This is a genomic window from Brevibacillus gelatini (genome assembly GCF_003710935.1).
GTDB lineage: Bacteria > Bacillota > Bacilli > Brevibacillales > Brevibacillaceae > Brevibacillus > Brevibacillus gelatini.
Genome location: NZ_RHHS01000019.1, coordinates 1 through 45,905 on the forward strand (window position 1 = coordinate 1; position 45,905 = coordinate 45,905).

Annotated in this window: 49 protein-coding genes; 15 read left to right on the top strand and 34 right to left on the bottom strand. The window is 54.2% G+C overall.

Going from position 1 to position 45,905, the window contains the following annotated elements; genetic code table 11:
- Window positions 1–264: 264 nt before the first annotated feature.
- Window positions 265–855, bottom strand: a complete 591-nt coding sequence (locus EDM57_RS08795; RefSeq protein WP_122904402.1) for a phosphatidylglycerophosphatase A family protein — start codon at window positions 853–855, stop codon at window positions 265–267.
- Between the two features lie 256 nt (window positions 856–1,111).
- Between EDM57_RS08795 and EDM57_RS08800 the strand changes: the two genes are divergently transcribed.
- Window positions 1,112–1,816 (top strand): alpha/beta hydrolase, encoded by a 705-nt coding sequence (locus EDM57_RS08800; protein ID WP_122904403.1) that lies wholly within the window; start codon window positions 1,112–1,114, stop codon window positions 1,814–1,816.
- A 2-nt stretch (window positions 1,817–1,818) separates the two neighbouring features.
- Here the strand turns inward: EDM57_RS08800 and EDM57_RS23260 are convergent, their stop codons facing one another.
- Window positions 1,819–1,977 (bottom strand): hypothetical protein, encoded by a 159-nt coding sequence (locus tag EDM57_RS23260; RefSeq protein ID WP_170163417.1) that lies wholly within the window; start codon window positions 1,975–1,977, stop codon window positions 1,819–1,821.
- A 151-nt stretch (window positions 1,978–2,128) separates the two neighbouring features.
- On the opposite strand from EDM57_RS23260, the gene EDM57_RS08805 reads away from it, so the two are divergent.
- Both EDM57_RS08805 and EDM57_RS08810 read left to right on the top strand, forming a co-directional pair.
- A complete protein-coding gene (locus EDM57_RS08805; RefSeq protein WP_122904404.1) occupies window positions 2,129–2,638 on the top strand; it encodes a YjcG family protein in 510 nt (169 codons plus the stop codon).
- A 99-nt stretch (window positions 2,639–2,737) separates the two neighbouring features.
- Window positions 2,738–3,190 carry a GNAT family N-acetyltransferase gene (locus EDM57_RS08810; RefSeq protein ID WP_122904405.1) on the top strand — a complete coding sequence of 151 codons (453 nt, stop codon included), beginning with the start codon at window positions 2,738–2,740 and terminating at the stop codon, window positions 3,188–3,190.
- A gap of 352 nt (window positions 3,191–3,542) precedes the next feature.
- Here the strand turns inward: EDM57_RS08810 and EDM57_RS08815 are convergent, their stop codons facing one another.
- A complete protein-coding gene (locus EDM57_RS08815) occupies window positions 3,543–4,397 on the bottom strand; it encodes a PHP domain-containing protein (protein ID WP_122904406.1) in 855 nt (284 codons plus the stop codon).
- A 109-nt stretch (window positions 4,398–4,506) separates the two neighbouring features.
- Between EDM57_RS08815 and EDM57_RS08820 the strand changes: the two genes are divergently transcribed.
- Entirely contained in the window at window positions 4,507–4,866 is a 360-nt protein-coding gene (locus tag EDM57_RS08820; RefSeq protein WP_122904407.1) for a YugN family protein, read from the top strand.
- On the opposite strand, the gene EDM57_RS08825 is transcribed toward EDM57_RS08820, so the two are convergent.
- Both EDM57_RS08825 and EDM57_RS08830 read right to left on the bottom strand, forming a co-directional pair.
- On the bottom strand, window positions 4,836–5,744 hold the full coding sequence (locus tag EDM57_RS08825) for an MBL fold metallo-hydrolase (protein ID WP_122904408.1): 909 nt from the start codon (window positions 5,742–5,744) through the stop codon (window positions 4,836–4,838). The two genes, EDM57_RS08820 and EDM57_RS08825, sit on opposite strands and share 31 nt — an antisense overlap.
- A 47-nt stretch (window positions 5,745–5,791) precedes the next feature.
- Window positions 5,792–6,469 carry a YitT family protein gene (locus EDM57_RS08830; RefSeq protein ID WP_246005773.1) on the bottom strand — a complete coding sequence of 226 codons (678 nt, stop codon included), beginning with the start codon at window positions 6,467–6,469 and terminating at the stop codon, window positions 5,792–5,794.
- A 244-nt stretch (window positions 6,470–6,713) separates the two neighbouring features.
- Here EDM57_RS08830 and EDM57_RS08835 point away from each other — a divergent pair, with 244 nt between their 5' ends.
- A complete protein-coding gene (locus EDM57_RS08835; RefSeq protein WP_122904409.1) occupies window positions 6,714–8,084 on the top strand; it encodes a hemolysin family protein in 1,371 nt (456 codons plus the stop codon).
- A gap of 105 nt (window positions 8,085–8,189) precedes the next feature.
- Window positions 8,190–10,541: a UvrD-helicase domain-containing protein gene (locus tag EDM57_RS08840; protein ID WP_122904445.1), complete on the top strand. Its 2,352-nt coding sequence runs from the start codon at window positions 8,190–8,192 to the stop codon at window positions 10,539–10,541.
- 166 nt (window positions 10,542–10,707) lie between these two features.
- Here EDM57_RS08840 and fabI read toward each other — a convergent pair whose 3' ends face one another.
- From fabI to EDM57_RS08850, 3 genes are all read right to left on the bottom strand, one after another.
- A complete protein-coding gene (gene fabI / locus EDM57_RS08845) occupies window positions 10,708–11,481 on the bottom strand; it encodes an enoyl-ACP reductase FabI (RefSeq protein WP_122904410.1) in 774 nt (257 codons plus the stop codon).
- Window positions 11,482–11,599: 118 nt separating this feature from the next.
- Window positions 11,600–11,773: a hypothetical protein gene (locus tag EDM57_RS23265; RefSeq protein WP_170163416.1), complete on the bottom strand. Its 174-nt coding sequence runs from the start codon at window positions 11,771–11,773 to the stop codon at window positions 11,600–11,602.
- 47 nt (window positions 11,774–11,820) lie between these two features.
- A complete protein-coding gene (locus tag EDM57_RS08850; RefSeq protein WP_122904411.1) occupies window positions 11,821–12,549 on the bottom strand; it encodes a ZIP family metal transporter in 729 nt (242 codons plus the stop codon).
- A gap of 254 nt (window positions 12,550–12,803) precedes the next feature.
- Here EDM57_RS08850 and EDM57_RS08855 point away from each other — a divergent pair, with 254 nt between their 5' ends.
- Window positions 12,804–13,421 carry a MerR family transcriptional regulator gene (locus tag EDM57_RS08855; protein WP_122904412.1) on the top strand — a complete coding sequence of 206 codons (618 nt, stop codon included), beginning with the start codon at window positions 12,804–12,806 and terminating at the stop codon, window positions 13,419–13,421.
- A gap of 154 nt (window positions 13,422–13,575) precedes the next feature.
- Entirely contained in the window at window positions 13,576–14,664 is a 1,089-nt protein-coding gene (locus tag EDM57_RS08860; protein WP_122904413.1) for an HD-GYP domain-containing protein, read from the top strand.
- 60 nt (window positions 14,665–14,724) lie between these two features.
- On the opposite strand, the gene trpB is transcribed toward EDM57_RS08860, so the two are convergent.
- Together trpB and EDM57_RS08870 are read right to left on the bottom strand one after the other, a co-directional pair.
- Window positions 14,725–15,891 carry a tryptophan synthase subunit beta gene (gene trpB, locus EDM57_RS08865; protein WP_122904414.1) on the bottom strand — a complete coding sequence of 389 codons (1,167 nt, stop codon included), beginning with the start codon at window positions 15,889–15,891 and terminating at the stop codon, window positions 14,725–14,727.
- 159 nt (window positions 15,892–16,050) lie between these two features.
- Window positions 16,051–16,716 (bottom strand): TerC family protein, encoded by a 666-nt coding sequence (locus EDM57_RS08870; protein WP_122904446.1) that lies wholly within the window; start codon window positions 16,714–16,716, stop codon window positions 16,051–16,053.
- 139 nt (window positions 16,717–16,855) lie between these two features.
- On the opposite strand from EDM57_RS08870, the gene EDM57_RS08875 reads away from it, so the two are divergent.
- Window positions 16,856–17,377, top strand: coding sequence for an ADP-heptose synthase (locus tag EDM57_RS08875; RefSeq protein WP_122904415.1), 522 nt, complete (start codon window positions 16,856–16,858; stop codon window positions 17,375–17,377).
- Window positions 17,378–17,545: 168 nt separating this feature from the next.
- Window positions 17,546–18,025, top strand: coding sequence for a chemotaxis protein CheW (locus EDM57_RS08880; RefSeq protein WP_122904416.1), 480 nt, complete (start codon window positions 17,546–17,548; stop codon window positions 18,023–18,025).
- 103 nt (window positions 18,026–18,128) lie between these two features.
- Here EDM57_RS08880 and EDM57_RS08885 read toward each other — a convergent pair whose 3' ends face one another.
- From EDM57_RS08885 to EDM57_RS08945, 12 genes are all read right to left on the bottom strand, one after another.
- The gene (locus EDM57_RS08885) at window positions 18,129–18,797 is read right to left on the bottom strand and encodes a hypothetical protein (protein WP_122904417.1); all 669 of its coding nucleotides are present in this window, start codon (window positions 18,795–18,797) and stop codon (window positions 18,129–18,131) included.
- 48 nt (window positions 18,798–18,845) lie between these two features.
- Window positions 18,846–19,442 (bottom strand): RNA 2',3'-cyclic phosphodiesterase, encoded by a 597-nt coding sequence (gene thpR, locus EDM57_RS08890; protein WP_122904418.1) that lies wholly within the window; start codon window positions 19,440–19,442, stop codon window positions 18,846–18,848.
- Window positions 19,443–19,538: 96 nt separating this feature from the next.
- A complete protein-coding gene (locus EDM57_RS08895; RefSeq protein WP_122904419.1) occupies window positions 19,539–20,021 on the bottom strand; it encodes a hypothetical protein in 483 nt (160 codons plus the stop codon).
- 148 nt (window positions 20,022–20,169) lie between these two features.
- The gene (locus EDM57_RS08900) at window positions 20,170–21,210 is read right to left on the bottom strand and encodes a hypothetical protein (RefSeq protein ID WP_122904420.1); all 1,041 of its coding nucleotides are present in this window, start codon (window positions 21,208–21,210) and stop codon (window positions 20,170–20,172) included.
- Window positions 21,203–22,012 carry a 5'/3'-nucleotidase SurE gene (gene surE, locus EDM57_RS08905; RefSeq protein WP_211338231.1) on the bottom strand — a complete coding sequence of 270 codons (810 nt, stop codon included), beginning with the start codon at window positions 22,010–22,012 and terminating at the stop codon, window positions 21,203–21,205. Before surE ends, EDM57_RS08900 begins: the two co-directional genes overlap by 8 nt.
- A gap of 205 nt (window positions 22,013–22,217) precedes the next feature.
- Window positions 22,218–22,643 carry a tellurite resistance TerB family protein gene (locus tag EDM57_RS08915; protein ID WP_122904423.1) on the bottom strand — a complete coding sequence of 142 codons (426 nt, stop codon included), beginning with the start codon at window positions 22,641–22,643 and terminating at the stop codon, window positions 22,218–22,220.
- Between the two features lie 357 nt (window positions 22,644–23,000).
- Window positions 23,001–23,150: a hypothetical protein gene (locus EDM57_RS23695; RefSeq protein WP_246005774.1), complete on the bottom strand. Its 150-nt coding sequence runs from the start codon at window positions 23,148–23,150 to the stop codon at window positions 23,001–23,003.
- 116 nt (window positions 23,151–23,266) lie between these two features.
- Window positions 23,267–24,064, bottom strand: coding sequence for an ABC transporter ATP-binding protein (locus tag EDM57_RS08925; RefSeq protein WP_122904424.1), 798 nt, complete (start codon window positions 24,062–24,064; stop codon window positions 23,267–23,269).
- The gene (locus EDM57_RS08930; protein ID WP_122904425.1) at window positions 24,057–24,989 is read right to left on the bottom strand and encodes an ABC transporter permease; all 933 of its coding nucleotides are present in this window, start codon (window positions 24,987–24,989) and stop codon (window positions 24,057–24,059) included. The genes EDM57_RS08925 and EDM57_RS08930 overlap by 8 nt, the downstream gene beginning before the upstream one ends.
- Window positions 24,990–25,017: 28 nt before the next feature.
- Window positions 25,018–26,070: an ABC transporter substrate-binding protein gene (locus tag EDM57_RS08935; protein WP_122904426.1), complete on the bottom strand. Its 1,053-nt coding sequence runs from the start codon at window positions 26,068–26,070 to the stop codon at window positions 25,018–25,020.
- Between the two features lie 92 nt (window positions 26,071–26,162).
- Window positions 26,163–27,170, bottom strand: coding sequence for an ABC transporter substrate-binding protein (locus EDM57_RS08940; RefSeq protein WP_122904427.1), 1,008 nt, complete (start codon window positions 27,168–27,170; stop codon window positions 26,163–26,165).
- A 124-nt stretch (window positions 27,171–27,294) separates the two neighbouring features.
- Window positions 27,295–28,617, bottom strand: a complete 1,323-nt coding sequence (locus EDM57_RS08945; protein ID WP_122904428.1) for a hemolysin family protein — start codon at window positions 28,615–28,617, stop codon at window positions 27,295–27,297.
- A gap of 140 nt (window positions 28,618–28,757) precedes the next feature.
- On the opposite strand from EDM57_RS08945, the gene EDM57_RS08950 reads away from it, so the two are divergent.
- From EDM57_RS08950 to EDM57_RS08960, 3 genes are all read left to right on the top strand, one after another.
- Window positions 28,758–30,422, top strand: coding sequence for a DNA repair helicase XPB (locus EDM57_RS08950; protein ID WP_122904429.1), 1,665 nt, complete (start codon window positions 28,758–28,760; stop codon window positions 30,420–30,422).
- Between the two features lie 53 nt (window positions 30,423–30,475).
- Entirely contained in the window at window positions 30,476–31,045 is a 570-nt protein-coding gene (locus EDM57_RS08955; protein ID WP_122904430.1) for an RNA polymerase sigma factor, read from the top strand.
- 103 nt (window positions 31,046–31,148) lie between these two features.
- A complete protein-coding gene (locus EDM57_RS08960; RefSeq protein WP_342771475.1) occupies window positions 31,149–32,408 on the top strand; it encodes a hypothetical protein in 1,260 nt (419 codons plus the stop codon).
- 208 nt (window positions 32,409–32,616) lie between these two features.
- On the opposite strand, the gene EDM57_RS08965 is transcribed toward EDM57_RS08960, so the two are convergent.
- From EDM57_RS08965 to EDM57_RS08980, 4 genes are all read right to left on the bottom strand, one after another.
- Complete coding sequence (locus EDM57_RS08965; RefSeq protein ID WP_122904432.1) at window positions 32,617–32,877, bottom strand: DUF2573 family protein; 261 nt, start codon at window positions 32,875–32,877, stop codon at window positions 32,617–32,619.
- Between the two features lie 74 nt (window positions 32,878–32,951).
- A complete protein-coding gene (locus EDM57_RS08970; protein ID WP_122904433.1) occupies window positions 32,952–33,395 on the bottom strand; it encodes a small multi-drug export protein in 444 nt (147 codons plus the stop codon).
- An 88-nt stretch (window positions 33,396–33,483) separates the two neighbouring features.
- Entirely contained in the window at window positions 33,484–34,479 is a 996-nt protein-coding gene (locus EDM57_RS08975; RefSeq protein WP_122904434.1) for an ABC transporter permease, read from the bottom strand.
- A complete protein-coding gene (locus EDM57_RS08980; RefSeq protein WP_122904435.1) occupies window positions 34,476–35,405 on the bottom strand; it encodes an ABC transporter ATP-binding protein in 930 nt (309 codons plus the stop codon). The genes EDM57_RS08975 and EDM57_RS08980 overlap by 4 nt, the downstream gene beginning before the upstream one ends.
- A gap of 130 nt (window positions 35,406–35,535) precedes the next feature.
- Here EDM57_RS08980 and EDM57_RS08985 point away from each other — a divergent pair, with 130 nt between their 5' ends.
- Window positions 35,536–36,324 (top strand): GDSL-type esterase/lipase family protein, encoded by a 789-nt coding sequence (locus EDM57_RS08985; RefSeq protein ID WP_122904436.1) that lies wholly within the window; start codon window positions 35,536–35,538, stop codon window positions 36,322–36,324.
- Here EDM57_RS08985 and EDM57_RS08990 read toward each other — a convergent pair.
- The 8 genes from EDM57_RS08990 to EDM57_RS23270 form a co-directional block, all read right to left on the bottom strand.
- Entirely contained in the window at window positions 36,316–37,551 is a 1,236-nt protein-coding gene (locus EDM57_RS08990; RefSeq protein ID WP_122904437.1) for an MDR family MFS transporter, read from the bottom strand. The two genes, EDM57_RS08985 and EDM57_RS08990, sit on opposite strands and share 9 nt — an antisense overlap.
- Window positions 37,552–37,803: 252 nt before the next feature.
- On the bottom strand, window positions 37,804–38,652 hold the full coding sequence (locus EDM57_RS08995; protein WP_122904438.1) for a YtnP family quorum-quenching lactonase: 849 nt from the start codon (window positions 38,650–38,652) through the stop codon (window positions 37,804–37,806).
- Window positions 38,653–38,718: 66 nt separating this feature from the next.
- Window positions 38,719–39,015, bottom strand: coding sequence for a hypothetical protein (locus EDM57_RS09000; RefSeq protein ID WP_122904439.1), 297 nt, complete (start codon window positions 39,013–39,015; stop codon window positions 38,719–38,721).
- 164 nt (window positions 39,016–39,179) lie between these two features.
- Window positions 39,180–41,225, bottom strand: coding sequence for an FAD-dependent oxidoreductase (locus EDM57_RS09005; protein WP_425455789.1), 2,046 nt, complete (start codon window positions 41,223–41,225; stop codon window positions 39,180–39,182).
- Window positions 41,226–41,439: 214 nt separating this feature from the next.
- Entirely contained in the window at window positions 41,440–41,907 is a 468-nt protein-coding gene (locus EDM57_RS09010) for a hypothetical protein (RefSeq protein WP_122904441.1), read from the bottom strand.
- Between the two features lie 86 nt (window positions 41,908–41,993).
- Window positions 41,994–42,305, bottom strand: a complete 312-nt coding sequence (locus EDM57_RS09015) for a hypothetical protein (RefSeq protein ID WP_122904442.1) — start codon at window positions 42,303–42,305, stop codon at window positions 41,994–41,996.
- Between the two features lie 242 nt (window positions 42,306–42,547).
- Window positions 42,548–43,999, bottom strand: a complete 1,452-nt coding sequence (locus EDM57_RS09020) for an LCP family protein (RefSeq protein WP_122904443.1) — start codon at window positions 43,997–43,999, stop codon at window positions 42,548–42,550.
- Window positions 44,000–44,216: 217 nt separating this feature from the next.
- Window positions 44,217–44,354, bottom strand: a complete 138-nt coding sequence (locus tag EDM57_RS23270; protein WP_005828954.1) for a hypothetical protein — start codon at window positions 44,352–44,354, stop codon at window positions 44,217–44,219.
- Window positions 44,355–44,600: 246 nt separating this feature from the next.
- Here EDM57_RS23270 and EDM57_RS09025 point away from each other — a divergent pair, with 246 nt between their 5' ends.
- Entirely contained in the window at window positions 44,601–45,818 is a 1,218-nt protein-coding gene (locus EDM57_RS09025; RefSeq protein ID WP_122904444.1) for an MFS transporter, read from the top strand.
- Window positions 45,819–45,905: the final 87 nt, after the last annotated feature.

A 45,905-nucleotide genomic window follows, 5' to 3' on the forward strand; every position in this document is an offset into this window, starting at 1 on the left:
CCCCCGCCGCTACTCTCCCCACCCTCCGACTCCGCTCCCCCAAACAGCAGCGAACCCAAGCATGGAAACAGCACCAACGAAAAAATGACTCTCGCTCATCCAACACAATCTCTTTTCCCACAGCTTCCGTGGCAAACGGAAAAACGGCAAATCAGAAAAAACCTCGGCAAATAAACGCCTCACACTATCTAGTTAAATAGATAGCTACAATACATAGATAGCTAACAATTAAAGCCATTACATCCCACAGCCTTCCCTGCTACCCTACCCTGCTTGCTCCGTCCCTTTTCCTTCGTCCTCCACGCGCAGTTCGGTTTTCAACGCTTCTCCTTCCGCGCGCTCCAGCTCCGCTTCCTGCTCATCCCGCATGCGATGAGCCATCCGGCTGGAGGCGTTTGCTGCCACACTTGCGACCAGGTCGTCGAGGAATGTGTGTACGCGGCCTTCTGACGACTTGGTATCCAGTTTTTTGATGACGCCGACTTTATGTTTGTCCAGATGCCCGAAGGTGGTGACGGCGATGCTGCCGTATCCGAAGACCGACCCCAAAGCCAGTGTCTCGTCGCAACCGAACAGGCCTTCGTCTGTGGCGATGATCGACTGGAGCGGTTCGGACAAAAGCCCTTTTTCCGCCAGCGTATCCAACTCAATGCCCACCAGAATAGCGTGCTGCATTTCCCTTTTTTCCAGGACAGCTTTCACACTCTCGATGCATGGCTCCATGGTCAGGCCGGGATGGTACGGAGACTGCATGAGATAGACGATCTCCGCGATGTCCTCCACCGTGACGCCACGTTCTGCCAGGCGATTGAGAGCAGCGTTTCTGACTTCGATGCTGTGTACTTGCTTCTTCATATAAGAGACAACCCCTTCCACAAATCAAGTGAAGTCGTTTCCTACCATAGTATCACACGGTGACAAAATTGCGACAATCTTTCGCCCAAAGAACATGCGAGCAACCTTCCCGCCGCTTGCGAAAAAGGCATGCAAAAAGCGCTTTGCCACAAGCTGACCGCCTTTTTCGTGGTCGCGCAACACGAAAGCATTGGGCAGTCCATGCGCTCTCCTGTATAATGATTTTTGTGCAAACATCCATAAGGAGGACACCGCTGTGGCTCTTGAGGAAATCGTCTTGGACAGCCGGCATCTGGGAACGCCGGAAAAACTGATTGTCTACACCCCTACACGCTATTCACCGCTCTACTCCTACCCGGTCCTCTACGTGCAGGATGGCGACGATTATTTGGCCATGGGCCGAATGGCGACCTTGCTGGACCGGATGATCGGGGACAAAGAGTTGCCCGATCTGATTGCCGTTTTTCTTCCTGTCGAAAAAACAAAGCGTTTTGACCGCTACCATCCGGACGGCAAGGAGCATCTCGCCTACACCCGCTTCCTCGCCGATGAAGTCGTCAGCTTCGTGGATTCGCACTATTCCACGCACCCGCTCGGCAACGGGCGAACCTTGCTTGGGGAATCGCTCGGTGGCGTCGTCTCCCTGTTTACGGCGCTGGCTTACCCGCATACGTTTGGCCAGGTGGCTTGCCAGTCGGGGGCCATGGACGAACAGTTGAACCGCCGTGTCGCGGAAGCTGAGCTGACAGTGCCGCAGACGTTTTATCTGGAAATCGGGACAAAAGAAACTGCTGTGAACTCTTCTCGCGGCGTCCTGAACCTGTATGCGGCCAACGAGGAACTGCGAACCATTTTGCAGACGAAAAAGGCCACCCTCTTCTACGAAACATTCGAGGGTGACCATACGTGGGGCCACTGGCAGCGGAATCTGCCGGGTATGCTGCGTACGCTTTACGGGTAAACTTACCGTGGCTGTTCTTCTTGCGGGCCTTCATCCTTTAAGGGCGAAACGAAAGCTTCTTCGAACTCTCCTTTGCGAATCGCCGACAAAATGGTGAAGGTCAGCACTGCCAGCAGGAGCAAGACGAGAAAAATGAATGTAATCATCATGGCCGTGTACATGCAGTGCGGCACCTCCTTGCACTACACAGTGTTTCCCGACGCGGCCAGAATATACGGTTCGGCGCATAACTTTACACAAATGAAGAATTTTCTGTTAAAATAGTCTCTTGTAAAGCATATATAATATAGATAGCAAGGAGGAGTGGTTCTCATGATGTATAGTATTGTGATCTTTCCATCCAGCAAAGTGCAAGAAGTGGCCAACTCTTACCGGAAGCGCTATGACCCGACATACGCATTGGTACCTCCATATATCCGCTTGAAAGAAGCCTTTAACCTTGAAGAAACCAAGCTGCCAGAGCTGGTAAGCCATCTGGAGCAGGTTGCCTCCTCTACCGAAAGCTTTACTGCTCATTTCCACCGGGTGTCTACTTTCCATCCAACCACAAACGTCATTTATTTGGCCGTGCAAAATAAAGACCCGTTTACCGCTCTGCACGAAAAGATCGTGAACCAGTGTGTGGCGGAAAAAGAAACCTATGCGTACGTACCGCATCTGACCATCGGGCGCGACCTGTCCGACGATGAGCTGCGGGATGTAACAGGACAATTGAGCATGGCAAAAATCGACTTGACGAGCGAAATTGACCGCTTCCACCTGATCTATCAGCTGGAGGATGGCATCTGGAGCGTGTACCAGACTTTCCTCCTGAAAAAATAAAGCAAAAGGATCGCCCTCCCCGTAAGCATTGGCTTGCCGGGAGGAATCTTTTTTCGGCAACTTTTTACGGCAAGGCAAGTAGAAAAGGACGTGTCCATCATGAAGCAACCATCCTATGTCATCCAAAAAGCAAGCTCTGACAAACAATTGCAGGATGCTCTCGCCGTGCGCAAAGCGGTGTTCATTGATGAGCAAAAGGTGCCTGCCGAGCTGGAGATTGACGAGCATGACCAGCCGGAGAGCGGCACCATTCATTTTGTCGCGTATAACGAGCAACAGCCCGTCGGGGCAAGCCGCTTGCGGCCATATGCGCCCGGCGTGGGAAAAGTCGAGCGCGTGGCGGTACTCAAAAGCGAGCGCGGCACCGGACTCGGACGCCAGATCATGATCGCCATGGAGCAAGCGGCAACGGAGCTCGGCTATGCCAATCTCAAGCTGAATGCCCAGACGCACGCACAGCGTTTTTATGAAAAGCTTGGCTACGAGCCGCATGGCGATGTTTTCGATGAAGCTGGTATCGAGCATATCGCCATGGTCAAGGCCTTGCGCTAACAAGTCTGTGCCTGCAAGCGCAAAGCCAGCCGGATCGCAAAAACGCAAAAACGTTTCGTCTCGCCGTCCGTCCTCCTTCATGCTGGAAGCGGAGGCTGAGCCAGCCAGGGGCGTCTCAAAAGTCGCTATTTCGACTTCGAGACGCCCCTTTTGTCTGTCTGAAATGTTGCTATCGGCATGTTTCTGATGGTGAAACCGCCCTTTTTGGACAGCCCCTTCCTTTTCGTGAGACAACAGGCTTTGCCGGCTCTGATTCGTTGTCGCGATCGAGCCAGTTACCTTGGCAAGCCATCACCTTTTACATCATCGAATCATGAGCCTTGCTGCCTTGCTCCTTCTCACTTCCGGGCAACTAAACCTTTTCCCACTTTCGTCTCCGCGCCACTTCACGCAGTTGCTCTACTGCATCCAGCGACGCCGTATGGGAGCCGAGCATGGCGTGAAATGGCTCCTCGCCGCGCCAGCCGTGAAAATCCGAGCCGCCTGTCATGATGAGGCCATGTTCTGTTGCCCATTTGCTGTAGCGCAGCTTTTGCAATTCGTCGTTGTCCGGGTGGTTCACTTCGATCCCGTCCAGCCCGAATGCGATCAACTCGCGCACCAGTTCGTCATCGTCGTACAGCCCCGGATGGGCAAGCACGGCTACGCCGCCTGCCTCCTTAATCAGCGTGATCGCTTCCTGCGGCGTGATGCGCGGAGGGTTGACGTAAGCCGCCGCTCCTTTGCCCAGGTACTTGTCGAACGCTTCCTGAATCGTGGCGACGACGCCAAGCTCGACCAACTCCTCGGCGATGTGTGGACGGCCGATGTTTTTGTCCGTCCCCTGCTTGCGGCGGTAGACGTTTTCCAGTGTGATCGGAATGCCGAGTTCCTGCAGGCGGGCGATCAGCAGTTGGTTGCGCTGATGGCGTGTCTCGCGCAAGCTCACCAGCCGCTCCTGAAATGCCTGATCCTCGTATGGCACAAAATAGCCGAGTACGTGGATGTCCTGGCCATTTCCGACCGAGCTTACCTCCACCCCCGGAATGACCTCCACGCCGTGCTGCGCTCCCGCCTCGATTGCTTCGGCGACGCCTGCCACCGTATCGTGGTCCGTAATGGCGAGTGCAGCCAGTCCAGCCTCTTTTGCCAGGCGCACGTTTTCCGCAGGCTCGCAGGTGCCGTCTGACGCCTTTGTATGCGTATGTAAGTCTGCCTGTTTGCGCATGTTGCTTCCACTCCTTCTTTTCTTTTTCTCCACGTCTGAATTCCGCACACCGCTCATAGGATGGTATCAAACCCGAATTTTCACACAGGTTGAGCCAAGGAGGATGTCCATGCGGTTAAAAAACAAGACCCTGACCGGTGTCGTGCAGCCACTCTCCTATGTCGACAAAATGCTCAGACAGCAGGGGTTTCACCGATCAGGCGGGGATGGCATGCCCACGTATGATGTCGTCATGTACGATTCTGCCAGCAGCCGCACGTATTTTCTGCGCATTCCCACCAATCTCACCCACTCGTCAACAGGCAAGGGCGAGATGACTGTCAAGCTGGGTCATCCGTATCTGGAAGCGAAATTTTACATGAACGCCTCGGAAGAAATTTTCTTCATACCGAAATCCGTTCGGGAGGCAGCCGAACACAAGCTGGCCGAGATTGCCGATTACCTTTCTTCTCCCTCCGCTCCATCCTGAACCGTGCTCCATAGCCATCTGTTTGCAGCAAACCGATAAGCCACTCTCTTCTCTTTTGCCAGACCGACGAGATAACCCATGAAGGCCGTCCGGAACAGGGCGTAGCTTGTAGCGTTCTCGATGGAAATGCCCAATCGCTCGCACAGAAGGACGAAAGCGTCTTCCAGTCCGCGCTCCTCACGTAAAATGTCTTCGATGACGGAGTAAATCCGTTCATGCCACTCCATATTTTTGTGCACCGCACCTTGAGCGGAGGTGGTGTACGCACCATGACCAGGCAAATACCCTTTGCATTCGGTCGAAAGGAGCTTGCGCAAACTGTTCATCGTCTCATGTGCATCGACGAGAAACGGCAGCTTGTGCTTTTCCAATACTTCTTCCCCCAAATAACTGTCCGCGGCAAAGCAAATATCCTCGCAGATCAGTCCAACCTGCTGATAGCTGTGCCCCGGCAGCGAAAGGACCGTGAAAGACACACCGTCGATTTCCAGCATCCCTTCTATTGGAAGGAGGTGATCCACCCGGGAAGCTTGCGCCAGCAAAAACTTGTTTTTCAGCTCCGCAAGCGGTTCTGCTCCCATGTTCAAATAAATGGGCTCCAGAATCGGATAGCGCATGATGGCTTCTTCCAGCGGTGGCGCGTACACTTTGGCTTCGGGCCAGCAACCGAGCAGGTAGGCGTTTCCTCCGAAGTGGTCAGCATGGGCGTGTGTTTGAATGATCGCACACAAGGGCTGGGCAATGGCATCCAGCCCTTTTTTGATTTTCTTGGCGGTTTGCGCCTCCAGTCCGGAGTCGATCAGAATGGCTCCGCTGTTGCCGATGACCAGGCCGATGTTGACGGGACCGGGAAAAAAACCGACCCGTTCGGTTATCATTTGGGGTAGATAGGCAGACACATGTTGTCCCTCATTTCATCCTTTTCCTATTTATTTTCTCCAAAATGTCCGCTTCCCCTGCCCTGGCTGCCGATCTCCCGGTTTCTTTTATACAAGGAAGCGAGCGGGCCGATGATCGTATACGGAGGCTTCGGCCGTCCAAGCCCGCTGAACATGTGTGTCGTCACCGCTACCGCGCTGATCGTCACAAGCGAAAAAACGGTGCGCTCCAGTCCGATCGTATGCAGCGAGCAGATGACGATCAGCCCGTCGATGGCGAAGATCAACAGCGCCACCGATATGCGAAAGCGTCTCGCCAAAAATTGCGCCAACAGATCCGTTCCGCCTGTGTTTGTTTCAAAAGCGAGCATCAGTCCAACGCCCATCCCGATCAACACGCCGCCCGTCACAGATGATACGGACGTCGAAAAGCTGTTGAAACCGCGCAAATCCGAGAGTACATCAATAAAAAACGAAGAGATCAGCATTCCGTGAAAGCTGTGGAAAAACAGCCTGCGGTCATAAAAAAAGACGAGGGCGTAAACCGGGATACTGACAAACAACATCACCATCCCGGGCGGCCATTGCATGTAATACGTGGCGAGAAGCCCGATCCCGATCATTCCCCCGTCCATGAGACGGTGCGGCACCAAAAACAGGTTGACGCCGATGGCAACGAGCACACTGCCCGTGATGATCGCGACACTTTTTTGCAGCCAGTACACGCGCCTCCCCTCCCCTGGACAACTGCTCGCTTATGTGTATGAAAAGACCCGTTCGCGTATGTCCTGCCAATAGGCAAAATGCGCCGGAGCAAATCGGAACGTTTTGACTGTTCGGTTGACCTGTTGGTATACTTACCTGTAACAAGGAAGCTGCGAATGTTTCGCCATTTTTGTTCGTACATTTAAAATACACTTAGCGTTACGGAGGTGAATTCTCCACCTTTCGCACCGCGGGAGGCTGGAGGTGCGCTTGGAGAGTCCGATCGGGGAGATTACGCTGAATCTGCTGCTCGTGGTGTTTTTGGTCCTTCTGAACGGCTTCTTCGTCGCAGCAGAATTCTCGTTGGTAAAAGTTCGCCAAACGCGTCTGGCCCAGCTCGTCAGTGAAGGCAACAACAAGCGTGCCCACTACGCGCAAAAGGTCACTCGCGAGCTCGACGCCTATTTATCCGCCTGCCAGCTCGGCATCACGCTGGCATCGCTTGGACTAGGCTGGGTTGGTGAGCCTGCAATCGCCCATTACGTCGAACCCGTCATGGCCTATTTCCAATTCCCGTCCTATATGGTTGGGCCCGTTTCGCTTGCCATTGCGTTTGCCATCATCACCTTTTTGCATATCGTGTTCGGGGAGCTTGCGCCGAAGTCGCTTGCGATCCAAAAAGCAGAGGCACTCTCTCTGTGGACGGCTGCTCCGCTCATGTTATTTTACAAGCTCAGCTATCCGCTCATCTGGTTTTTAAACGGTGCGGCCAATCTGTTCATCCGGCGCTTGGGCATCGAGCCTGCGGCGGAACACGATCCGGCCCATACCGAGGAAGAAATTCGGCTGCTCGTCAATCAGAGCCACAAGAGCGGCCACATCGACCAGACGGAAATGGCCCTGGTGGACAATGTGTTCGAGTTTTCCGAACGCCTTGCCCGGGAAATTATGATCCCGCGCATTGATATGGTCTGCCTGTACGATGACAATACATTTGATGAAAATCTCCAAATCATCCGAAAGTCCCGCCATTCGCGCTTCCCTGTCGCGCACGAAGACAAAGACACGCTGATCGGCTTCGTTCATACGTCCGACTTTTTCCTGTCGGCGCTGACGACCGGGAAAGCCGAGCTGAAAGATTTTCTCCGACCGCTGCTCACGGTACCGGAATCGATGGAGATCAGCAGCGTGTTGCGCCTGATGCAAAAACGCCGCTCGCAAATCGCCATCGTGATTGACGAGTACGGCGGAACAGCGGGCATTTTGACCATGGAGGATATTCTGGAAGAAATTGTCGGCGAGATCCAGGACGAATTCGATGAGAACGAGCGCCCGGAAATTGAAGAAAGCGCAAGCAACGCCCTCTCAGTTTCCGGCAAAATGCTCTTGACCGAATTGAACGATTTTCTGACGATTGAGATCGTCTCCGATGAAGTTGATACGATAGCCGGTTGGCTCTACAGCCAGCTAAGCGAGGAAGTCACCCTGGGAAAATCGGTCATGTACCATGGCTACCTGTTCACAATCAGCGAGCTGGAAAACCATCGGATCACACGTGTAGCGATCACCCAGCCAGACAAGGAGGATTCGCCCTCCGTGCCCGACGATACGATTTTGCTGCACGCCCAATCGTAAAGAACGACTTTTTTGGCAAGTGTCCCCTGCCGCCAGGGGGCACTTCTTGTTTCCGCCGCGCGCTTTTGACTTTTGACAAAGAAGCTGCTTGATCGAGGTGTCATCATGAACTATGCGTTACTAGACAACAAACCTATCCGGTTGCAGCCCGAGACTTACAGCCGCATACCGTTCTGGCGCATGGCAGCCAGGCAGGGCAAGGTTCGCTGTCCAGCCTGTTCCGCCGAGCTTCGCCTGATTGCCGGGATCAGCTTTGAGCCGTACTTCGCCCATCCGGATGGTGTCGACTGTCCGCTTTTGGCCCAAGACAGCTCTGCTTCCCCGGAGTGGCTGCAAGCTTTGGACGAGATTGCTGCAACCGACCAGGCTCCGGCGCAAACACCAGACGAGCCTGCTGCCCATAAACAGGAAGAAGATGCGGTGATGATCGGCTCCTTCCGCTTGCCGAAAAAAAGGGCGATTGGCAGCGCGGTGACACCTGCCCCGCCTCCGCCAAAGCCCCCGGTCTTTCGCAAACGGTTCATGCCGAAAAAGACGATTGCGCACTTGGCCGAACAGCAACTGGACCAGCCGCTTCATCCTACCCAGCAGCAAGCCGTACAGACGACGGACGGGCCGCTTCTGATCCTTGCCGGAGCGGGCAGCGGCAAGACGCGGGTCATGACAGCCCGCACCGCTCATCTCATCAAAGATTTGGGCGTCGAGCCAAAACGCATCATGGTCGTGACCTTTACGACCAAAGCCGCCGAGGAAATCCGCCAGCGCATCGCCCGACAGTTGCCGTCCGGCCAGGCTCGCGAGCTGATCGCCGGAACATTCCACAGCATTTTTTACCGCATGCTGCTGCACCATCATCCGAATGACTGGGATCAACAGCGGCTTTTGAAAAAAGACTGGCAAAAGTGGCGGCTGCTGCGCGAAACGGGAGCGTTGCTCGGCCATGACGAGCTTATGGCGCTGAAAGAAGCGGACATCACGGAAGCGCTCAGCATCGTCAGCCGCTGGAAAAACGAATACATTCTCCCGCAGGAAGCGGCTTTTCGCGAGGTTGCGACCGACGCGGAAAAACGGGCAGCCCAGCTTTACCCGCTCTACGAGGCCGCGAAAAAAAAGCATCAATGGTTTGATTTCGACGACATGCTGCTCGGCTGCTACGAGCTGCTGCGTGACAATCCCGACCTGCTAAAGCGCTACCAGGAGCGGATCACCCACGTCATGATCGACGAGTTTCAGGATATTAACCGCATCCAGTACGAAACGGTCAAGCTGCTCGCCGCACCGCAAAACAACCTGTGCGTCATCGGCGATGATGACCAGTCGATCTACGGCTTTCGCGGCAGTGATCCCAAGTACATATTGGGCTTCACCAAAGATTTTCCGCAGGCTTCCACGATTACACTGGAAGTCAACTACCGCTCCCGCTCTGCCATCGTCAGTCTCGGCTATTCGCTCATCGGCCACAACCGCTCTCGCTGGGAAAAAGTGTGCCGGTCGTTCCACCACGAAGAAGGCGACACGTTTTTGTTTGAACCGGACGACGAAGAGGAACAGGCCTCCCGGATCGTGGATGAAATCGTGCATCGGCGCGAGCAAGGAACGGCATTGGGCGAGTGCGCGGTGCTATTCCGCACGAACGAGTCGGCCCGGCCGATCCTGGAGCGGCTGAGCGAGGCAGGCATTCCGTTTCATTACACGCAGGAGGAAGAGTCGTTTTACCAGCGCCAGACCGTTCGCTGGACGCTGCATTACTTGCGGCTGGCGCTCAATCCGGACGATACGGACGCGTTAAAAGAAATTTTACCGACGCTCTACATCTCCGGCGATGCCTGGAATGCCGTGCGCAGCCAGGCAATTCTGGAGGACAAGCCGATCCTGCACATCCTCCCGCATCTGCCCCAGCTCAAGCCCTACCAGCGCAAGCATATGCAAGCGATCAACGACATTCTCGCCGCCTGCAAGGACTGCCCTCCCGCCCAGGCGCTGGAGCTGATTTACGAGGACGGCAAGCTCCGCGAATATGTGAAAAAGCGGGTGCGTGACCGGGAAGATGGCCGGGAACGCTGGAGTGACGAGCTGCAGCAAATTCTCTCTGCCGCCAAGCGCCACGCGACGATCCGCGACTTTTTGGCCTACATCGAGCAGATGAGCAGACAGGAAAAAGAGTGGCGCACGATGCGGCCACTCCCGGATGAAGCTGTGCATGTATTGAGTATTCATCGGGCAAAAGGGCTGGAGTACGATCACGTCTTCCTGCCTGATCTGGTGGAAGGCGCTCTCCCGCACGAGTACACGCTGGACGAGCTGCGCAAAGGCAAAACGACGGCCCTGGAAGAAGAACGCCGCCTGCTATACGTGGCGATCACGCGGGCCCGCCGCAGCCTGTGCATCGGCATCCCCCGGGAGCGCTTCGGACGCAAGACCCGCCCCTCCCGTTTCATCAGCGAAATGGGCCGGTAAGTACGGATAGCTGCCGCCCATGTGCAGCAAAAACTCTTCCATGTTCGTAATCAGTGGAAACATAAAACAGGCTCCCTTCCTCGCATTTTGGTTAGTATGCGAGCAAAGGGAGCCTGTCATTCATTCGGATGAGCCGTATGGGCGCAAAAAGCTTTAGCCTGGCCGATTAGCCGCCGATGATGCTGTATCCGGCGTCTACGTGCAAAATCTCGCCCGTAATGCCTCTGGACAGGTTGCTGAACAGGAAGAGCGCGGTATCGCCTACTTCGGACTGGTCAATCGTCCGGCGCAGCGGCGCTTTTTCTTCGATCTCTTTCAAAACGGCGTTGAAATTGCGGATGCCTTTTGCCGCCAGGGTACGGATCGGCCCTGCGGAAATCGCGTTGACGCGAATGTTTTCCTTGCCGAGATCGTTTGCGAGGTAGCGTACCGATGCATCCAAGGCCGCTTTTGCCACGCCCATGACGTTGTAGTTTTGCACGACGCGCTCGCCGCCCAGATAAGTCAAGGTCACGATGCTGCCGCCTTCTGTCATCAACGGACGAGCTGCGCGAGCAACCGCCACCAGCGAATACGCGCTGATGTCTTGCGCAAGTGCGTAGCCGTCACGGGACGTGTTGATGTATTCGCCTTCCAGTTCCTCTGTTTTCGCAAACGCGATGCAGTGCGCCACGCCGTGAATGACGCCCACTTTTTCGCGGATCGTCGCAAATGCCGCTTCCACTTCTTCATCCTTGGTTACGTCGCAGTTGACCAAGAGCGATTCCTTGCCCAGCTTTGCGGCCAGCTCTGCCACGTTTTCGCGCAGACGCTCGCCTTGATAGGTAAAGATCAGGTTCGCTCCTGCCTTGTGCAAAGATTGCGCAATTCCCCAAGCAATGCTGCGGTGGTTCGCTACACCCATGATTACGATATTTTTACCTTGCATCAGTGTATTCATTATGTATTCGCTCCTTCCCAAACTATTCCCCGCCATTATAACCGATCTTGTTCTTTGTTAGTAGAGGAACGCGAGAAAAGAGCACGAAACGCTATCTTTCGACACGGCTTTCCGGTTGTTATTCGGTAACGCCATCCTGTTCCGCCAGCGGCCGGGCCGAAGCAAAAGTCGCCCACGCTTCGTCAAACGGATTCAGCGAAGTTCCCATGACCGGGAACTCTGTCCTCCCCTGCGCTGTTTCATCGAGCGAATGTAGATCAGGCTGATTCATATTTTCCCATGCTCCTTTCATCGTGGTGCCTTCCAGTCTTTTCTTAGGCTGGCAAGGAGCGTCCCTGTTTATGCGTGCAGATGATGGGCATGGATGAAGGCAGACAGCACGATATAGACCAGCACCGCGCCAAAAAAGTAAACGCCGTATTCTGCCCGCCTCGCCTGCACGATATAAGGAACGAGGTGGCTTGCGGACACGTACAAAAAAATCCCGGTCGTCATCGCGAGCATGACGCTCGACCAGTCCGGCGAAAAATAACGCTCGGCAACCCCGAAGCTGCAAGCTCCGGCAATCGTGGCCATTCCGAGCGAAGTCGCCCCCCACAGCGCTTTTTTCCGGGAGTTCGTAGCGGCGAGCATGAGCGAGGCGACCGTAACTCCATCGGGAATTTTATGCAAAAGCATCGCCAGCAGGACGGACACCCCGATCTCGGCATCCACCTTCAAGCTTGCCAAAAGCGACACCCCTTCGACAAAAGCGTGCAGCAAAAAGCCGCCGAGCACGCCGATTACGCTTGGCGAGCCAAATTCCCCTCCGGCTGATTTTCCGAGCAGCTCCATGGCAAACAGCACGGCAAAGCCTACAAGCACAAACGGCATCATTCTCAGGCTTTCCCCCTGAATGACATGCGGCAGCAAATCCAGCATCGTAATCGCCAGCAGCAATCCGGCTCCTGCGCTAATCATGGCGAACAGCGCTTTGCGCGACCAGGCGCGAAGACACAGCAAAAGCCCGCCGACACAGCTGGCAAGCGCTGCCGCCAGCAAAACAATCCAGAAGTAAAGTGGCAGCATACGGTCCTCTCCTCATCCCGCATGAGTATGGAGACGTGTATTCCCTCCATATGTACGCGCCTGTCCGGGTCAATATGAGTGAGCCAAAAACAATTTGCCGATTCGTGACGGAATGACAAAAAACGGAGGGCCTGTCCGAAACAGACGAAATCCCACTACTTTTTAGAACCTTTGTCGATTCTCTTTTGCCCGGAAAAAATGGTGCTATAATGAGTCCACCGGGAATACCCAGGGGAAAAAAGGAGTGATTCGGGATGGATGTACAAGTTTGGATGGCTTCGAAAGAGGTAGCTGATCGCCTTGACGTACACGTACGTACGCTGCGCAACTGGCTGGACTTGTTCGTGCCCGCAAAGGAACGTCTGAAAAATCCGCAGGGTCACTATTTGATTAGCGAAGCGGGCTTTGCCCTCTTGAAAGAAGTGAAGGAACGCAAAGATAACGGAAACAACTCGCTCAAGGAAATTCAGCGACAGCTCATAGATGAAGGACGTCTGTCCGAAGAAATGCTGGCTGCCGGAGAATATTCCAGTGCAGAAGAAGCAGCCGTAACACTCAGTCAGGGAAACAGTTTGGAAGCAGGCATGAAAGAAATGGAGCTCGCCGTGCAAGAAACACTGCTGAAGTTCCAGCAGGAGCTGGCCCAACTGTCTTCGTTGAACAACATGCAATCGGCTATTTTGCAAAAAATCGCCGACATCGAAGAAAAGCAGGAATCGCTTCGTCTGGAGATGCGCCGCGTCACCTTTGAAATGGATTTGATGCAGCAGCGCCTGACCCGACGCAAGGAGCGTTACGCCCGCTACGAACCCCGCTGGTCGTTGAATCCGTTTCGCTGGTTTACCCGCTCCGACCGGGCGGCTGAACAATAAGAGCTTGAATCAAAGGCAATCGACATTTTTCAAGAAGTAACGACAAGCAGTAGTGCCCCAGACATTCCATATGGTAGAATTGAACTAAGCAATCCACAGGAAATCAGCACTAATTCTAATTCTATTCTATCGACAAAGGACTGGGGCTTCCGTTGTGAGAAAATTACATATTACTTCAGTTAAGCCGGGAGATGTCATTGCCAAAAGCATTTATCAGGAAAATGGCAACATTCTGCTCGGAATGGGCGTGGAACTGACAGAACGCTACATCGAGCGGCTCAAAAAGTTAGGAATTGATACCATCTACATTCAGGACAAGCGTACAGATGATATTATCCCGGAAGAAGTCATTCGTGATGAGACGCGCAAAGAGGCAGTCGATGCGGTTTACAGGACGATGACTACCCTGATGGACCAACCTCAGATTAAACGCCGCACCTCCCTCCCTGATTTTGGAATTACTTTTCAAAAGGTATTTCGAGAGATTTTGCATGACTTGAGCAGCAGGAAAGAAGTCCTTGTCAATTTGTCCAATCTCCACGTCATGGACGGCTATTTTTTTCACCATGCCGTCAACGTCGCTGTGCTTGCCGGCGTAGTTGGCCTGGCGAAAGGCTACAACCAGCAGCAGTTGATGGAACTGGGTATCGGTGCCTTGCTGTTTGACATCGGGATGACCCAGGTGCCAAAAGAGTTGTGGAGCTTGCGCAAAGAGCTGACAGCCGAAGAGCGCCAGCGCCTGCAATACCACACCGAAGAGGGCTTCAACATCCTGCGCAACCAAAACAATATTTCCGTTGTTTCCGCGCACTGTGCGCTGCAGCATCACGAGCGGTACAACGGGACAGGCTATCCGCGCCGTCTCTGTGGCAAGGACATCCACGAGTACGCGCGAATTGTCGCGATTGCGGATGTCTACGACGCGCTGATCTCGCCGCGCCCTTTTCGCAAAAAATATTCCCCCTCTGAGGCCACCGAGTATTTGTTCGCTTCGGGGAATACGTATTTTGATCTCGATCTGCTCAAGCTGTTCCTGCAGCACGTTGCTGTTTTCCCCATTTCTTCCACTGTCCTGCTCAGTTCGGGACATACAGGAGTCGTCTCGCGGGTCAACCCGATTGCCGTCAACCGGCCGACGATTCGCATCCTGACCAACGAAGATGGATCGGAGGTTGCGACACCGTTTGAAATCAACCTGTACGACAAAGATTGGATGACCGTAACGATTGTCCGAACACTGTAAGGACGCCCGACTTGAAAACAGCAGCCATTCCACGAGAAGGAAGGCTGCTGTTTTTTTGTACTATTCACGCAACAGGCGATACACTTGCTCGACGTCTTTGTCTCCGCGACCCGACAGGTTGACAATCACAATCTGATCCCGCGATAGCGTCGGAGCGAGCTTCAGTGCGTAGGCAATGGCATGGGCGCTCTCCAGGGCAGGTATGATTCCTTCCGAACGGGACAGCTCCTGAAAAGCGTCCAACACTTCTTCGTTCGTCACCGTGTAATATTCCGCGCGTCCGCTCGTTTTGAGATGGCTGTGCTCCGGACCGATGCCGGGATAGTCCAGACCTGCTGCAATCGAGTACGTTTTCTTCGGCTCTCCCTGTTCATCGAGCAGCACGAGACATTTGAAGCCGTGAATGACGGCCGGAACTCCTTCGGTCAAGGTCGGGGCCTGATCCGGCTCCACCCCGATCAAGCGCACGGAAGGCTCGTCGATGTAATGGGCAAACGCACCGATCGCATTGCTCCCTCCACCAACAGCGGCGATAACGGCGTCAGGCAGCCGCCCTTCCTTCTCCAAAATCTGGCGCTTGGATTCCTCGCTGATGATCGCCTGGAAGTGCTTGACCATCGTCGGGAATGGATGCGGCCCTACCGCAGAGCCCAGCAGGTAGAACGTATTTTGATAGTTTTGCACCAGGTCGTTCAACGCTTCGTCTACCGCGTCCTTCAATCGGCCCTGCCCTTTGGACACCGGCACCACTTTAGCCCCTAACAGCTCCATCCGAAACACGTTCAGGGACTGGCGCTTTGTATCTTCCTCACCCATGTAAATCGTGCAGTCCATGCCAAACATCGCGCACGCTGTCGCGGTAGCCACCCCGTGCTGTCCCGCTCCTGTTTCGGCAATGATCCGGTGGGCGCCCATCCGCTTGGCAAGCAAAATTTGCCCGATGACGTTGTTGATTTTATGGGCACCTGTGTGGTTCAAATCTTCGCGTTTCAGGTAAATTTTCGCGCCGCCCAGCTTTTCCGTCAAATGCCGGGCATACGTCAGCGGATTTTCCCGACCTACGTATTCCCTCAGGTAATACCGGAACTCTTCATGAAATGCCGGATCGTCCTTGTACGTTTCAAACTGCTCGGCCAGGTAATCCAATACTTCCTGCAGTGCGGGAGGAACAAAGCTCCCTCCGAATTCGCCGAAATATCCCTTTTTACTCTGTTCCGTCAAAGACATGCTCTCATCTCTCCTCAGCTAATCCTATACTTTTCCAATTTTTACAATCATATAAAATAAAAAGAGGGCTTGTCAACAAATATAAAGTTTATTCTGAAATTTTTCTCTTCCCTGGACGGAAACGGGCAAAAGGCTTTCCCGCTCCCGCCACGCGACTTGTCACCGCGCCTTAACATGCGAACGCTGCCAATACCCGAGCAGCAAAACTGCGCCGACCAACACGGCCTTGAACAACATCACCAGCCAAGGCGCCGGGGCGATCCATTCCCGGACCGCATCCTCTGTGAAAATCATGTTGGCTGCGGCAAGGGCAAGCACGCCAGCCCCGACATAGACGAGCCAGGCGAACCGTTCCATGATGCGCAAAATCAACTGGCTGCCAAATACCATCAAGGGCACGCTAATCAGCAGCCCGATCACAATGAGGAAGATATTGCCCTGGGCCGCTCCTGCGATGGCGAGGACGTTGTCCAGCCCCATCATGACGTCGGCCAGCACAATCGTTTTTACCGCCTGCACCATATCCTCGCTCGCGGCAACTTCCTCCTGCCCGTCTTCCTCCCGCAGCAGCCTGTAGCTGATCCACAGCAAAATCAGCCCGCCAATCAGGTACAGGTACGGGATTTGCAGCAAGTACACCGCAAGGATCGTGGCGATGACCCGGACGATGACAGCGAGCATCGTCCCCCAGATGATCGCCTTTTTTTGCTGCGCGACAGGCAGCTTGCGGCAGGCAATGGCGATGACGACGGCATTGTCTCCGCTCAAGACGATATTAATGGTAATAATGAGCAACAGCGAAGAGTAAAAACTTGGATCGAACAATGAAATTTCCTCCGTTTCCTTTTGCGTAAAATCTGGCACTTCCAGGTCACAGGCAAAAAACAGTCTGCACTCCCAGCCTTGTCCGCACTTGTTGTCACTGGGCGATTTCAGTATGATGATAACGAGGAGGGTTGTCGAAATGTCGAAACAATTCGTTATTGAAGCGATCATGTTGGCTATCTACGGGGAGTTGATGGTTCCATCGCAACCGGTAGAATATCTGATACCCGCATCGACAATCTATGAATTGGACGAATTTATCCAGAGTCCTGAACCAATCATGCCCTACTCCGGTGACGATCAGCACGTTCGCCGGGTCATGAAGGAAATGAGCCAGTTTTTTGCCGATCCGTTCAACCGCAAGCGACTGGAAAAAGGACTGATTGCCCCCTGGTCCAAGGTTCCTTTCACCTTTCCGAACGGCGTGACACTGACGGTCATCAAGGTGGAGGACAACGCCATGTGGGGAGAAATTTTTGATCCCGTCGAGACGCAGCTCCTGCTGACGTCCGTACGCTTTGAAGTCCCGCTGCTCACAGACCAGCCCGATTTTCAGGATCGGATTTTGGAATATATCGTACCTGTTCAATTTTACGATGTGGATGATTTCGACTTCGCCCTGGAGCAAGGAATCTCGCTCAACGACCTGCGCGAGCCCTAAACGTGCGGCCCGCAAAAAACAGACGAACAGACTGACGAGCCCAAAGCTTGCTGGTCTGTTCGTTTTCTATTATGCCTTTTTATCCGAAGAAAATTGGCTTCGAACAGGTTTGCCCATGGTACAATATGGGTAAAGACATAGGAAAGCGATCCGGGAGGAAGTGTACAGATGGAACTGACCAAACGAAGCAACGGTACGGATTGGGAGGCAGAAGCGGCGACGTCCCAATCGATTTTGTTTAAAATGGGAAGCGAGTATTACGGGCTCTCCATTGCATTGGTGCGCGAGATTATCAAGCCACTGCCCATCACCCGGTTCCCGAAGTCGCCTGTGTATGTAGAAGGGGTCATTGACCTGCGCGGACGGATTTTGCCCATCGTGAACCTGCGTAAAATGTTCGGCCTGGAGCCGATTGCCCAGACGGATGACACCCGCTTTGTCGACTTGCAGCTGGAAGGGCTCAATATCGGCATCGTCGTCGACGCAGTATCCGAAGTCATGAACATTCCGCAGCATCTGATCGAACCGGCACCGCCGATTGTCGCTGGCGTAGAGGGCAAATATTTGCAAGGAATTGCCCGCCTGGAAGACAAACTGATTTTGCTGCTGGACATTGATGAAATTTTTGGCCAATGGAAAAAAGTGTAGGACATGCCTTGCGCGAAAACCAGTACGTCCCCATTGTACTGGTTTTTTATATGGGCCCTTGCACAAAAAAAGAGCGGGAGTATCATCCCGCCCTCTCTGTTTTCTACTCCCTGCCCCCACTTGCCAAATAGGCGTAGTTTACCCACACCATTTCCTCGATTCCTAAAATCTCCTTGAACAGATCAACAGAATCGTACAAGAGGGAAGCTCCGGTTTCTTCGTCTACATTTGTCAGCAGTTGCAAATCAAACAGCGAGCGCAACTGCTGCACCTGTTTTGGTCCCACGAACCGACTGAAGGACTGCGGCCTGATTCGCGTAATTCCTTTGCCTACCTCTCGCCGATACAACTCCGAACGCACAACCCGGTCCAGTATGTCTTCATACTTTTGCCGAACGTCCTCGCTGTCTGTTATCTCTTCCTGCAGGTCAATCTCCGGATAAAGTCTGCCGAACTCGGCCTCTGCCATCTCCACATCCAGGGAATAGCTGATCGTCCCCGAAGAGACTTCATAGCCAGCGTCGAACAGACGAAACCCCCAGCCATTGTCTTCTGCGTCGTGAAACCAAAGCAGCGGCACGAATTGCTTCGACAGCGCCAGCAAAAACTCAAGCGTCGCGGAGGTTTCAATCCACTCATCCTGCAGGAAAAATGCGTTCCAGTCGTTATTGATGTTTCTGTGAAAGTACGGTTGCGAAGACTTGGACAAGGCAATCAGCACTTTCGGTTCGTATTTTCGTGGATAAAGAATGCCGGTCGTGAACTCACCCATCCGTTTTCCACCGCTTTCTGGAAAGCTTTGCCTGATCCTTTCCTTAGTCTATTCAGGTACAGCTTGTTTTTTGCTGTGATCTTTCGCAAACGTGCTCGTATGGATAATCGTATGCACAGCTCCTTCCGGCAAAAGCTCCGAGCGGTACAGATGGACATGCCGCACCTTCCAGCGCGGCGCGTCGCCTGCCAAATAGCGCTCGTTCCAGTCGGAAAGCGGCAGCCCCTCCGCAGGTGCTTGCGGTCCACGGGCAAGTGTGATGTGGGGGCGATAGCGCTTGCGATCGTACGACACCCCCTGATGCAGCTCAAAACGTCTGCCCAAAAGCAGGTGAAGCTGCTTGAGCGCATTCGTCTGGCCGCGCAGGCCGAGCCAGAGCACACGGGGATGCTCGGCATGGGGAAACGCCCCGAAGCCGCCGATGCGCAGCTGAAACGGCTCGATAATCGCACTGACGATGTCCATGTCCCGACAGATGTCCGGGATGAGAGATTCGTCGACCTCGCCGAGAAAATGCAGCGTCAAATGAAGATTGTGCAGCGGCTGCCATCTGTCGGCCCGCACCTCCGATTTCAGCTGCGCCTGTACATCCGATATGTAGTGGACAGCCTCTTCGGGAATGTCCAGTGCCACGAACAAACGCATAGACAGATTCTTCCTCCTTTTTCTCCAAACGCTGCCCTGCCGCGAACGAAAAATAGCCCTCCAGTGACGGAGAGCCATTTTTTACCATATAAGCCGTTAGGCAGCCATCATCTTTCCGGTTACGATGCCCAAAACACTGCGCACATATTCGCCGAGTCGCCCGGAGCCAGGCTGATACGAAAACCGAAGCGTCAGCTCGACATGTCCCACATGCCCCGCAGGGGGAATGTTCCAGAACAGGTCGGCTTCCCCGTACAAAATCTCCTCAATGCGCTGCTTCTTGCCATCCATGTCCAAATCCGGATCGTGAGACAACGAAAATTTCATCATGACGGAAAACGAATCTTTTTTGACCCCATCCCGCAAGCTTAATTTGCCGTGGATTGCGACGAGTCCCGCTTCTCCCCACAAGTTGTACTCCAAAAGAGCCTGGCATTGCGGTTGAACCTGCAGCTCAAGAGCCGGAAGTCCTCCCTCAATCGTAAGGGCGTGCCGCTTTGCCAACAATTCGATCTCCCCTTGAAAACGGTGAGCGCATTCGGAAACAGCCTGAAACAAATCGGGTTCTACAGCGTACATCGTCGTCACCTCTCCCCAACGGATTATCTGTTTTACTACTTCGAAACTTTCCTTGTCATATCCTTTGTTGAAAAATGACTTATTTACCCTTATTTCCTCGAAGCGCAAAAGATTCCTTGGAAAATTCTTTTTCACCATGTTGCCACAATTACTCGTAAGGGACAGGCATACCCGGAAACGTTTTCACAAACAAGGCCCGCAAGCGCACCTGCACTTCCTCATCCAGCTCCAAATGATAGAGCACGCCCTTTTCATAGCGCAAAAACGGAAACGCTCCCGCGCGCAGGGGAGATGCTTCCTTTGTCTCCACAAATTCCGGCAAGGTCAATAGGAAGCGGGAAAACGGGTTCGCCTCTTCCTCGGACATATGGACGACCTCAAACAGCTCGGACAGGCCAGGAGTGACGATCAGCTCCAGCAGCTCGCCGCGCTCTGCGACCCATACCGTAAACGCCGATTCCCTCACCTCACTGCGTGCATGTCTGCGCATCACCAAGACCGCCTGGCGGACCGTGTTCATCAACAGATGCTGCGCACCTTCTGCGCCGTGTGCCGCAACCATCCGGCTGTAGTGGAAAACGTAGGCAAGTCCTTCTTCCGCAAGCACCGTGTCCGGCAAGGAAAGCGCCGGGATGGTAAGCGTTTCCTCCTCGCGCACCTGTGCATCCTGCGGGATCGCATCCGTTTTTCCCGTAAACAGCGAGCGAATCATTTCCCGTGTGCGTTCCACCTCTGCTGCGGAAAACGAAATGGCCTCGGAGTAGATATGTGTCAACTCACCGTCCTCGTAAGCCAAATAGTGCAAGAAAGTGCAAGGCTGCTCCAGCATTTTCAGCGCCATCCCCCGCTGCTCCGCCTGCCGGATGTCAAAAGTGAGCGGAAAGCCGAGTGGCTGCAGCGGATCGGACAAGGTCCAGATCACGCCAAGCAGCTTATCCTGATACGTCTTGAATTCGACGGAGACGGCATCGCGCGTCTGCTCGACGAAGGCGTCCACCGATTCGAACACCAGGTACAGCTCGACCTCGCCTGCGCCGTTCAGTCTGGCAAAATAGGGCAGGCCCGCCTCACTCGCCAGCTCATACAAATCGGGATACACGTCTTTGGCGAGAACCTCGCCCTGCGTCGAGGCTTCTGGCGAACGCAAGGCAGGGTTCGGGCTGAGCACAGGGTAAAAGTCTTCACTCATCCGGCTCTTCCCCTCGCTTTTCCCACGCCTGCATCAGCGGCCAGCCATCCATCTGCGCGAGCAGCGCACGATCCGTCGCATCGATATGTACAGGCGTAACAGCGATGTAATCGTGCTTTACAAGATCGTAGTCAAACGGCTCGGCAAGCGGCATCACCTGCGGATACTCGCGTGTCAAAAAGTACCCTTCCGCTTCCTTGCTGTACCTGTCTTCGTAATGATGAAGCGAGAGCGCCGCCGGTACGATTCCTTTTACCTGTGCCAACGGAACGTGCGGGATGTTGACGTTCCAGAAAACGTCCGGTGGCAGTTCGCCTTTGCTGGCCCGTTCGCTGAACTCTTTTACAAGCGGCCCAATCATCTGCACGACATCGCCGTAATTTTCCTGGTCGAACCAGTTATCATAAGACAGGGCAACTCCAGGAACACCCAAAATGACCGCTTCCCGCGCCCCGCTGCACGTACCGGAGTAGTAAATGTCACGCCCCAGATTCGTTCCCACATTGATTCCTGAAAAAACAATGTCCGGTTTCTCGTCTGCTGCAAACAGCAAATGGTACGCTGCCTTCACACAGTCAGCCGGATTGCCGTTTACGGCCCACGCTTTGACGGGAAGACCGTAAAAGTCGCGTTTTTCTGGTGCCAGCGCCGTGCGATACGTTACCCCGTGACCGACACCGCTTTTTTCTTCAACGGGAGCCACCACAAAGATTTCCGCTTGCTCCAATGCGAGCAGTGCTTCCACCAAACGCTTGATTCCCAGTGCATCGATGCCGTCGTCATTTGTCACTAAAATGCGCAACACAAATCTCCTCCTTCAGCGTGGCGCCCATCTTCACTTGCACGTCTCTTCCTTCTATTGTACTTGAGAAAGCTTTGCCAAGCCAATCTTCCAGAAGCTTCCTGCGGGGAGCGCCATCGCCTCGCCTGTTCAAAAAGATGGCTGCGCCAAGCTTTTGCCGCAGACTTCGTTGTATGAAAAAAGGCTCCTGCAACGGGAGCCTTGTCTATTCACCGACAATGTCCTTCCAGCGGTCGCGCCAGGCGATCCCTTCGCGAATCCACTCCTCGACCTGCTTCTGCTTCTCCTCCGAGATGCCAATCAGGCAAGCGATTCGCGCAATTTCCTTCGTCTCCGAGGGCGACAGCTTCCGGTCGATCAGCGCCATGTGATACAGCTTGCGCATCATCACCAGCTTCTCGCTCTGACTCATATCAACCAGGTCTTCCACAATTGTCTCCGGGCGCTTCGGATAATCGATGTCATCCATCAAAATCTGCCGTTCTTTCAAGGTAAAATGTTCCGAATTGACAATGTCATGAATGCGGTCAACCTCTTTTGAACCTATATAACCGTCGGCATGCCCGACGCAAATCATCAATCGAATGGAGGCAAACAAAATATGTTTGTCTTTTTCTGTTCTTGTATACAACGTATGGTTCCTCCCCAAGCTTAAATAACAAAGCGATAATATCTACATCTAATAATACGATAAAAGAGGAAAGCGGTTTCACACGATTATGTGACAAATTTATGCGACTCTCTCAAAAAAAAACGGACTGAAAGTCAATCGAACGATTGCCATCTGCTCTTTGCTCAGCGCTTGCAAAAACGTCCAGCGCGTCCTGTCCTCATCTACCTCCCAGTAAAAAGCCAAATGCGTCTGCGAGCGCAGCAACACGTGGAATCGGGTCCAGCCCGGCAAACATTCGGTCGATAAACAGACGCAACGTATCCACTCGGCCACTACTATCCTTTTCCCGGTTAATCCGCGCTCCAAACTGGCTATTCATCCAACGGGAAAAATATTGGGCAAAAGTCGGCCAAGACTGTCCGTATCGCTCCAACAGTCCTGCGAAGCGCGAATCTCGCCTGTTCGGACAAGCTCCTTTGCCACAGACAAGAGCAAGTCTGCCGGGTCCAAGGCGAGCGTCAGCACCGAGCGCCTCCCGCTTCCCTCGCCCGCTTTTTTGCTGCGTATCCGCCCTTGCTGTGGGTCCATTTGCGGAGCAAAGAAAAAACCTTCCCGCACGCGCAGGAAGGCTGATATAAGCATTACGTCAACAGGAAGCGGTCTTCGCTGAAGCTTTCTCCGCCACGGGCTGCTTCGAAGGCGCGAAGCAAATCCTGCGGCTTCATCGTCCGCTTCTTCTCTTCCGGAATGTCGAGAATGATGCCGCCATCATGCAGCATCAGCAGGCGATTCCCCATGTTCAACGCTTGCTCCATATTGTGCGTGACCATGATCGTCGTCAGCTTGTGGCGCGCGACGATCTTGTCGGTCAGCTCCACGATGAGCTGCGCCCGTTTCGGGTCCAACGCCGCTGTATGCTCGTCCAGGAGCAAAATTTTCGGTTCCGTAAAAGTAGCCATCAACAGGCTGAGTGCCTGGCGCTGACCGCCGGAGAGAAATCCGACTTTTGTTTTCAGACGGTTCTCCAGTCCCTGGTCAAGCTGCTTGAGCTGCTCGCGGAACAGCTCGCGCTTGTGGTTGTTCACACCGAAGCCGAGTGTGCGGCGGCGGCCGCGGCCGAGCGCAATCGCCAGGTTTTCTTCAATCGTCATGTTCGGCGCAGTCCCTGCCATCGGGTCCTGGAACACCCGCCCGATCAGTTCGGCGCGCTGGTGCTCGCCAAGGCGCGTCACGTCCTTGCCGTCAATCGTAATCGTTCCGCTGTCTGGGAACAGTCCGCCGGAGATCATGTTCATCATCGTCGATTTTCCGGCTCCGTTGCTGCCGATGACGGTGATAAACTCACCCGGCTTGACGTGCAGGTTGACGTTGCGCAGGGCAATTTTTTCGTTCACCGTGCCGGCATTGAACACTTTGTTGACATTCGAAATTTTAAGCATGGCCGTTTCCTCCCCTTACCGAGCGTACCGCTTGCTTATTCCAGATGCCTTTGGCAACGGTTGGGACGGTCAGTGCCACAATTACGATCAAAGCGGTAATCAGCTTCATGTCCGACGGATTCAGTCCCGCTTGCAGGGCCAGTGCAATCACCAGGCGATAAACAATCGAGCCGAGAATGACTGCGAGCGTCACTCGGAAAATGGAGGAGCTGCCGAACAGCACTTCCCCGACAATAACAGAAGCAAGACCAATCACGATCATCCCGATCCCCATGCCAACGTCGGCAAAGCCCTGGTACTGGGCAACCCATGCGCCGGATACCGCAACCAGACCGTTGGACAGAGCCAGACCGATAATCGTCGTCGTATCGGTGTTGACACCGAAGCTGCGAATCATCTTCGGATTGTCACCCGTCGCGCGCAGGTCGAGGCCAAGGTCGGTGTGCAGGAACCAGTCGATTGCCAGCTTGAGCAGCAAAATCCCGACGATGAACACGACCGACACGCCTGTCAGCAATATCACTCCGCCTACAGTCAAATTCGGAATGCTCAAGTCTTTTACATAGGTGAACAACGTATCTTCACGAAGCAAAGGCAAGTTCGCCTTCCCCATGATGCGCAGGTTGATCGAATAGAGTGCGATCATCGTCAAAATCCCTGCAAGCAGTGCGTTGACCTTCCCTTTTGTATGCAAAACGCCGGTAAATGCCCCTGCCAAGCCTCCGACGACGAACGCCAAGAGGGTAGCCAGGTACGGGTTGGTTCCATCGATGATAAACTTGGCTGCGATCGCGCCGCCCAAAGCAAAGCTGCCATCTACCGTCAAGTCAGGTACGTTCAGAATGCGAAAGGTCAAAAACACGCCCAGAGCTAAAATTCCAAATAGCAAGCCCTGCTCGATGGCTCCCATTATTGCCAAATTCATAGAAGAAATCCTCCTGTTGCTGCGATTATTACTCGATCACTTCGCCAGCGCGGTCGAGCATGGATTGCGGAATGGTCACTCCCATTTTCTCCGCTGCTTTTTTGTTCAAGACGAGCTTCATGTCGGCCTGCATTTCTACTGGCATGTCAGCCGGCTTCGCTTCGCCCTTCAAAATTTTCACAGCCATGTCTGCCGTTTGCTCGCCCAGCTTGGTGTAGTCGATGCCGTAGGTAGCAATCGCCCCGCTCTTCACGGAGTTTTCCTCACCTGCGATCACCGGAATTTTTTGCGCTTCCGCTACGCCCAGGACAGCTGCGATGGACGATACGACCATGTTGTCGGTCGGCACGTAGAACGCATCGACTTTGCCTACCATGGATTCGGCTGCCTGCTTCACTTCTGTCGCGCTGGTGATCGCCGCTTCCTGGATGGTCAGCCCCAGCTTGTCAGCAACGGCTTTGGCTGTGTCTACCTGTACCTTGGAGTTTACCTCACCGGAGCTGTAGATGATGCCTACGGATTTCGCGTCTGCTTTCAGCTCCTTCACCAGCTTCAATTGCTCTTCGACCGGGTTCATGTCAGAAGTACCTGTTACGTTTCCGCCTGGCTGCTCCAATGATTTTACCAGACCAGCCTCCACAGGGTCAGTCACTGCCGTAAACAAAACCGGAATTTCCTTGCTCGTCTGAGCAGCCGCCTGCGCGGTTGGCGTCGCGATTGCCAGCACGAGGTCTACTTTGTCTGCCTCAAATTTTTGCGCGATGGAAATCGCGGTGTCCATGCTCGCTTGCGCCGACTTCACGTCGATTTTCACTTGCTTGCCATCTTCGTACCCGTTTTTCGCAAGCTGTGCCACAAACCCTTCGCGCGCTGCATCCAGGGCAGGATGCTCTACGAATTGGGAAATGCCAATCGTGAACTGCTTGTTCTCGGCAGCCGGCGCAGACTGATTGGCAGCAGGAGCAGCCTGTTCATTGTTCGCCGGAGTAGCGCTTTGCTGTCCACATGCAGTAACAGACAAAAGCAATAAAGGAAATAAAATACTCTGAATTTTTCTGATAGTCTTCTTTTGCTTGAACATGTGATAAATACCCCCTTGAAAAATTTTTACTAATTCTAACATGGATAAAACAGTTTTAAAAGAAGAAAAAGAGAGCTTGACGCTCTCTTTCTTTACTTGAAAATTTCTTTCGCCTGCTGTTTGAGTGCATCAGAAATCGTGAGTCCAAACTTCCCGGCAGCCGTTTCATTGAGGTACAGGTCGGCCTGCTTCGAAATTTCGACTGGCGTGTCTGCAACTGCTTGTCCTTTGAGGACGCGGGCAGCCATCTCGCCGGTTTGTTTGCCGATCATGTAGTAATCGATGCCGTAAGTAGCGACTGCGCCGCGTTTTACGGTGTCTGTGTCCGAAGCAAAGACAGGAATCTTGTTCGCTTCCGCTGCTCCCAGGACAGCTTCGAACGAAGATACGACGGTGTTGTCAATCGGAATGAAGATCGCGTCTGCTTTTCCAGCAAGTCCCTGAGCTGCCAGCTGCACCTCGGAAAGCTGGGAAATACCCGCCTTGACAATTTCTACGCCTTCTTTGCTCGCTGCTTCTTCCAGCTCTTTTACCTGTACTTCCGAATTCACTTCGGAAGTGGTGTAGATCACACCCAGCTTTTTCAGCTGTGGCAGGAAGGTTTTGACCAGCTTCAATTGCTCTTCCATGGATACTTTGTCGCTCGTTCCGGTCACGTTTTTGTCCGGTTTTTCCAGACTGCTGACCAGTTGAGCCGAGATCGGGTCTGTTACGGAACTGAACAAAACAGGTATGTCAGCAATCGTCTTGGCTACAGCCTGCGCGGACGGGGTAGCAATCGCTACGACCATGTCCTTTTTGTCTCCGGCGTACTTCTGCGCAATCGATACCGTGTTGTTCATATCGCCATGCGCGTTCTGGTAGTCAACCTCCAGATTTTTGCCCTCTTCGTAGCCGGAGTCCTTCAAGCCATCCAAAATCCCTTGATGAATCGCATCCAGTGCCGGATGCTCTACAAATTGCGTCAAGCCCAGCTTCACGGTTTGCTCCTGGCCGGAACTAGCCGTGGTAGCCTCGCTTTGTCCACCTGTTTCATTTCCACATGCTGCCAAAGAAATGGCCAGCAACGTGGTCAGTACCATACTGACTGCTCGTCTCATCTGTACTTCCTCCTCTAAGCTCTGCTCTCTTTGCACGGTTCCCCTCTGGTGACCGAGCCATTTTGCATTTGTGCAACTTGTGTCCCATTATAGCATATTATTGCGTGCTGAAAAGCTTTTTTCATCAATCTTTTGTACCGATTTCTTCCTCGGCGCTCGCCAGCTTTTTGACGAAAACCCTGGTAATCCGGTAATGATCGACTTCCCCGACCACGAATTCGTACTTGCCTTCGCGCACCCGGTCGCCCACGCGCGGCGGGTGGTCAATCTGCATGTAAATCCAGCCGGCAAGCGTATCCACCTCGCTTGATTCCAGATTCATGTTCAGGTAGTCGCCCACTTCCTCCAGAAGCATCCGACCGTCGAGCGACAAAACATCGTCGTTCTTCTCGACCTCCGGACGCTCGTCGTCAAACTCGTCCTGGATGTCCCCGACGATTTCTTCCATAATATCTTCCAGCGTGACCAGCCCCGCTGTCCCGCCGTACTCGTCAATGATGATCGCCAGTTGTCCGCGCTGTTTTTGCAGCATGGTCAAAAGCCGGCTGATCGAGATCGTCTCGGGCACGGTCAGGATCGGGCGCATCAGCGTCTGCAAATCATGGTGCTCGCCCTGCAAAAGACCTGTCAGCATGTCTTTGATGTGCAGGCTCCCCACGACGTGATCCTTGTCGCCGTCCACGACCGGATAGCGGGTAAAGCGGCCGTTTTGCACCAGCCGGACATTTTCCTCGAACGGATCGCGCAAGTTCAGCACGACCATATCCGTGCGCGGGACCATGATTTCCCTGGCCATCGTCTCGGAAAAATCAAAGATGTTGTCGACGAGCATCAGCTCGGTTTGGTCAATCAGCCCGCTTTTGTGGCTTTCGTTGACCAGGATGCGGATTTCCTCCTCTGTATGGGCCTCCTGATGCGCTTCCATCGAAATGTGAAACAGCCTGAGAAAGCGGCTGGCCGACCAGTTCAAGAGCGCGATGAACGGATACATGATTTTGTAAAACAGCTGAATCGGTCGGGAAACCGCGAGCACGACCATTTCCGTGCGCTGGATTGCCAATGTTTTCGGAGCAAGCTCGCCCAGGACAATATGTAAAAAGGTAATGACCGAAAACGCGATAATAAAGGAAATGCTGCTCACCAGCGTCTCATTGAGCTGAAAATAGCGAAAAACAGGATGCAAAAGATGAGCCACCGCAGGCTCCCCCAGCCAGCCAAGCCCCAGAGACGCCAGCGTGATGCCAAGCTGGCACGCTGACAAATACGCGTCCAGATTATGGATGACCTGTTCGACGTTTACGGCGCGTTTGTTCCCTTCCGCCACCAGTTGGGCGATCCGCGATTCCCTCACTTTCACCACGGCAAACTCGGTTGCGACAAAGAAACCGTTGAGGAAAACGAGGATCAAGACCAATCCCAAGTTGAACAAGCTTCCCCACGTTCCCATGCACCTCGCCTTCCTTTCCGACCATGCTTTGGATATTGTTTCCCATCCAGCCGTAAATGTTACCTGTCTGTTTTTCTTTCTTTTCCGGATTGTGATACCATAGTGCTGATTCATATGCCGTTTGTCGCGAGGTGAATCTCATGTCTTATCGTCCAGACTTGCCGATGATCGTGCAAAGCGATCGCACCATTTTATTGGAAACGCAGCACCCGCAGTTTGCCGAAGCCAGGCAGGCCATCAGCGGCTTTTGCGAACTGCTGAAAAGCCCCGAGTACATCCACACGTACCGGATGACGCCGCTGTCGCTCTGGAATGCAGCGGCAAGCGGGATGGAGCCGCATGAGGTGATCGGTATTCTTGGCACCTACAGCAAATACGGCGTGCCCCCAACCATCGTCAAGGAAATCGAAGACACGATGCGCAAATACGGTCTGATCCGGCTCGAACGCCGCGGAGATGACCTCGTTTTACATAGCGACGATCCGCTCATCCTCAAGGAACTGGCCGGATACAAGTCAATTGCAGCCCTGCTCGAAGACGGCTATGTGCTCAAAAGCTACGCGCGCGGCCTCATCAAGCAAGAGCTGATTCGGCTGGGACTGCCCGTCCAGGATTTGGCGGGCTATTCACAAGGGGAATCGTGTCCGGTCAACTTGCGGTCGACCAGCGCTGCGGGCAAGCCGTTTTCCTTGCGCCCATATCAGCAGGAAGCGGTGGACGCCTTTTACCGCGGAGGCTCCGCTCTCGGCGGCAGCGGCGTGCTCGTGCTGCCCTGTGGAGCCGGAAAGACCGTCATTGGCATTGGCGCGATTTCCCAGTTGCAGACGGCTACGCTCATTTTGACGACGAATACCACTTCCGTGCGACAATGGATCGCCGAGCTGCTGGACAAAACGGACCTCGATCCCGAGCTGGTCGGCGAATACACCGGCGATCACAAGGAAGTAAAGCCGATCACGGTGGCAACCTATCAAATTCTCACATACCGCCCTACGTCTTCGGATGAATTTCCTCACATGAAGCTCTTTTCAGAGCGTGACTGGGGGCTTATTATTTACGATGAGGTGCATTTATTGCCTGCACCTGTCTTTCGCGTTACTTCCGGGATTCAGGCGACAAGACGACTGGGATTGACGGCTACGCTCGTCAGGGAGGACGGCCGGGAGGAAGATGTCTTTACGCTGATCGGGCCAAAAAAATACGAGGTTCCCTGGAAAGCGATGGAGGATGCGGGCTGGATTGCAAAAGCGCGCTGCCGGGAAATCCGGCTGCCTTTTGAAGCGAAGTGGCGGGAAGCGTATGCGCATGCGACGGCACGGCAAAAGTTTCGAGTCGCCGCCGAAAACCCGAAAAAGCTGGAGGTTGTCAAAAAGCTGCTGGAGCGCCACGAAGGCGACCGGGTGCTGATTATCGGGCAGTACGTCGACCAGCTAGAGCAGATGGCAAATGCCCTGCAACTGCCGCTGATTACAGGCAAAGTGCCGGAAAAAGAACGCGAGATGCTGTATCAGCAATTTAAAAATGGGGAAATCACGCGCCTGATCGTCTCCAAGGTAGCCAATTTCGCCGTTGACCTGCCGGACGCCAATGTGGCGATTCAAATTTCCGGCACATTTGGCTCCCGTCAGGAAGAAGCACAGCGACTGGGACGGATTTTGCGACCAAAAACCGAAAATAACACCGCTCATTTTTATACATTGGTGACACGCGATACGAGAGAGCAGGAGTTTTCGCTCCACCGTCAGCTTTTTCTCGTCGAGCAAGGCTATCCATACGAAATTATAGAAAACGAGATGCTGGTCTGAAACGTTTGGGAAAAAGCCAGCGTCACATAGAGGGAAGGGAGGCCGGAGATTCCATGCAATCCGACGCCGAAATCATTCAGCGGATTCTTCAGGGCGACATCGAAGGGTATCGCGAACTCATCCAGCGCTATCAGCATATGATCTACGTGTTCATCTACAAGATGGTGAACAATCGCGCTGATGCGGAGGATCTGACGCAGGAAGTGTTCGTCAAGGCGTATGAAAAGCTGTCCACGTTCCGGGGCGACTCGCAGTTTTCATCCTGGTTACATACGCTTGCCCGCAACAAGACCATTGACTTTTTGCGCAGACGGAAGTTTCACGACTCCGACGAACAACTGGCGTATGTGCCGTCCAATACGCGGGACGAGTCTCCGCAAGAATCACTCATGAACAAGGAGCAGCGCAGGGAAATCCAGGAGGCTTTTGCCTTGCTGTCGGATACTTACCGGGAAGTGATCGTCCTTCGCTGCACGCATGAATATCCGTTCGAAAAAATAGCAACGCTTCTCGGCATCGCCGAGTCTACAGCACGTGTCCGTTACTTGCGCGCTCGCCAAGAACTCGCAAAACTGTTATCCCGCAAGGAAGGGGGGCTCGTACATGAACTGCCAGGCATTTAGAAAAGCATGGCCAGATGACACGGATAGCGATATTTTTTCCCATATAGAGTCCTGTGAGGATTGTATCGCATGGATTGAAACGCACATGACAACCGAAGAGGAGGTGCAGTTCTTGAAGGAGGTTCCACTGCCCCAAGCGAACCTGGAAGAGAGGATCATGCAGGCCATCTACCAGAACGCCGGACAAGGTGTGCCCCCTCACGCCGCAACCGAAGCTGTACATCCACAGCAGGCGGCAGCACCTGTGCCAAGCAAGCGTCGGACCAAAGGCTTCCCTTCATTCGCCTGGGTCAGCGCAGCGGCAGTCCTCTTGGCAGTGGGCTTCATCAGCTACCAGCAGCTCCAGGGCGATTCATTCCAGACAGCGTCACAGCAGCCGGAAGCAGCACAGGCAGGCGCTGGCAACCAGATCGCCATGTACGGCAACGAATCGTCGCAAATGCAGGACGCTTCTCCGGCATCTGCACCAGCCTCTGCCCGATCAGCAGCAAATGCCACAGTCGGCAACGAGCAGCCGCTGGCAAAGCAAAACGAGACGGCTGCCCAGGCATCTCAGCCTGCAGCGTCGGCTGCACAAAGTACAGCACCGGCGCCAGCCAACCGTGAAATAGCCCTGAATACGCCGCAAGCGAAAGCTGCCGTGCCCAAGGCACAAACGCCGCAAGCAGAAGAGCAGGCGTCCGTCGCCTCCACAACCGTTCCGGCAGAAGCAGCGGAACAGGGCGCAAACGTCACGACAGCACTGGGCAAAGATGAACCAGGGCAAAAGCACAATCTGATCGCCGGAAAAACAGCCGGTTCGCCCGCAGAAGACCAGCAAGCCATGGGGATTACTGCGATGAGCGTACCGGAAGCCAACCAAGCGGAAAACAGCGAAAGCGAGATTGTAGGGCCAACGCTCGCCAAACAGCCGATCACGCTGTCGACCTTCACGGACACCGACACAGCCGTACAAGCATCGGATATGCCTGTGCCCGTGCTTGCGCAAAACGCAAACAGCTTTTCCTTGAGCACGATCTCCGTCCAGTACGAATCGGAGACGAGTCAAAAGGTCACGCGCCTCTCAGCGGATTACAAGCATAACGACAGCTGGATTCGCATCGAGGTGGTTCGCAATGCGAAAGGCAAACGCAGCCTGTCGATTCCCGGCACGTTCTCCGCTACTCAGCTCTTTGCCGTAAACGGCGAGCAGGCGATTGCTGTTTCGTTTGACAATCCGGACAAGAACAGCTCTGCTGCCGAGCACGCGGTTCATTTCAACGCCCAGTCCAATAACCAGTCGCTCTACGTAGTCGTAACCGCCCACGGCATTTCCTTGGATGAACTGATCGAGACTTCCAAGCAGTTGACCTGGAAGCCTTAGCTGTAAGCGGAAGACGCGTTTCTCACAGACACGACCTGTCGCATCAGGTTCGTGTCTTTTTGTTTGCTCGCAAAAGGATAAGCTGGGCAGCAGCCGGAATTTTTTTTACCAGCAACGGCTGAATCGTTCCGGCTTTTTTCCGCAAAAAAATACACCGTCTTTTGCCCTGCATCGCATCGCAAAAAGACGGCGCTTCTTCCTGAATGTGCTAGTGTGTCTGGTTTTTCGCCTGGTTCCACTGCTTGATTTGCTCGATGATTTCCCGGATCTGGTTGCGCGCAGCCTGATGCTGCGGTTCGCTGCCCCAATGCTGGATGAGCGGCGGCATCGCTTTTGCCATCGTGGTGTACAGGCACCATACTTTCACCATCTCGACGCGCTCTGGCGTCGCTTCACCCGTCAACAGCTCGGTAAACTTGTGCAGCAGTTCGTCCAGTTCGGGCACCAGCGCTTCTTTTTTCTCACTCACGGATCATCCCGCCTTCCTTTTTCATTCCCTGGAACATTGTATGCAAGATTTCGGCCCGACAAAAGAGAGATTTTTCAGCCCAGCTGTTCTGGCGGCATAAACTGGAGCAGTCCGAAGGCGACTGCTGCCGTAAGGATGATGCTCCAGATCACGATGCCAATCGACATCCACCACATCAGCCTGCCAGGCGGTGCCCCGAGCGAAATGCCGATTGCCGCCCCAAGCGGAGCGCCTGTCAACAGCGGAGAAGCGAGTCCAAGTCCGATTACCCCGTACTTCTCCCAGATGCGGCCCATCCGGCTTTGCCGCCCTGCTTTTTTCTCCACGCGCTTCATCAGCCAGCTGCGGAGCGAACCGCCCAGATAGATGACAATCCCGGCGCTGGCAATCGCGCCAAGAGCACTGAAAATCCCGGTAAGAATCGGAGGCAGCTGCAGTACAAAGCCGATCGGAATCGCTCCCCACAGTTCAAGCATACTTGTCAGTGCAACCATCCCGCATTTCCATAACATGTCCATAATCTCACGCAATTCTCCTCTCGTGGCCATACTTGATCCTGCCATGAGATACGAATGAAACGGAAAAAAGGTAGCACTTTTTTCCAGATCAGGAAGTGACGTCTCTGCGGGTAAAGACAGTGTATGCTACAATCAGCGCCGCCACCGCCCAGATCGTCAGTACAGCCAGCGAGAACGGCAGCGTCATTCCTTTGATCGGGGGCAGCGTGCCATTGAGGTAATTGGTGAGCTGCAGGTTGACGACAAACAAGTATTTGGACGATTCCCATGACGAAGCCATCTGCGTCAGGATCGTTCCGCTGATGAGCGCCGCCATCATGATGCCCATGCCTGCCGCGGCGCTGCGAATCAGGACGGAGACCATGAACGTCACGGTTCCGACGACGATGCACACAAACCAGCCAAGCCCGTACTGCATGAGCAGAAATTGCCACTGCGGCAGCATGAACGCTCCCGACGTCACAAGCTCCCCGCCTGACACCTCGAAGCCTGTGAGAATCGGCAAGTCCCAGCCGGAATAGCCAAACACGACACCCGACAGCAAGTAGGCCAGGATAAGCGTCATCAGAACGGTCAGGGAAGTGAACAGCAAGAGCGTAATGTACTTGCTGGTCAGCACCTTCCAGCGCCGCACAGGTCTGGTCAAAAGCAGCTTGATCGTCCCTTCGCTGAACTCGGCCGAGACAATATCGACCGCAAGCACCACGATTATCATCGGCAAAAACATGGAGATGGCCTGATCCATGAAGCCGCGGGCAAACGTCGGGCCACCGGGTGCCATCGGGTTAATATCATGGTCGAGGTAATACTGCTGCTGCTGAATCCGGATTTTGATAAAATCGCGCCATTCGTCCGGAAGCCGGCTGGACGCGAGCCGGTTTTGCATGTCGACGATCTGCTGGGTCAACAGCGGCCGCCAGTCCGTTGTGCCCATCCGCTCCTGCGCGGTCACGACCGAGCGGTACTGGGCGTATGTAAAAATCGGGATCAGAATGGCGAGAATCAGCACGACCACGAGAAAGCGGCGGCGGCGCAGCAATTTGACCGTTTCGTTTTGGACGAGGCCCAGCATGCTTTGATTCATTTCTCTCCTCCTCCCCCTGTCAGCGTCAGGAACAAGTCTTCCAGCGTCACCGTTTTCGTGGCAATCCCGACCACCGGAACTCCCGCCTGCACCAGCTTCTGGTTGACTTCCGCTACCCGCTCCATGTCCATCCGCGTCCTTACGCTTTCCTCCCCGACGGTCAAAAGATCCGTCACGGCGTTGTGCCCGCGCAGCACCTCCAGCGCTTTTGGCAGGTGGGCATGGGGAATCGTCCATTCCACCTGGTCGGCAAACTGCTCCATCAGCTCCTGCACCAGCCCGACCGAAATGACTTTTCCTTGATTGATAATCGCCACCCGATCGCACATCATCTCGATTTCGCTGAGCAGGTGGCTGGAAATGAAGACGGCAAGCCCCTCCTCCTCGGCCAGACGGCGGATGAACTGGCGCAGCTCGCGAATCCCTGCCGGGTCCAGCCCGTTCGTCGGCTCGTCGAGAATCAGGATTTTCGGCCGATGCAGCAGTGCTTGCGCAATTCCGAGCCGCTGCCGCATCCCGAGCGAATACGTTTTGACTTTGTCGTCAATCGCCCGCTCCAGGTCGACGAAGCGAACGATTTCTTCGATTCTCTCCTGCGTAATCCCGCCGCTCATGCGGGCAAATTGCTCCAGGTTTTCCCTGCCTGTCAAAAATTTGTACAGCTCGGGATTTTCCACGATGCAGCCGACTTGCGAAATCGCCTCCGGAAAGTTCTCCCTGAGCGAAATTCCGCCGATGCGAATATCTCCCCCGTCTGCCTTGGCCAGGCCGACCAGCATGCGAATCGTCGTCGTCTTGCCCGCACCGTTTGGCCCCAAAAAGCCAAACACCTCCCCAGCGAACACATCGAATGTAATATCGTGAATGATCTGCTTTTTGCCGATCGTTTTTTGCAATCGTGATACGGCGAGGACTGTTTCGCCCAAGGTGCGCCCTCCTGTCTTTGTTTCGCTTCCCGCAACTGACGGGAGCGTTTCGTTTATGGTACACTGGCATAAGATGTCCCACCACATTATACCATGTCTACACACTTCCCATCGAATAGGAGGATAGCCGATGCGCACATCCGGCAAACTTCTCTGGCGCACGACCGGGTTGTTGTCGTTTCTGTCCTTTTTATTGTTTGCCACAGGCTTTGTCCTGGCGATGAACCCGCAGCAACTGGCCCCCTCCACAGGAGCGCCACCTGCAAAAACCGCCGAGCCGACAGCCCCGTTGCCAAAAGAGGGCATCCACCATGTCGTCGCGCTCGGAGACTCGCTCACCCGCGGCGCTGGCGATGCGAACGGCCAGGGATATGTCGGGCTCGTCCGGCAAGCGTTGGAAAAAAAGGCCGAACACCCGATTACGTTTACGAATCTCGCCATTAACGGGCAGGAGTCGTCCGACCTGCTCAAGCAAATGTCCGAAGCGCAGGTCAAGACGCTGCTCGCCGAAGCCGACCTCATCCTGTTCACGATCGGCGGCAACGACTTGTTCAGGCAAACGGGCGGGCTTTACACGATCGACAAAGAAAAAGTGGCCGCAGCCACGGACAGGCTTGCGACCAACTACGAGGAAATCATCCGGCAAATGCGCCAGTTGAACAGCAGGGCGACGATTGTTTACACGTCGTTGTACAACCCATTTGGCAATACGGAAGCGGCGGTCGATACGGTGCAGCCCGTTCTGGACTGGAACAGCACGGCCTCCGAGATTGCCTCCCGCTATCCGCAGGTGTTCGTCGTCCCGACGTATGACCTGTTCCTGCGCAAAGAGCAGGCGTATTTGTACACCGATCATTTTCACCCGAATGCAGAAGGCTATGCCCGCATCGCGGAACGCATCATGCAGGCGCTAGAGTGATTCTGCCCTGCTCTGATTGAGCGACTTGCCTTGGGTGGCGAAGTAAACCCGTTGACCCGCCCACTGGAATGCGCTGCTCGCCATGGAAAACGCCGCTACGGTCAAGAACAGTGTCGTACCGCCGTAAAGCCCGAGAAGCAGGCCGCCCATCCACGGGCCGATGAACTGTCCAATGTTGCTGAAGCTTTTCGCGCCGTAATAGCTGCCGCGCATGGCTTCCGGGGCCATGCGGTCAATCAGGACGTCACTCGCGGTAAAGGTCAAAATTTCCCCAAATGTAAACAGCACCATCCCGATAATAAAGACGAGCCAGGAGTTGGCGTAGGCAAAACCGACGTCACCAAGCGCATACAGGACGTTTCCCACCACAATCGCGGTGAGAGGCGTCTTTTTTTCGGCCCATCTGGTCAGCGGCATCTGCATGAGCACGACCACGACGGCGTTGACGCTCATCAGGATGGCAAACAGTTCGGCACCGGAAGCAACGGTCATCTCCGTGAACTTGGCGAGGGTGGACGACATCTGCGAATAGCCGATTGCGCCCAGCATGCCTGCAAATATGTAGAAGCGAAACGCCTTGTCGTGCACGATCACGCTGAAAGCACGGCCAAAGGTGATCGTCTCTTTCTTTTGTCCCTCGATCTGTCTGATCCCGAACTTGTTCAACAGCGCTTGCAAGCTGATGACGTAGACGAGGTAAATGAGTGCCGTAATCAGAAAAGGCAAGGCGACAGATGTTTTCGCCAGCACAGCGCCCGCGATTGGTCCGATCGCAACTCCGACGTTGATCGCCGTGTAGCGCAGACCAAATACCCGGAAGCGCTTCTCAGGAGGCGTCACGTCGGCCATCAGCGCCTGTGACACCGGCTCGTAAAACGAGCGACAGAGCCCGCCTGCCATGTTGAGCAAAAGCAAAATCAGCGGGTTTTTGCTGAGCGCAAACCCGATAAATACGAGCGTCCAGACGTACAGCGCTCCCAGCATGACCCGTCTGCGGCCGATCCGGTCTGACAGCGTTCCGGCAATAAAGCCGCCAATCGTCCCGGCGAGCGGCCCGGCCCCGATGGTCAGGCCAATCATGGCCAGGTCCATATCGGTCTGGTTGGACAAGTATAAAAACAAAAACGGCATACTCATCGAACTGGCAGCCCTGACGAACACGGTCCCTGCGACCAGCGACCAGACGATCGGGTGATACTCTTGCATACGTGATTTGATCCAGCTCATCGTCTCTCTCCCCCCGACTGTTCTGCTTCATCCTGCCTACCAGAACAGATGCTCTGTGATGCTCCTATTGTAGTGAGGAGTCTATCGCTCGTCAATGAGCATTCAAAATTTTTGGATTATGAAAAATTTCTATGAGGCTTATCAAAAATTCGATAGCTGGCGTGGCTGCTTCGAAAGGACGCAATCTGGTTCGTCCGGGCGATCTGCCGTGTTTTTTCCACTCAAAACAAAAAACCGGGACAACCCCGGTTTTTACTCGGCTATCTTGATCTGGTCAATAAGCTCTCCCTTGTCGTTCCACTTTACGGCTCGGTAGACATTGTCGTGGTAAAAGGTGAACCACGCCCCTTGGCGGATGCCGCCGTGAATCCATTCTTCCTTGGCGAAGATGGAGGTCATCGGGTAGTCGTCGTAGGCCATGACCCACAGCGGATTTTGGTGGGCGTGTGTCGGCATAATATCGGCGAGGTGCAACAGCAGGTGGCCTTGGCTTTCCATGCGGACGATGGCATGTCCCTGGCTGTGGCCGCCTGTATGGTGCAGGGTTATGCCGGGAACGACCTCGAACGTGGCGCCGTACGTCTGCACCTGGGACTCGATGGGACGCCAGTTGTCCTCCCAGTAGGTATTGCGCGAACGGATGTTAGGCTCACGCATCTCGGCCCACTCCTGCTCCTGGACGTAGATCACCGCATTTGGAAACGTGGAAAAAAGCTGGCCGTCCTGGACGGAAACGAGGCCATTCGCATGATCGTAGTGCATATGCGTCATGATGACGATGTCGATGTCAGCAGGCGTCAAGCCTTTTGCCGCAAGCCCCTCCTTCACTTGCGACTCTTCCACCAGGCCGAAGTTGCGCTTCTGTTTCTCGGTCAGCCGCTCATTTCCGATGCCGGATTCGATCAGGATGCGTTTTCCGTGGGCTTGTACCAAAATCGGGTCTGCGCGCAGCGGAATCTGGTTCAAATCGTTCGCCGGGTAGCGCTTGCTCCACAGCGGCTTGGGTACTACCCCAAACATCGCGCCGCCATCGAGCTGTGTCAGACCGCCTTTGAGCCACGTCAAATGCAGCTCGCCTACTTGCCATTCATTACTTGCCAAATCATTCAGCCTCCTCGCCTGCATGTACTGTTAGAAAAAAGCGAAAAGCACCCCACAAAGGGTGCCTTACTGCTTCTCTGCCACACTCACGGTTCTGGTCGCAGGGGCGATTTCCAGCAGGAGCTCGCTCGATACGGCCTGAACGGTAACATCTGAGTCGGAACGTCTATGATGAAGCACGAGTTGAGCAACCTTTTCATTTTCGCGGTACATACTGATTAATGTCTGAAGTGGGTTTGCGCTACCACCCGCAATCATCTTAAACCCCGGGGCAATCGTAAACGTCCATCCCTCCACCTCTACTACCTGTGCAGTGGAGTACAGGAAGTAACGTTTTCCTAAAAGAATGCCATTTTGGTTCATCAAGGCGAAAGCCCCCAATCACGTGAATTTAAACAGTACGCCTCCATTGTGCAAGAATTTAAGTATGTTGAAAAGCGATTCGACAAAAGTTCTGAAAAGACGACATCCTTTTCCCATCATACACGATTCACCCTATTTTCGGAATAGAAAATCTTTTGCGAACATCAAATCGCTCTGCCAACCTGCGCTCCTTCCAGAATCGCCCGTTTGGCATCCAGTTCTCCCGCTTCTTTGGCCCCGCCGATCAGATGAACCGGAAGACGGCCTTCCAGCGCGTGATACAGCGACTGGTTCGGCGTCGCACCAGCCGCGATGATGACCGTATCAGCAGGCACGAGCTGCTCCTCGCCGTTTACGCTGATGTACACCCCTTCCGGAGCGATTCGCCTGTACTCGATCTGGGTCAGCATCTCCACGCCCTTTTGCTTTAATTGAGCCAATGTCGCCCAGCGCGTCGTTTTGCCCAATCCGCTGCCGACATGCTTGCCTCTGCGCAGCATGAACACTTTTCGCTTGCTCGCCTGCAGGCGGTGAATCGCCTGTTCGTCCAAAATCCGGTAGGACAGCAAATAGTCCGCCGTTTGCGCGGAAATGACTTCATGGTGGACGAGCAAATGGGACAAGTCACAGGCAATTCCCCCGGCCCCTACAATCGCCACTCTGTTTCCGACCTTCGCCTTGTGCTCGAACACTGCGTCGTACATGACGACATGCCCAAGCTCCCGGCCCGGAATCTCCGGCACGCGCGGAACAACTCCCGTCGCGATGACCACTTCCGCAAAGGCTTCCGCCACCAGCGCATCTGCGTCTGCTTCCGTGCCCAATCGGATCTCTACGCCAAGCCTTGCAAGCTGTGTGCGGTAGTAGCGCAGCGTCTCGTTGAATTCCGCTTTGCCCGGCACCTGGCGCGCGTAGTTGAGCTGGCCGCCAATCCGCTCTTGTTTTTCGAACAGGACGACCTGGTGCCCGCGCTCGGCCAGCACCCGTGCCGCCTCCAGTCCTGCGGGACCCGCGCCCACGACCGCCACCTTTTTCCTGACAGCCGCCGGAACAAGCGCCCACTCCGCCTCTCTGCCGACCTGCGGATTGACCAGACAGGACGCCACTTTGCCATCAAAAATATGGTCGAGACAAGCCTGGTTGCAGGCAATGCACGTGTTGACCTCATCAAAGCGTCCTTGCACACTTTTTGCCACAATTTGCGGGTCGGCCAAAAAAGGCCGGGCCATGGACACAAGATCGCAATGCCCTGCGCGCAAAATTTCTTCCGCATGACGCACATCGTTAATCCGGTTGCTGGCGATCACCGGAATGCTGACCGCCTGCTTGACCTGCCGGGCGACCCACACATACGCGCCACGCGGAACCAGCATGGAAATCGTCGGCACTTTCGACTCGTGCCAGCCAATTCCGATATTGAGCGCATCAACCCCGGCTTCTTCCAGCATGCGGGCAAATTGCAGCGTTTCCTCCATAGTCGTACTGTCCGGAATCAGATCGAGCCCGGACATGCGAAACATCACAGGAAAATCAGGCCCCACCGCCGCGCGTACCCGCTTCGCCACCTCGATGCCGAAGCGCGCCCGCCGCGCAAAGTCTCCCCCCCACTCGTCCTGACGCTGGTTGGTGACAGGCGAAAGAAACTGGTTGATGAGATAACCTTCCGAGCCCATAATTTCCACGGCGTCAAAGCCAGCCTTTTGCGCACGGACCGCTCCGGCGGCAAAGGCAGCAATGGTCTGTTCAATCTCTGCCGCATCCAGCTCCCGCGGCTTGCTGCGATTGATCGGCGCCTGCAAGGGCGAAGGCGCTACCGGATCAAGCCCTGTTGCCTCCTTGTACGCGTAACGGCCCGCATGAAAAAGCTGAAGCGCGATTCTGCCCTGCGCCTGATGAACTTTTTCCGTAATCACCCTCAACTGCTCGATGTGCTCATCCAGGTATACGTTGCAGTACACTTCGCCCATGCCGCCCTCTGGCAGCACAGCAGCGCCTCCGGTCACGATCAATCCGGCTCCCCCACTGGCCCGCTCTGCGTAAAAATCAGCGAGACGGGCAACACCGTCCGGCAGTCGTTCAAAACCGACGTGCATGGACCCCATCATGATCCGGTTCGGCAGTGTCAAAGTACCAATCTGGACAGGTTCCAGTACGGTTGCAAGCTTCAAGGTACGACCCTCCCTGTTGATAATTGACGAATGAATGCTCATTCATTTTTCATCTATTCCATTCTGCACGCCAGCTTGTAAATCCTGCCCGACTGTCGGACAAAACAAAACCAATTCTCTTACTTGGCGTGCCTGCCGCGGTGAATTTTCCCTCCCTCACACAAGGTATCACTTTTTTCAGACGGGCAAAAAAGTCCAAAAAGGCCCAGGTACCCTTCACCTGAGCCTTTGCTTCAACCGCTGTGTTGCGGCCTGCCTACCCGAGCTTGACCAGCTCTCCCAAATCGACCGCGAACCTTTCCAATGTCGCGTCCAAATCCGCTTCTTCTTCGGCACTCTGCGGCATCTGGACGACAAAGTGATAGTCCACCTGCACGCTCGTCTCCGCCAGCTTGCCTGGTTCGATGTACCGCCGCTTTTCCGACAGCGAGCACTCCGCCACCCGGCTTCTCGCCTGCGCCCACAATGCCTGGATCTGCTCTGCTTGCAGATCGTATGGATACTGGATCTCGACCTCGATTTCGCAGCTCTGTTCGTCATCCAGCAAAAACAGATGAATGGTCGCCACAGGCTGCTCTTCTGCCAACGTGCTTGCGAAGGAAATCATCACTTCACGCATTTCTTCGTCTTCCAGCAAAGAGCGGTCAGAGCGCAAGACAATATCGGTAATCATTCCTCGCGCAGACAGCAGTTGATTTAGTTTTTCGACCAATAATTGCAGCACGTAAATGGTTCCTCCTGTTAATGGCGTTATTCCTTTTCCAGCTAGAAGTATAGCACGATTGCCCCGCGCACGAAAAACCCCTTCGCTCAGGAAGGGGTTGGTGTATCGTTCATATTTTTTTGGTTCATGAATTCGGACAGCCAGGCGCGTCTTACTTCCTTGTTCGGGCAATAGCCTAAAATATAGCTTTCCCCGCGCATATATTTTTCCTTAATCCACTCTTTGTGCTTGCGGAAAAAGGCGTGTTGGAAATCAATCGGCATTTGCTGGTATTCTTCCAGCGCTGAGGGGTTCTGGAGGAAAAAATCTTCGTCGTACACAAGCTCTTCATTTTGTTGGCGGCTGATGAGGTACACAAAGGCAATCACCAGAAACAAGTTCACCAAGAAAATTGTCATCCAAATCCCTCCAGTCGTGTCTCTAATTATCTGATTAATCTGTTTTATCAGCATATTATTATTGTACCACGAAATTGGTGTTTTCTAAACCTTTCGTTTCATTTTTGTTAGAAAACTTCCAATGAAAATACACTTGCCTGGCCATGTGGAGAAAACTTGGCTGCGACTAGCTTTTGGGGCAACTTGGCTGCAAAAAAAGCACCCGCTCTTCTGTAAAGAAGCGAGTGCTTGTTTGACTTCCCTTATGATTGGGTTTTCGGGCTGTCTTGCTCGGTGACAGGCGGGGAAACGATGTCTGGTGGCGGTGCCGATGTTCCGGCATTGCCTGCTGGCACATAAGTCGGCTGAGTTGCAGCCGGGTTCGAAGCAGGCGTTTGCGTGTCAGGGACATATGTCTGACCCTGCTGCTCCGGACTCACTACATCCGGCGGCGGGACAGCGCCCTCTTCCGCAAACTCTTGTCCTTCCGCTACTTCCATCTGTTCCGTCGGCTTTTTCGGTTCCGCCGTTGCTTTCGGCTTGCTTGTAGCGGAAGCCGCGGATTCCGTCGTTTTCTTTTTGGTCGACTTGCTGCTGGAGGCGGAAACGGTTGATTCACCCGCTCCAAGGATCGGGGAGTTGTTCAGCTGTGCGACGACTTTGCCGGACAAGCCCATCTCCGCCTGCAAGGAGCTGCGAATCAGCTCCAGCTTTTCTTTTTCCAGGTACGTGTAGCCGCCCTGCCAGTACGCTCCGTTGTCAAGCGTGATTAGGGTAGAGGAATTGAAGCCTTTGAAATCGTAGGCCAATCCTTTGATCTGGTCTTTGGACAGGTCGGTATGTATATGCTTCGCGCCTACGTCCAAAATGTTGAAAATTTTGGTCAAGCCGTCCAGGGTAGCCACTTTGTCGACAACGGCACGGATTACTTCCTGCTGGCGACGGTTGCGATCGAAGTCGCTGGAGTAGTATTTGAGTCCGCGATTGTCGTGGCGGTGGCGCACGTAGCCAAGTGCCTGCTCGCCATTCAGCGTCTGGAGGCCCGGACTCAGATTGATATGCGTGTTGTCTGTCGGATCGTCGTAGACGAGCTTGCGGTCGACGTTGACCTCGACTCCACCCAGCTCGTCAATGACAGCCTTGAATCCGTCAAAGTCGACGGCGACAAAGTGCTCAATCGGAATTCCCAAAATTTCGTTCAACGTTTTCTTCGTCAAGGAAATACCGTCTTCGGTCGGCGTCTGGTTGTTGCGCTCGGCCTGTCTGCGCTCCGCCTCGCCGTTGGCGTATACCGAATTGATCTTGTGGTAGTCGCGATACCCCGGAATTTTCACCCGTGTATCACGCGGAATGGACACCATCGTTACTTTTTTCGTCTGCGGATTGGCGACAGCGACAATCATGACGTCTGTGTTCATCGAGCCTGTCTCGGGACGCGTATCCGAACCGAGCAGGACGAAGGACATCGGCTTTTCAGAGTGGTAGACCGGGTCCGTATTTTTCGAAGCTTCCGAAATAAAACCGCTTTCTGTCGGGTTTGTTACTACGTCGAGCGTGTCTTCAATTTTCCAGTAAATCGCTCCGGCGACACCGCCGACCAACAGCAGGACGGTCAATGTGAAAATCGTCAGGAATTTGCGCAGCTTGCGGCTGCGTGTCGGCTGTTTTTTCTTGCGCGGAGCAGAAGCACGTGTTTTTACAACAGTTTCTGGCATATGAATCAATCTCCTTGTTCGCGCACGCTTTTTGACAAAACAAAAGGGAGGCACAATGGTGAAGAGTGCCACTCAACCAGATGGACTAATATTTTCTTCTGTTGGTAATCATCTGATTCAGATATTGTAACACAGGATTGTCTGCATTTGTAGAAAAATGTTCCTTACAAGAGAAACTCCCCCACCGTTTTTGTCGATGAGGGAGACTTTTTGTTCGTTATTGCAGGCCTTTTGGCGCCTGGCTAAAGCCTTGCACAGGACCCTCCGGCTGCTTTTGCTTGGAGCGGTGAGAATCGCCGCCTTGGCGCACGTGACTTTCCTGCTTGCCGTTTACATCGTTGGATTTCTTTTCCATGTACACTCCTCCTCACTGCTGATACGCAAGTAGTGTACGTCATCTCATGTATTCTCATTCCCTCACAAACCTGCCCAGCGAAAACTTCCTCGCCTGCTGCAGCATTATGTCTTGCCGTCATATGCTATCCAGACAGTAATGACGCTCGCACCGTTCCATGCTACAGTGAAAAAGTGCGTGGGCAAACAGAAAGCACACGGGCAATCCGCAGTTTTTTTACACTACAACCAATGGAGATGAACTGACATGAGTGCCACATCTACACCGCTTCCAGCCTCCGGCACAGGAAAGGCGGCACCTACTGTCTATCGCATGCTGTTTGCCATCAGTCTGGTGCATTTGCTGAATGACAGCCTGCAAGCGGTCATTCCCGCCTTGCTTCCCATCGTGGAAAAAAATCTCGCGTTGACCTTCACACAGGTAGGAATCATTCTCTTGGTCATGAATCTGACTTCTTCGGTCCTGCAGCCGGTGGTCGGCTATTACTCCGATCGCAAGTCACAGCCGTTTTTGCCGCCGCTTGCCCTGCTTGTCTCGGGTCTGGGCATGCTCGCCCTCGCGTTTGCGGGCAACTACTACCTCGTGCTCATCGCCGTAGCCTGCGTCGGGATCGGCTCCGCTGTCTTCCATCCGGAAGCGTCCCGTTTCGCGCATCAGGCGTCCGGCCCTCGGCGCGGTCTGGGGCAATCCATTTTTCAGGTAGGCGGAAACGCGGGGCAAGCGCTGGCACCGCTGATGACCATTCTGGTGTTCGCCAATCTCGGCCAGTCCGGCGCCGCCTGGTTTTTGCTGCCGGCTGTATTGGCCAGCTGTGTGCTGCTTTACGTGGCACTTTGGTATCGCGGACAGCAACGAATGAAGAAAACGGCTGCCGCAGTCTTCGCGTACACGAATCGCAGACAGCGGCTGATCGCCCTGTGGCTGCTGATTTTGATTGTCAGCGTCCGTTCGTGGATGAACGCAGGCTATCAGAGCTTTTACCAGTTTTATTTGATGTACGACAAGCATATGGACTATTCCAGCGCCCAGCTCGTCGTGTTCGGCTTCCTGTTTGCCGGAGCCGTCGGGACATTCTTCGGCGGTCCTCTCTCGGATCGGTTCGGTAAACGCAATCTGCTGATTCTTTCGACGCTCGGATCGCTGCCTTTTACCTTGTTGACGCCGTATGCCTCCGGGTTCTGGGCCTTTCCGTTGCTGGTTATCAGCGGCTTCATCATGCTCTCCAGCTTTTCGGTCACGGTCGTCTATGCCCAGGAGCTTCTGCCGGGAAAAATCGGCACCGTCTCCGGCCTGATAATCGGCCTGGCATTCGGGATGGGCGGCATGGGTGCTCTTGTGTTCGGCTATTTGGCAGACATGTTCAGCCTCAGCTTTGTCATCACGCTCTGCTCCATGCTGCCGTTAATCGGCTTCGTCGGACTTTTGCTGCCAAAAGACAAGACGCTGCGGGAATGGGCGCAGTAAGCGAGGTCACATGAAAAAAGAAAGAAGGGGCTGTCTCAAACTACCATGGCCTGACAGCCACCACATTGAATGAAAATGTACTTGGCC

Excerpts from the sequence above, each read along its gene's own strand:
- EDM57_RS08795 (WP_122904402.1), bottom strand. The coding sequence starts at position 855 with ATGAAGAAGCAAGTACACAGCATCGAAGTCAGAAACGCTGCTCTCAAT.
- EDM57_RS23260 (WP_170163417.1), bottom strand. The coding sequence starts at position 1,977 with ATGTACACGGCCATGATGATTACATTCATTTTTCTCGTCTTGCTCCTG.
- EDM57_RS08805 (WP_122904404.1), top strand. The coding sequence starts at position 2,129 with ATGATGTATAGTATTGTGATCTTTCCATCCAGCAAAGTGCAAGAAGTG.
- EDM57_RS08810 (WP_122904405.1), top strand. The coding sequence starts at position 2,738 with ATGAAGCAACCATCCTATGTCATCCAAAAAGCAAGCTCTGACAAACAA.
- EDM57_RS08815 (WP_122904406.1), bottom strand. The coding sequence starts at position 4,397 with ATGCGCAAACAGGCAGACTTACATACGCATACAAAGGCGTCAGACGGC.
- EDM57_RS08820 (WP_122904407.1), top strand. The coding sequence starts at position 4,507 with ATGCGGTTAAAAAACAAGACCCTGACCGGTGTCGTGCAGCCACTCTCC.
- EDM57_RS08825 (WP_122904408.1), bottom strand. The coding sequence starts at position 5,744 with ATGATAACCGAACGGGTCGGTTTTTTTCCCGGTCCCGTCAACATCGGC.
- EDM57_RS08840 (WP_122904445.1), top strand. The coding sequence starts at position 8,190 with ATGAACTATGCGTTACTAGACAACAAACCTATCCGGTTGCAGCCCGAG.
- fabI (WP_122904410.1), bottom strand. The coding sequence starts at position 11,481 with ATGAATACACTGATGCAAGGTAAAAATATCGTAATCATGGGTGTAGCG.
- EDM57_RS23265 (WP_170163416.1), bottom strand. The coding sequence starts at position 11,773 with ATGAAAGGAGCATGGGAAAATATGAATCAGCCTGATCTACATTCGCTC.
- EDM57_RS08850 (WP_122904411.1), bottom strand. The coding sequence starts at position 12,549 with ATGCTGCCACTTTACTTCTGGATTGTTTTGCTGGCGGCAGCGCTTGCC.
- EDM57_RS08855 (WP_122904412.1), top strand. The coding sequence starts at position 12,804 with ATGGATGTACAAGTTTGGATGGCTTCGAAAGAGGTAGCTGATCGCCTT.
- trpB (WP_122904414.1), bottom strand. The coding sequence starts at position 15,891 with ATGTCTTTGACGGAACAGAGTAAAAAGGGATATTTCGGCGAATTCGGA.
- EDM57_RS08875 (WP_122904415.1), top strand. The coding sequence starts at position 16,856 with ATGTCGAAACAATTCGTTATTGAAGCGATCATGTTGGCTATCTACGGG.
- EDM57_RS08880 (WP_122904416.1), top strand. The coding sequence starts at position 17,546 with ATGGAACTGACCAAACGAAGCAACGGTACGGATTGGGAGGCAGAAGCG.
- EDM57_RS08885 (WP_122904417.1), bottom strand. The coding sequence starts at position 18,797 with ATGGGTGAGTTCACGACCGGCATTCTTTATCCACGAAAATACGAACCG.
- thpR (WP_122904418.1), bottom strand. The coding sequence starts at position 19,442 with ATGCGTTTGTTCGTGGCACTGGACATTCCCGAAGAGGCTGTCCACTAC.
- EDM57_RS08895 (WP_122904419.1), bottom strand. The coding sequence starts at position 20,021 with ATGTACGCTGTAGAACCCGATTTGTTTCAGGCTGTTTCCGAATGCGCT.
- EDM57_RS08900 (WP_122904420.1), bottom strand. The coding sequence starts at position 21,210 with ATGAGTGAAGACTTTTACCCTGTGCTCAGCCCGAACCCTGCCTTGCGT.
- EDM57_RS08925 (WP_122904424.1), bottom strand. The coding sequence starts at position 24,064 with ATGCTTAAAATTTCGAATGTCAACAAAGTGTTCAATGCCGGCACGGTG.
- EDM57_RS08930 (WP_122904425.1), bottom strand. The coding sequence starts at position 24,989 with ATGAATTTGGCAATAATGGGAGCCATCGAGCAGGGCTTGCTATTTGGA.
- EDM57_RS08935 (WP_122904426.1), bottom strand. The coding sequence starts at position 26,070 with ATGTTCAAGCAAAAGAAGACTATCAGAAAAATTCAGAGTATTTTATTT.
- EDM57_RS08940 (WP_122904427.1), bottom strand. The coding sequence starts at position 27,170 with ATGAGACGAGCAGTCAGTATGGTACTGACCACGTTGCTGGCCATTTCT.
- EDM57_RS08945 (WP_122904428.1), bottom strand. The coding sequence starts at position 28,617 with ATGGGAACGTGGGGAAGCTTGTTCAACTTGGGATTGGTCTTGATCCTC.
- EDM57_RS08950 (WP_122904429.1), top strand. The coding sequence starts at position 28,758 with ATGTCTTATCGTCCAGACTTGCCGATGATCGTGCAAAGCGATCGCACC.
- EDM57_RS08955 (WP_122904430.1), top strand. The coding sequence starts at position 30,476 with ATGCAATCCGACGCCGAAATCATTCAGCGGATTCTTCAGGGCGACATC.
- EDM57_RS08970 (WP_122904433.1), bottom strand. The coding sequence starts at position 33,395 with ATGGACATGTTATGGAAATGCGGGATGGTTGCACTGACAAGTATGCTT.
- EDM57_RS08975 (WP_122904434.1), bottom strand. The coding sequence starts at position 34,479 with ATGAATCAAAGCATGCTGGGCCTCGTCCAAAACGAAACGGTCAAATTG.
- EDM57_RS08985 (WP_122904436.1), top strand. The coding sequence starts at position 35,536 with ATGCGCACATCCGGCAAACTTCTCTGGCGCACGACCGGGTTGTTGTCG.
- EDM57_RS08990 (WP_122904437.1), bottom strand. The coding sequence starts at position 37,551 with ATGAGCTGGATCAAATCACGTATGCAAGAGTATCACCCGATCGTCTGG.
- EDM57_RS09000 (WP_122904439.1), bottom strand. The coding sequence starts at position 39,015 with ATGAACCAAAATGGCATTCTTTTAGGAAAACGTTACTTCCTGTACTCC.
- EDM57_RS09005 (WP_425455789.1), bottom strand. The coding sequence starts at position 41,225 with ATGAGCATTCATTCGTCAATTATCAACAGGGAGGGTCGTACCTTGAAG.
- EDM57_RS09015 (WP_122904442.1), bottom strand. The coding sequence starts at position 42,305 with ATGACAATTTTCTTGGTGAACTTGTTTCTGGTGATTGCCTTTGTGTAC.
- EDM57_RS09020 (WP_122904443.1), bottom strand. The coding sequence starts at position 43,999 with ATGCCAGAAACTGTTGTAAAAACACGTGCTTCTGCTCCGCGCAAGAAA.
- EDM57_RS23270 (WP_005828954.1), bottom strand. The coding sequence starts at position 44,354 with ATGGAAAAGAAATCCAACGATGTAAACGGCAAGCAGGAAAGTCACGTG.
- EDM57_RS09025 (WP_122904444.1), top strand. The coding sequence starts at position 44,601 with ATGAGTGCCACATCTACACCGCTTCCAGCCTCCGGCACAGGAAAGGCG.